Genomic DNA, 56,298 nt, shown 5'->3' on the forward strand with positions numbered 1-56,298 from the left:
GGCGGCGGGCGCATCCGCTGCATCCGCGGGGGCGGCGTCGTCCACCCAGCGGCGCCAGTAATGCGCCGGTGGAGTTTCTGCGCGCAGGCGCGAGCGTGAGGGCTCATCCTGCGGGCGGGACGTGGAATCGACGGTGGACATCAGGCTTCCCCAAGCTGAGCCCCATTATGCGATGAAGTTCACGGCCGAGGCAGAGCCATGATCCCCGATGCACGCGCGCCTGTCACGGGCCGGAAGCCGGCGGTGGTGCGTGCACCGGAGGCGCGGTCTGCAGCAGCCGCTTCAATCCGCGCGTCACCTTGCGCCAGACCCACCACACGGCGACGGCGATCAGCAGCGACGCGCCGATCACCAGACACAACGCAATCCAGGGGTGCGCAAAGGCCAACGCCAGCCCGCCCACCACCACGGCGTCCTCGGTGATCGAGGCGGCCCAGTTGCTGACCGGCTCCGGGGAGGTGTTCATCAGCGCACGGGTGCCGCTCTTCAGCACGTGGCTGGTCAGTGCCACGCCGGCGCCGGCCGCCAGCACGCCGCCGCTGAGCTGGCCGTCCGGCGAGAGGGTGGCCGCAGCGAGGAAGGCGCCGGCCGGTACGCGCGCCAGCGTCTGCAGCAGGTCCCAGCCCGAGTCCACGCCGGGGATCTTGTCAGCGAAGAACTCGGTCAGTGCCAGCGCCCCGGACGTGCCCAGCACCCACCAGGACTCGGTCGCCTGCAGCGCGGGCGGCAGGTCGAGCCAGCCCAGCGCGCCGGCCAGGCCGACGCCGAAGACCGTGAGGTAGACGCGGATCCCGGCCATCCATGCCAACAGGATCCCAATTACGAACAGATGCGCTTCGGACATCCCGGCCACTCCCGTTAGACTCTGGGGCTCGCGCCACTGCGGCGAGTATAGGGGTCCCGTCTGGCTGCCGGCTGAGCGCCGTCCGCCGCTTGTCCGTCATGGCTGCGCCTGTTTCTTCCCGCTTCCGGATCGTGCCGCGCGATGCGGCCGTCCGCCGTCGCGGCACCTCGCTCTTCTTCGGGCTGGCCTGGGTGCTCAGCGTGGCCGGCGTGTGGTGGGCGGCCACCCATACGGCCGCGCCGCGGCTGGCGCAGGCCGACGCCGCGCGCGAGCATGCCGAGCGCGGCATCAAGGCGGTGCAGACAGAGTTGAACACCCTGCGCCAGCGCGAATCCACGCTCGCCCGCTCCGACCAGATCAGCCGTGCCGCCAACGCCGAAGTGCAGGAGGCGCTGGCCGAGCGCGACGAGGAAATCGCCGCGCTGCGGGCCGACATCGCCTTCTACGAGCGCCTGGTCGGTTCGACCGGCCAGCGCAAGGGCCTGACCGTGCACGTGGCCGAGTTCGTGCCCGAGGCCGGCGGCACCTGGCGTTACCAGATCATGCTGACGCAGACGATGAACCGCGGGGCGATCAGCGAGGGCCAGATGCGCTTCACCGTCGAAGGCGTGCGTGCGGGCAAGCTGGCCGCCGTGCAGTGGGACGAACTGCACCAGCAGCGCAGCGCGCCGGCGCAGGCGTATTCCTTCCGATATTTCCAGCAGTTGGATGGCAACGTGATGCTGCCGCCCGATTTCACCCCGCAGCGCGTCAAGGTGTCCCTGCACGGCGAAGATGCCGCGGTGGAGCAGGCCCTCGACTGGAAGACCGCCACAGCCGCAGGAGGCAAGTGACATGTTCAAGACCAAGCCCATCCGTCCCGACGTGGGCGCCATCGACACCCTGATCGGCCCGCAGGTCACCATCCGCGGCGACGTGGTGTTCAGTGGCGGCCTGTACGTGGAAGGCCATATCCAGGGCAAGGTGATCGCCGAAGCCGGCGAGCGCGCCGTGCTGACGCTGGCCGAGCAGGGCAGCATCGAAGGCGAGGTGCAGGTGCCGGTGGTGGTGATCAACGGCCGCATGACCGGCGACGTCCACGCGCTCGAACGCATCGAACTGGCCCCCAAGGCCCGCGTGCAGGGCAACCTGCACTACAAGGTCGTCGAGATGAGCGCGGGCGCGCAGCTGACCGGCCGCCTGGTGCATGCGGACGCGGTGTCGGCAGGCCACGGCGAGCATCAGGCGGCAGCGCCTGAGGCCTGGGCCACCGCCGACGCCTGACGGCGCCATTCAGAGCCCGCTGGGAACGGCCGCGCTATCCTGCGGCCATGAACGCCAGGCCCCTCCCGCCGACCGTGCCGCCGCCCCGCTTCAAGCGGGGGCCGGTCATCGCCATCGTGGTGGTGATCGTGGTGCTGGCGACGGCGGGCTGGGCCCTGTGGCACGCCGTGGCCGGAGCCGCCTACGAGGGCCCCACGCCGGCCCAGATGCGCAGCCAGCAGCAACGCATCGAATCGCTGGAACAGCAGGTCGCCACGCTGTCGCGCTCCGACCAGATCAGTCGCGATGCCAACCGCGACCTGCAGGCGGCGCTGGCCGAGCGCGACGAGGAAGTGGCCGGCCTGCGTGCCGATGTCGCCTTCTACGAGCGCTTCGTCGGCGCCACCGCCCAGCGCCGGGGTCTTTCCGTGCACGAGCTGATCCTGCAGCCGCAGGACGAGCAGGCCTGGCACTTCACCGCCACCCTCACCCAGAACCTCAATCGCGGCGCGGTGAACGCCGGTCGCCTGCTGGTGTCGGTGGAAGGCACCGAAGCCGGCAAGCTGCGCCGGTTGGGCTGGTCGGACCTGCGCCAGCAGCCGAATGCGCCGGGCGTGCCGTACTCCTTCAAGTACTTCCAGCAGGTCGAGGGCGATCTGCTGCTGCCGCCGGGCTTCAAGCCGGTCCGCGTCATCGCCCGCGTGGTGCCGCAGCGCGGTGCCGCCGTGGAACAGTCGTTTCCCTGGGCGCAGGCCACGGCCAAGGAAGGCGCCGGCGAGGGCGCCGCGACGCGTTGAGCTTGAACTGCCTTCCGCCAGCCCCCATCCTTGCCGCATGACCACCGTTGTTTCCCTGCCCACCGCGGCGGCCGCGCCCGACTACCAGTCCATCGACCGCCCGCTGAACTTCACGCCCGCCGCGGCGGCGAAGGTGCGCGAGTTGATCCAGGAAGAAGGCAGCGACTCCCTGGCCCTGCGCGTCTACATCCAGGGCGGCGGCTGTTCCGGCTTCCAGTACGGCTTCGAATTCGACGAGAACCGCGCCGATGACGACGTCGCCGTCGACACCGATGGCGTCTCGTTGCTGGTCGATCCGCTGAGCCTGCAGTACCTGATGGGGGCGGAAGTGGATTACAGCGAGAGCCTGCAGGGCGCGCAGTTCGTCATCCGCAACCCGAACGCCAAGACCACCTGCGGCTGCGGCAGCAGTTTCAGCATGTGACGTCCGGCCTGCCGCGTTCCGTGACAGGTCCCGATTCCCTCTCCGCGCCGCTGTCCGGCTTTGCCTTCGCGGGCGATACGCTGGACCGCGCTGATGCGCTGCGTGACGACGCCGAAGCGCTCGCGCGCCTGTGGCCGTCCGCGCGCGTGATGGTGCTCGACGACGAAGGACGTGCGCTCACGCATGCCGACGGTGCGCTGTTGGCCGTTGCAGGCGCTTCGCTGGGAGGCGGCCCCGGCGCCAGCCTGTTCCTGGGGTTGCGGGACGGCGTGGCGTGGTTCGCCGCGCATGCCCGGCATCATGCGGTGGACGCGCCGGCCTGGCGCGACCTGCGCCGCGCCGCCGCCACCTGGCCTGCGTTCGAGTCCGGCGTCTTCGCGATGGCGCGCGCGCTGCTGCACTGGCAGTCGTCCACCCGCTTCTGCAGCGCCTGCGGCGGCGACATCACCTTCCGCCGCGCCGGCTACACCGCGCATTGCACGCAATGCGGCAAGGACCACTATCCGCGTGTCGACCCGGCCGTCATCGTCGCCGTCAGCGACGGCGAGCGGCTGCTGCTGGGCCGGCAGGCCTCTTGGCCCGCACGCCGGTACTCGGTGGTCGCTGGTTTCGTGGAACCGGGCGAGACGCTGGAGCAGACGGTCACGCGCGAAGTGCTCGAGGAGACGCAGGTGCGCGTACGCGCGTGCCGCTACCTCGGCTCGCAGCCGTGGCCGTTCCCCGGTGCCTTGATGCTCGGTTTCTGCGCCGAGGCCGAACCGGACGCCCCCCAGGTCGATGGCGAACTGGAGGATGCACGCTGGTTCACGTTCGACGAGATCGATGCCGCACTCGCCCGCGAAGGCGACGATGACGGCGAAGGCCTGCTGCTGTCACCCACTATCTCGATCGCGCGCGCGCTGATCGAGCACTGGCATGCCGGCATGCGCGCACGCCGCGGACCCGTGCTCGCCGGGACCGGGCGTTAACAAGCCGCCGCGCTAGAATCCGGCTCCGGAGGAACCGCATGTCGATCACGCTCGTTGCCGTCGTGCTTGCGCTGGTGCTTGGCCACGTCGCGCCCACGCTGGTCGCCGCGTGGCGGCATTACCACTGGTACAGCGCATGGCTGCATTGGCTGGGCGAGGCCGCAGGCGATGTCTGGCGCGGGCGCTACGGCATCGCGCTGGCGCTGGTGCCGGTGCTGCTGGTGGTCGCGCTGGTGCAATGGCTGCTGGATGGCCTGGTCTACGGGCTGGTCGGCCTGCTGTTCGATATCGCGATCCTGGTCTACGCGTGGGGTCCCCGCGACCTCGATCTCGACGTCGAAGCCGTGATCGATGCGCACGACGCGCCGACCCGCCGTGCGGCGATCGCGCGTCTCGGACTGACAGGGGAAGGCGCGGCGCTGGACGGTCCCGCCCTGGTCGAGTCCGTGTTCGCCAACGCACTGCAACGCTGGTTCGGCGTGCTGTTCTGGTTCCTGCTGCTCGGCCCGGTCGGGGCGATCCTCTATCGGCTCGCCGCGCAGAGTGCCGCCGCGCTGGACCTGCCCGAACAGAACCGTGCCGGCGCGCGCGCGTTGAAGACCGCGCTGGACTGGCCGGTCGCGCAACTGATGACGCTGGCGATGGCGCTGGTAGGCAACTTCGACACGGTGTTCTCCGCCTGGCGCGAGGCCGGCGGCACGCGCTTCCGCCTGGATACCGGATTCCTTGCCCACGTCGCCCGCGCCAGCGTGCGCGTCGAACTGGCGGAAGAAGCCGAGGAGTACGCGGAAGAAGGCATGGTGCAGGCCATGCGCGACCTGCCCGAACTGCGCGATGCGATGAGCCTGGTCTGGCGCATCCTGCTGCTGTGGATGGCGGTACTGGCGTTGTTCGTGATCGGGGGTTGGGTCAGCTGAGTGCCCGGCCGTCGCGTCGTCAGCCTGGCGCGAGCAGCGTGAAGGGGAACCACGGCAGGTTGCGCGCGAGCCAGTACGCCGGCAACAGCACCAGCCAGAATTTCGGCGCCAGCAACACGCGCATCACCGGCTGCAGCGCGCGGGGCCGCCACCCCTGGCCGTGCGCGATCATCATCGGAATGGCGGGAAGCAGCAGCACGCCCAGCGGATTCATCGCGAATGCGCGCGGCAGGTCGCCATGGACCAGCGCATGCAGCGCACGCGTCAGGCCGCAGCCGACGCAGAAATATCCGGTCAGTGCGCGGAACATGCAGCCCGGAAACGGGCTGTCGGCCGCATTGGGATCGAACTTCAGCAGCAGCCAGACGCCGACGGCGGCCACCAGGGCCGCCGCCGTCAATGCCACATAGTGCAGGGGACGCAGTGCGATCACTGCATCTGCTGCATCTGCTGCATCATCTCCATGTACTGCTCCATGCCGCCGGTGGCCAGCACCACGATGTTGAGCAGCAGGCCGATGATGGCGAACGCGGTGGCCACCCAGCACCAGGTCTTGGCGTTGGCGGACGCGCGGCGCGCGCCTTCCAGGTCGCCCTGATTGAGCTTGCCGTTGACCTGCGACGAGAACACGATCGCGACGATGCCGATCAGACCCAGCGGGCAGCACAGGCAGGTGGCCAGCACCGTGGAGATGATGGCCCATGCAAGATGGTTGGGGACGCTGCCCGGTGCGGCAGACGACGGGGGCATGGGAGGTACGGCGCTCATGCAGGCTTTCCTTGTGCAGGGATGGAAGAGGGGCGAGTCGGCCTACATGCCGCTCAGGCTGCCCAATAGTGCCAGACCGCCGAACAAAAAGAACCACAGCGCGATCAGGATCGGGGCGATCAGCGCGGACACGATCGCCCAGTTCAATGCCTTGCGCGACGCCTCCTGCGCGCCGGCCAGATCGCCCGCCGCGCGCTTGCCGTCGACCTGCGCGGCGAACACGATGGAGACGATACCCAGCGGCAGGCAGCAGAACAGCGTGGCGAGGATCGCCCACACCAGATGGTTGGGGACGTACGGACCTTGCGTGGAGGGCGGGAGCGTGCTCATGCGGTTCTCGCGGAAACGGGCGACAGGGCGGGGCCACCGACGCCTGCGGCAGTGCGAGAAGTGATGGCCCCTGCGGTCAGCCTAGCCGGTAACGCGACGCTGCGGAAGCATCAGGCCGCATCGCCACGCAGCGCACGCACCTTCGCTTCCAGCACGTCCGCATCCACGGACGCGCCGTCCATCGGCTCGCCCGCCACCACCTCCACGTGCGCACGGAACCGGCGCGGTACGCGCATGCGCCCCATCCGGTTGTCGCGATGGCTCCACATGCTGGTCCACATGCCCTTCAGCGCCATCGGCACCACCGGCACCGGGCGTCGTTCCAGGATCTTCTCCACGCCGGACTTGAACGCCGCGATCTCGCCATCCTTGGTCAACGCGCCCTCCGGGAAGATGCCGACGATCTCGCCCGCCGCCAGCGCCGCATCGATCTCCTCGAACGCGCGCTGCATCAGTTCCGGATTCTCCCGCGCGCCGGCGATCGGAATGGCCTTGGCGGTACGGAAGATCCAGCTCATCACCGGGATCTGGAAGATTTTGTAGTACATGACGAAGCGCACCGGCCTTGGAATGGTCGCGGCCAGGATCAGCGCGTCCATGTAGCTGACATGGTTGCAGACGATCAGCGCCGGGCCTTCGTCCGGCACATGCTTCTCGATACCGTGCAGGCGCAGCCGGTACAGCGCGCGCACCAGCAGCCAGCTGAGGAAGCGCATCAGGAATTCGGGCACGATCGTGAAGATCCAGATCGCGACCAGCGCATTGGCGATGGCCAGCGCCAGGAAGATCTGCGGCCCGCTCCAGCCCAGCGCGTGCAGCGCCAGTCCCACCAGCGCCGCCAGCACGATGAAGCCGGAGTTCTGGATGTTGAGCGCAGCGAACACGCGCGCCATCCGCGAATTCTCCGTGCGGCTCTGGATCAGTGCGAACAGCGGCACCACGAAGATGCCGGCGAACATGCCGATGCCGACCAGGTCGATCATGATCCGCACGCTGCCGGCCTGGCGCACGAACTCGGCCACGCCCAGGCCGGTGGCCGGCGCCGCGCCCGGCCTGGCGAAATAGAGATCCAGCAGGAACGCGGTCATGCCCAGCGCGCCCACCGGTACCAGGCCGATCTCGACGGTGCGGCCCGACAGCCGTTCGCACAGCAGCGACCCGACGCCGGTACCGATCGAGAACAGCGCCAGCGCGAACACGTACAGCGTCGACGAGCCGTCCGCCGCGCCTAGATGCAGCTTGGCGTACGCCGGCAGCTGCGAGGTCAGCAGCGTGCCGAAGAACCAGAACCACGACACGCCGAGGATCGCGTTGCGCACCGCCAGCTGCTGCTTGGCCATGCGCAGCACGGCCAGCGATTCGGGAATGGGATTCCAGCGGATTTTCAGGTCGGGCGCGCCGGCGTCCATGCGCGGGATCATCCGCGACACCACGTTGCCCAGCACCGCGAGCAGCACGATGGCGATGGCGGCCGCCTGTGGACCGTGCGCGCCGGCGATCTGGAAGATCATGCCGCCGGCGATCATGCCGCACAGGATCGAGATCGACGTGCCCATCTCGACCAGGCCGTTGCCGCCGGTCAGTTCCTCGGGCTTGAGGATCGAGGGCAGCACCGAGTACTTCACCGGCCCGAACAGCGTGGACTGCACGCCGGTGCAGAACAGCGCGACCAGCAGCAGCGGCATGTTCTGCAGCAGGAAGCCCACCGCCGCCAGCGACATGATCGCGATCTCCATCGTCGTGGTGATGACGATCAGCCGGTGCTTCTCCAGTTTCTCGGCGAACTGGCCGGCGATGGCGGAGAACAGGAAGTACGGGAGGATGAAGATTGCCGGCGCCAGCGTGGCGTACAGCGACAGCTGGCCGTCGCTGGCGCCGAGGAAGAACAGCAGGGCGATGATCGCCTGGCGGTAGACGTTGTCGTTGAAGGCGCCCAGCGCCTGGACGGTGAAATACGGCAGGAATCGCCGTTGTGTCAGCAGCGAGAACTGGCTGTGGCTGGACATGCGCCCTCCGTGGGTTGCGCGCAGCCTAGCAAATCGCGATGGCGGTGCGTGCCGGCGTGCCCGACAGTGTTCCGTCGATGGCATTGATGGCGCGTGGGGACGGGCGGATAGTGACGCTCCCCACGTTGTCCGGTGTTGCCTCCTCCATGAGTCGCCTGTTTTCGCCCCTTGCCCTGGGGCCGTTGTCGCTTCCCAACCGCATCGTCATTGCGCCGATGTGCCAGTACTCCGCCGAAGAAGGCCGCGCCACCGACTGGCACGCCTTCCATTGGCCGAACCTCGCCCAATCGGGCGCGGGCCTGGCCATCATCGAAGCGACGGCCGTGCAGCCGGAGGGCCGCATCAGCTGGGCCGACCTGGGCCTGTGGGACGACACCACCGAGGCCGCCTTCGCGCGGGCGCTGGCGGCAACGCGCCGCCATTCGACGATGCCGATCGGCGTGCAGCTGGCCCACGCCGGACGCAAGGCGTCCACGCAGCGTCCGTGGGAGCATCACGGTGCACAGATCGCGCCCGATGCGCCGCACGGGTGGCAGACGGTATCGGCATCGCCGCTCGCCTACAGCGAAGGCCAGCATCCGCCGCAGGCGCTCGACCAGGCCGATATCGACGCCGTCGTCGCGGCCTTCGCCGACAGCGCGCGCCGCGCGGTGCGACTGGGCCTGGACCTGATCGAGATCCACGCCGCGCACGGGTATCTGCTGCACCAGTTCCTGTCGCCGTTGAGCAACCAGCGCGACGATGCCTACGGCGGTCCGCTGGAGAACCGCATGCGGCTGGTGCTGCAGGTGTTCGATGCGGTCAAGGCGACCGTGCCGGCATCGATGGCGGTCGGCGTGCGCATCTCCGCCACCGACTGGGTCGAGGGCGGCTGGGACCTGGCGCAGAGCCTCGCGCTGGCGAAGGCGCTCGACGCACGCGGCAGCCATTTCATCCACGTCTCCAGCGGCGGCCTGCACCCGGCGCAGAAGATTGCACTGGGACCGGCCTACCAGGTGCCGTTCGCCGAGGCCATCAGGCGCGAGGTGGCGATGCCGGTGATCGCGGTGGGCCTGATCACCGAACCGCAGCAGGCCGAGGACATCCTGCTACAGGAACAGGCCGACGCCATCGCGCTGGCGCGCGGCATCCTCTACGACCCGCGCTGGCCCTGGCATGCCGCCGTGGCGCTGGGCGAACGCATCGCCATCGCGCCGCAGTATCTGCGCAGCGCGCCACGCGAACACGCGGCGAACTTCACGCAGGCGGAGTAGCGGCTCAGGCGTCCGTCCGCTCGCGCGCGATCGCGCGCCAGCCGATGTCGGTGCGATGGAATTCGTTCGTCCAGCGCACCTTGTCCACGCCGGCATAGGCATTGCGCTGCGCGTCGGATACCGAGTCGCCCAGCGCCGCGACGCACAGCACGCGGCCGCCGGCACTGATGACGCGACCATCGGCGTCGAGCGTCGTGCCGGCATGGAAAACCTTGGCGGTTGCGGGGACATCATCCAGCCCGGCGATCACGTCGCCGGTCACCGGCGTCTCCGGATACGGCGCCGCGGCCATCACCACGCCGAGCGAGGGGCGCGGGTCCCACTGCGCCTCGGTGGCATCGAGGCGGCCGTCGATGGCGGCTTCGACCAGGTCCACCAGGTCGGACTGCAGGCGCAGCATCACCGGCTGCGTTTCCGGATCGCCGAAGCGGACGTTGAACTCGATGACTTTCGGTGCGCCGCGGTCGTCGATCATCAGCCCGGCGTAGAGAAAACCGGTGAACGGCACGCCGTCGGCGATCATGCCCTGCACGGTGGGATTCACCACCTCGCGCATCACGCGTTCATGCACCGCGGGCGTGACCACCGGCGCGGGCGAGTAAGCGCCCATGCCGCCGGTGTTGGGGCCGGTGTCGCCGTCGCCGACGCGCTTGTGGTCCTGGCTGGTGGCCATCGGCAGCGCGGTGGTGCCGTCGACCATGGAGATGAAGCTGGCTTCTTCGCCTTCCAGGAACTCCTCGATCACCACGCGCGCGCCGGCATCGCCGAATGCGTTTCCGGACAGCATGTCGCGCACGGCGGCCTCGGCGTCGTCCAGCGTCATCGCCACGATCACGCCCTTGCCGGCGGCCAGGCCATCGGCCTTGATGACGATCGGTGCGCCCTTCTCGCGCACGTAGGCCAGCGCGGCATCGACCTCGGTATGCACCGCGTAGAACGCGGTCGGAATACCGTGCCGGGCCAGGAAGTCCTTCGCGAAGGCCTTGCTGCCTTCCAGCTGCGCGGCGGCAGCGGTGGGGCCGAAGATGCGCAGTCCCGCCAGGCGGAACCGGTCCACGACACCCGCCACCAGCGGTACCTCGGGGCCGACCACGGTCAGGCCCACGCCTTCGGACTGCGCGAGCGCCAGCAGTCCCTCGATGTCGGTGACCTTCACCGGGACATTGCGGCACTTGGCTTCCGTCGCGGTACCGGCGTTGCCGGGCGCCACGATCACTTCGTCCACGCGCGGCGACTGCGCCAGCTTCCACGACAGCGCGTGCTCGCGACCGCCGGCACCGATGACCAGGACTTTCAAGGGGCTTTCCTCATGGCTGTGCCGGCGCGTCGGCCGGCGGGGTCGAGCAGGCGCGCGCCGGAAGCTCGACGTCGAAGAACGGCGCGTCCTTCGGATCGACGAAGCGCCTGACCAGGATGGCATCGGTGTCGAGCAGCGGCGCGATCTCCGGCAGCGCGCACAGCTCGTACAGCGCGCGCTGCTCGCTCTGCTTCAGCAGGTCGAAGCCGACGGCCTCGCGGGTCCTGGCGGCATCGCCGGACGGGCTGCGGATGCGCATCACCAGGCGGTTGCCGTCGACCTCCACCGCTTCGGTCACCAGGTCCTCGTAATACGGGGCGGGCAGGGTGGCGGCGATTTTCGCCTGCGCTTGCTGCAGGCGAGCCTGCGTGTTCGTGCAACCGGCGAACATCAACACGGCGCCCGTCGCGACGAGCAGGGGGGAGGCGGTGCGAAGGGCGTTCATCATGCGGTCGTGCTCCGGTGAGGGGCAGGCAACGAAGAGGGCCAGCGCCCTCAGTGACGGAAGTGCCGCACTCCGGTGAACACCATCGCGATGCCGTGCTCGTCCGCGGCCGCGATCACTTCGCCGTCGCGCATCGAGCCACCCGGCTGGATCACCGCCTTGATGCCGGCCGCGGCCGCGGCATCGATGCCGTCGCGGAACGGGAAGAAGGCGTCGCTGGCCATCACCGAGCCCTCGACCACCAGGTTCGCATCGGCCGCCTTGATGCCGGCGATGCGCGCCGAGTACACGCGGCTCATCTGGCCGGCGCCCACGCCGATGGTACGGTGGTCCTTCGCATAGACGATGGCGTTGGACTTCACGAACTTCGCCACCTTCCAGGCGAACAGCAGGTCGGTGAACTGCGCGTCGGTCGGCGCCCGCTGGGTCACGACCTTGAGTTCGTCGCGCGTGACCACGCGGTCATCGGCGGTCTGCAGCAACAGGCCCGAACCGATGCGCTTGGTGTCGATGAAGCCCGGCGAGACCGGCGCCATCGGGATACGCAGAACGCGCACATTGGCCTTCTTGGTCGCGTAGTCGAGCGCGGCCGGCTCGTAGTCCGGCGCGATCAGCACTTCGACGAACTGGCGATCCAGGATGACCTTCGCCGTCGCCGCATCCAGCGTGCGGTTGAAGGCGATGATGCCGCCGAACGCGCTGGTGGGGTCGGTGGCGTAGGCGAGCTCGTAGGCATCGCCGCAGGCCACGCCGACGGCCACGCCGCACGGGTTGGCATGCTTGACGATCACGCAGGCCGGCGCATCGAACTGGCGCACGCATTCCCATGCCGCATCGCTGTCGGCGATGTTGTTGTAGCTCAGTTCCTTGCCCTGCAACTGCTCGAACGTCGCCAGCGAACCGGGTGCGGGATACAGGTCGCGGTAGAACGCGGCCTGCTGGTGCGGATTCTCGCCGTAGCGCAGGTCCATGACCTTGATGAAGCTGCCGTTCGCCTGCGCAGAGAAGGCACTGCGCACGGGCACGTCCGACGAGGTGTCGGTGACGGCGGAGAGATAGTTGCTGATGGCGGCGTCGTACTGCGCCACGCGGTTGAACGCGGCGACGGACAGCGCGAAGCGCGTTTTCGCCGACAGCGCGCCATCGTTCGCCTCGAGTTCGGCGACCAGCGCGGCGTACTGCGAGGGCTCGGTGGCGACCGCGACGCGGGCGAAGTTCTTCGCCGCCGAACGCAGCATCGCCGGGCCGCCGATGTCGATGTTCTCCACCGCATCGGCCAGCGTGCAGTCGGCCTTGGCGGTGACCGACTCGAACGGATACAGGTTCAGCACCAGCAGGTCGATGGCGCCGATGCCGTGCTCGGCCATCACCGCATCGTCGGTGCCAGCGCGGCCCAGCAGGCCGCCGTGTACCTTCGGGTGCAGGGTCTTGACGCGGCCGTCCATCATTTCCGGAAAGCCGGTGACGTCGGCGACATCGCGCACGGACAGGCCCGCGTCACGCAATGTCTTCGCGGTGCCGCCGGTGGACAGCAGTTCGACATTACGGGCGGCCAGTGCGCGGGCCAGGTCGAGCAGGCCGGTCTTGTCGGAAACGGACAACAGCGCCCGACGCACGGGCTGGAGATCGAGGGTCATGGAGGACGGCGGGACGGAGCGGGGCGCGAATTATAACGCGCTGCACCACGGCGTCCGGGACGGCTCAGGCCAGTCCGTAGTCCTTGAGCTTCTTGCGCAGGGTGGCGCGATGGATGCCCAGCATGGCGGCGGCGCGGCTCTGGTTGCCTTCGCAGTGGTTGAGCACTTCCACGAACAGCGGGATTTCCATTTCGCGCAGCACGATCTCGTAGACATCATCGGCTTCGCAGCCGTCCAGGTCGCGCAGGTAGCGGCGCACGGAATGCGCGACGTGTTCGCGCAACGGCGGACGCGATGCGGCGCGTGGCGTGTCCTGGCGTGTGGAGGCGGCGTTCAATCGGATCCCCTGGGCGCTACGGATGCAGATGCCCGCCTTGTGCTTGTGGGTATTCGGCGGGGGGACGAGTCTAGCGCCTGATCGCGGCGCGTGCATCCGCTTTTTGATGAACCGGCGGACTTAACGGAAGTCGAAGGAAAACGCGACGACGCTGGCGCTGGGTTCGCGTATCCGCACGGCCATCTGCGCGCTCTGGCCCGGTCCGATGGCCGTGGTCGTCTCACCGTCCGGCAGATAATCCTCGGGCTGCAGGGCACGCGCGCCGAGCGTGCGGCCATCGGCATCCTTCAACGTCAGCAGGATGACCGGCCAACCCTGCGCCCAGCGCGCTTCGTTGCGGAACGTGGCCTGCGCCTGCAGGGTGCCCGGCGCGCCAGGGACGGGACGGACATCACGACTGAGCATGGTGAAGGCGGCGGGTTCGCGCCAGGTCGGGACCTCGCAGCGGAACACGCCGCACAACGCCACGACCACCGGTCGCCATCCGGCCTGCATCGCCAGCCGTGCGCGATCGGCGATCACGACCTGCAGGCAGAGCAGCAGCGACAGCGCGACGACGACCGCCCACAGCGCGCGTGCACGATGCGCATGCACCGGGGTGGTGCGTGCGCGGTGCAGGAAGCGCGGACCCGTCGTCTTGCGTGCGGCAACGGGAGTCGCGATGGCGGCATCGGGCGTGCGGGCCGGTGCGGTGTCGGGCGACGGAAGGGGGTCGGGTGCTGCTGCGTCGTGGTGCGGGGATGCATCGTCGCGCGGAACGGCTTCGTGTTCGGCATCTTCCGGTGGTGAAGGCGCCTCCACTGGCGCTGCCGTCAGCGGCGTCTCCATCTCGACGGATGGCACCTCTGCCGCTGCGTTGTCGATGGCATCGGCGGTGATGACGTCCGCGTCCGGCGCCTGCGGTGCGGCCTTCGCCGGCGTCGCGTGCAGCAGCGTGGCCAGGCTGGGCGCCGGCGATATCGCATCATCCGCCGTCGCCAGCGGCTTGCCGCAGCGCGGACATGCCGCCGGCACGGCGCCCGAGTGCGGGTCGCGGGCGACAAGGAACTGGCAGTGCGGGCAGGCGGTGAACATGGCCGCTATTCAACCACGCTCGTCTGCTGGCGTGTTGTGACCGGCAACGTCAGCGGCGCACGCCGTCGATGCGCATCCAGTCGCCGTCCTGCGTGGCGGACAGCGCGTCGAACCATGCGGCGTAACGGACCAGCAGGCCGTCTTCCTGCCCCTTGAGGATGCCGGACAGTGCGATGCGGCCGCCCGGCGCCACGCGCGCGGCGAGGATCTCGGCCAGCGCGTCCAGCGCCGAGGCCAGGATGTTCGCCACCACCACCGGATACGTGGCCACCGGTTCGTCGTCGGGCAGGTAGACGCTGAAGTCCGCGCCCACCTCGTTGCGTTGCGCGTTGTCGCTGCTGGCCAGCAGCGCCTGCGGGTCGTTGTCGACACCGACGGCCTGCGCGGCGCCCAGCTTCAGGGCGGCCAGCGCGAGGATGCCGGAGCCGCAGCCGAAATCGAGCACGCGCTGTCCCTGCAGCACGCCTTCGCCGGCCAGGGCGTCGAGCCAGCGCAGGCACAGTGCGGTGGTGGGATGCGTGCCGGAGCCGAACGCCAGCCCGGGATCGAGGCGTACGACCGACGCGTCGTCGCCCGCGTCTTCGGGCACCGCGTGATTCCACGGCACGATGAAGGTGCGTGCGCCGAAGCGCATCGGCTTGAACTGGTCCAGCCACGCGCGTTCCCAGTCCTCGTCCTCGACCTTGCGGAAGCCGACCTGCGTCCAGTCCAGGCCGGGATCGAAGGCCTCCAGCGCGGCCAGCAGCGTCAGCGCATCGGTGTCCGCATCGAACAACGCGGTCAGCACCAGCGCCTTCCACAGCGGGGTTTCGCCGACGCCCGGCTCAAGGATGGCGCGTTCGTTGCCGGTATCGGCATCGGCGTCCAGCAGGGTGACCGACAGCGCGCCCACGTCATCCAGTGCGTTCTCGTAGCGCGGCTGCTCGGCTTCGGTGCAGCGCAGGGAGAGTTCCAGATAAGGCATGGCCGGACGCAGCGAAAATGAACGGGCCGGGATTGTCTCACGCGTGTCGCGGCTACGGACCGCAGCGGCGCGACGAAAGGCGCCAGCGGTTGCGTGAACGCGCGCGCATTGCATTGAAAGCCCCGGTAAGCGCCGGGATAATGGCCGCGTGCCCCGGAAGCTGCTGATGCCGATGATGCTGGTGGGCCTGCTGGGGGCGCTGGCGTGGATGCCGCTGCGCCAGGCGGGTTGGCTGCCGCATGCAGCGCCGACGGCCGTCGATGCCGGCGCCGCGCCCGCCGTTCGATCTTTCTCCCCGTCTTCCGCAACGCCCGTGCTGCGCCCGGCGTCGGTGCGTGCCGTGCCGGCGTTGTCGCCGTTGCGGCGCGGCTTCGAGGACAGCACCGACCTGTTCGCCTATTCGCGCCACCTGGTGGCGCTGGCGGCGGCAGGCGATGCCGATGCCATGTGGCTGCTGAGCCTGGTGCAGGACCATTGCGCGGGCTACGCGGCCGATCCGGCCGGTTATGCGCAGGACACCCGCGTCATCGCCGGCCTGGAATTGTCCGGCAGCACCGCCATGGTCGCCGCCCGCCAGCGCGTGCAGCAGCGCTGTGGCCGCTTCGTGCCGCAGGATGGGTTCTCGTTGCCGACCCTCATCACCCAGCGCACGCAGGCCGCGCGCGCCGGCAGCCTGGCGGCGGAAGCCGCGCTGCTGGCGATGGATCAGCCACTGCAGCGAGACGACGACTACCGTCGCGACCTGGTGCAGCGCGTCCTCGATTCGGAAGATCCCTTCGCCTATCTCGCCATCGCGCCGGTGATGGGCACCATCGGCAGCGGACAGCGGGACACGCTGGGCGAGGTGTCGGGCAGCGAACTGAGCGAGATCGCCTGGCGCATCGCGTCGTGCCAGTTGGGCATGGACTGCAGCCCGGACGGTTCGATGATGACCAATTACTGCGTCAACGGCGGCATCTGCTCGCAGGACGCATCGCAGGACTTCACCACCTTCGCACGGGACGCCGGCGTCCCGCGACAGGGTGCGGACAACGTGGACGACATGGTGGGCACCTTGCTGGCCCCCACGGGAGTAGACGGATGAAATACAAGCGCACGCGGCCGGGAATCAATCTCCTGGTGTGGGGCCTGGTGGTGGTGGCGTATGCCGCTGCGGCCGCCACGATCGTCATCGAAACGCGCGACCCCGGCTTCCGGGACCTGTCGCGGGTGGGGCACATGACCATCCACGCCCCCGACGATGCACGCCGCCTGGGTGCGGCGCAGGTCGCGGCGCTCTACCGCGCGCGCAGCGGCACGCCGTTCTCGACATTGTCCCCGGGCAGCACCATCCGGGTGGTCTGGGCCGACGGCTCATCCGAAGTGGTGCGGATCACCGATCCCTCCTCGCCGCTCGGCGCCACGCCGGTGCCGGGTACGCAGCAGGCGCCGGCGCGGTAACGCGTACGTCTTTGCGCATTGCAGACAGGAAGGGCCGGGATGGCGACATCCCGGCCCTTCGGTTTTCCGGCGATGCGGATCCGCGTCAGACCAGCGAGATCGCCTTGTTCTTGCGTTCGGCCAGGCGCTTTTCCAGGTAGTGGATGTTCTGGCCGCCGGCCTGGAAGCCCTGGTCGCGCATGATGCGCTGCTGCAGGGGGATATTCGTCTTGATGCCGTCGATGACCATCTCGCTCAGCGCCACGCGCATGCGGGCGATGGCGGTATCGCGGTCCGGGCCGTGCACGATGAGCTTGGCGATCATCGAGTCGTAGTTCGGCGGCACGCGGTAGCCTTCGTAGATGTGCGTGTCCACGCGCACGCCGGGGCCGCCGGGCGGATGGAAGTGCTGGATCAGGCCCGGATGCGGCATGAAGGTGTCCGGGTCTTCCGCATTGATGCGGCACTCGATGGCATGGCCGCGCAGCACGATGTCGCTCTGCTGGATGCTCAGCTTGTGACCGGCGGCGATGCGCAGCTGTTCGCAGACCAGGTCGATGCCGGTGATGCGCTCGGTGACCGGATGCTCCACCTGGATGCGGGTGTTCATCTCGATGAAGTAGAAGCGGCCATCCTCGAACAGGAACTCGAACGTGCCCGCGCCGCGGTAGCCGATGCGGATGCAGGCTTCCACGCAGACCTTGCCGATCTCGTTGCGCAGTTCCTCGCTGATGCCCGGCGCCGGCGCTTCCTCCACGACCTTCTGGTGGCGACGCTGCATCGAGCAATCGCGCTCGCCCAGGTGGATGGCATTGCCCTGGCCGTCGGCGAGCACCTGGATCTCCACGTGGCGCGGATTCTCCAGGAACTTCTCCATGTAGACCTCGCCGTTGCCGAACGCCGCCTTGGCCTCCGACTTGGTGGTCTCGATGGCCGCCTTCAGCGCGCCCTCGACATGCACCACGCGCATGCCGCGACCGCCACCGCCGCCCGCCGCCTTGATGATGACCGGATAGCCGATCTCGCGCGCGATCTTGGTGTTCGCCACGATGTCGTCGCCCAGCGGGCCGCCGCTGCCGGGCACGCACGGTACGCCGGCGGCCTGCATGGCGCGGATGGCTTCCACCTTGTCGCCCATCATGCGGATGGTGTCCGCCTTCGGGCCGATGAAGATGAAGCCGGACTGCTCCACGCGCTCGGCGAAGTCGGCGTTCTCCGACAGGAAGCCGTAGCCCGGATGGATGGCCTGCGCGTCGGTGACCTCGGCCGCGGCGATGATCGCCGGGATGTTGAGATAGCTGTCCTTCGACGCGGCCGGACCGATGCAGACCGATTCGTCGGCCATGGCCACGTGCTTGAGGTTGCGGTCGACGGTGGAATGCACCGCGACCGTGCGGATGCCGAGGGTGTGGCAGGCGCGCAGGATGCGCAGCGCGATCTCACCCCGGTTGGCGATGACGACTTTATCGAGCATGGTTTAGGGCCGGGAATTGGGAATGGGGAATCGGGAATGGAGAATGCAGCGCATCGTCATTCTCCGCGGTTATCCAAAGACTTCATCAAGGCTGTCAGTCGGGCGAAGATCTTGTCGATCAAGCGTTCGGCATCGGCCGTGGTTTGCGTGAAGCCGAGTCGTCGCGCGATCTGCAGTTGCGTGCTCGCCTCCGATAGGGACCCTCGCGCGATCGACGGGAAGCGCAGGTATTCCGCCGTGGAACGACGTGCCGCGCCTTCCGCAATGTTGGAGGGGACGCTGACGACGGCGCGGCGCAATTGCGACGTCAGGCCGAATCGTTCGGAACGCGGGAATCCGTCGGAGAGCCGGTAGATCATCTCAACCAGATCCATGGAGTCGCGCCACACATCGAGCCGCTCGTGCGGCCGCTTTGGCGATTCCCCATTCTCCATTCCCGATTCCCGAGCCTCAGCCGATCACGAACAACGGCTGATCAAACTCGATCGGCTGGCCGCTCTCGGCCAGGATCGACAGCACGGTGCCGGAGACGTCGGCTTCGATGGGATTGAACATCTTCATGGCTTCGATGATCGCCAGTGTCTCGCCGGCCTTCACCGCCTGGCCGATGGCGACGAACGAAGGCTTGTCCGGCGACGGCGAGGCGTAGAACGTGCCGACCATCGGGGCGCGCACCACGTGGCCGTCCGGCAGGGCGTTGCCGGGCTTGGCGGTGCCGCCGGTGGAGGCCTCGGTGGGCGAGCTCATCGGCATGGGCGCGGCGGGGCGCGGTTCGGCGTAGGCGACCGGCGCAGGGGCTGCCGGCGCCGCGTAGCCGGCCTTGGGCGTGCGCGCCAGGCGCACGGACTCTTCGCCTTCCTTGATCTCGATTTCGGCCAGGTTCGACTCTTCCAGCAGGTCGATCAGTTTCTTGATTTTGCGGAGATCCATGGGAGCCTCGTGGTTGAACGCGGTTCCCCGCAGGGAACCAGAGAAAGGTCAGGCGGGCAGCCGCTGCAGGGCGGCGTCCAGCGCGTAGCGGTAGCTGTCGGCGCCGAACCCGCAGACCACGCCCACCGCCTTGTCGCTGAAGTAGCTGCTGTGGCGGAAGGGTTCGCGGCTGTGCGGGTTGGACAGGTGGATTTCGATGAAGGGCAGGGCCACCGCCGTCAGCGCGTCGCGGATCGCGACCGAAGTGTGGGTGAAGGCGGCCGGGTTGATCAGCATGAAGGCGGTGCCGTCGGTGCGGGCGGCCTGGATGCGGTCGACCAAGGCGTGTTCGGCGTTGGACTGGAAGCTTTCCAGCTGGTGTCCCGCCGCCTGCGCCTGCGCCGTCAGCGCCAGGTCGATGTCCGCCAGCGTCGCGTGGCCGTAGACCTCCGGCTCGCGGGTGCCGAGCAGATTGAGGTTGGGGCCATGCAGGACCAGCAGCTTCGCCATTCGCGTCTCCAGCGGAAGGGCGGCAGTCTGATTGAACCCGGCAATGCTGTCCAGTTCGCCGAAGTTTGCCTCGTTTTAAGCGATTGTTTGATTTTTCATCGCGGCCTGGCAGATCAGGCGGTTGCGCGTCGTGGTGGGATGCCGGGCGAACGGGCCGGTGAGGGCTGATGTCGGGCGATGGGTGCGACTTCGGCGACGTTGCCAGCCGAAACCTAGTTCGCCCAGCCGCTGATCTCGCCATGCTGGAACGGCCCGATCTTCTGCCGCTCGATCCGACCGTCGGCGCCCACCAGCACGGTGTAGGGCAGCACGCCCTTGGCGTTGCCCAGCCAGACGCTGGCATCGGCCGGCCCCGGCGTGTCCAGTACGATCGGATAGCTGACCGGTACCCGGCCGAGGAAATCCGTCACCCCGTCACGGGTGTCCAGCGCCAGTCCGACCACCTGGACGCCTTCGGTGCCCTGCGAGGTGGCAAAGCGCTGCAGTTCCGGCATCTCCTCGATGCAGGGGCCGCACCAGCTGGCCCAGACATTGATCAGCAGGCGCTTGCCACGGTAGTTGGCGGCCAGATCGACGATCTTGCCGTCCAAGCCTGGCAGTGCGATCGCCGGCATGGGATCGCCGATGCCGGCCGGTGTGACGCCTTCCGGCGGCGCCGGGGCGGTCGCGTTGACCGCGGCGTGCAGCGCGCGCTCGCCGGGTCCGGTCCGCCACAGCGGATTGCCGTTGAACCACAGGCTGGCCAGCAGGCCCAGGCCGCCGGCCACGACGGCGACCGCCAGGATGCGCGGCGTGGTGACCTTCATCGCGCCGCCCGCTCGAAGGCCTGGCGCATGGTCTCGTGGGTCAGCACGGTCGGCAGCACTTCGCCTTCGCCGCCGCCACGCGGATAGAGCACGTACAGCGGCACGCCGACCGCCTTGTGCTGTTCGAGGAAGGCGGTGATGGCCGGGTCCACGTTGGTCCAGTCGCCGGTCAGCATCACCGCATCGTGCGTGGCCAGCAGGTCACGGAAGGCGTCGGTGTCCAGCACGGCCTTCTCGTTGGCCTTGCAGGTGACGCACCAGTCCGCCGTCATGTCGACGAAGACCATGCGTCCCTCGCCACGCAACGCCGCCAGCCGTTCCGCCGACCAGGTCAGGTGGCCTTCCGCCGTGGGTGCGACGCTGGAGGGCACCGGCAACCGGTGCACCATCGCCAGCGGCACCAGCGCAGCGGTGGCGAGCACCAGCGCCAGCACCCGCTGCAGCGGCGAAGCGGCGAAGCGCACGCGCTGGAACCACCACAGCCCCAGCGCCAGCAGTACCAGTCCCACCAGCGCCAGGCCCACCGCGTCGATGCCGCGCTGCTTGCCCAGCACCCACAGCAGCCACACGGCCGTCAGGTACATCGGGAAGGCCAGCACCTGCTTCAGCGTGTCCATCCACGCGCCGGGCCGCGGCAGCCGGTTCGCCAGCGCCGGCACGAAGCCGATCAGCAGGAACGGCAGGGCCAGGCCCAGGCCGAGCATCGCGAACACCAGCAGCGCCAGCGGCGTCGGCGCGGTGAACGCGTAAGCGAGCGCCACGCCCATGAACGGCGCGGTGCACGGGCTGGCCACCACCACCGCCAGCACGCCGGTGAAGAAGTCGCCGACCGGGCCGCGGCGCGAGGCGAGCCCATGCCCGGCACCGGCCAGCCGATGGCCGACCGCGAACACGCCCGACAGGCTCAGGCCGACCGCGAACATCACGTAGGCCAGCAGCCCCACCACCCACGGCTGCTGCAACTGGAAACCCCAGCCCAGCGCCTGGCCGGCGGCCCGCAGCGCGATGGCCAGCGCGCCGACCGCAACGAAGCTGACCAGCACCCCGGCCGAGTACCAGAGCGCGCGCCGGCGGGCATCGCCGTCACCGCGTCCGCTCTCGGCCAGCGACAGCGCCTTCAGCGACAGGATCGGCAGCACGCAGGGCATCAGGTTGAGGATCAGGCCGCCGAGCAGCGCCAGGGCCAGCGCGGCGAGCAGCGAGGTGGCACCGCGCTGGCTGCGCGCCAGCACGTCTTCGGGCGGGCGCGTGCGTTCGATGTCGGTCGCGGCGGGGACTGTCGCCGCCGCAGCCTCCCGCGTGCCGGTGTTCGCGTCTTCCGGTGCGGTCGTCGCCGGGGCTGTCGTGGCCAGCGGCTGGACAGCCGCTGGCGCGGGCACGTCGGGCGTGCCGGACGGCGTGACCGTGCCGGCGGGGATCGACAGCTTCACCCGCCGCGTCATCGGCGGATAGCAGATGCCGTCCTTCTGGCAGCCCTGGAACGTCACCCGCAGCGTCGCGGCCGCCGCGTCGGCGCGGTCGCGCTTGAGCGGCACCGGCACCTCGGCCTGGTCGAAGTAGACGATGACATCACCGAAGTGCTCGTCGCGGTGGGGGACGCCCTTCGGCCAGCGCGGCGCCTGCAGGGCGACACCCGATGCGCCTTCCAGCGCCATCGAAGTGCGGTCGCGATACACGTAATAGCCGCGTGCCGGGGTGAAGCGCAGCAGCAGTTCGTTGCCGTTGAAGGCGATCGCCTCGAAGGCGAACGCCTGTTCCGCCGGCAGCGGCAAGGCGTCCATGCCGGCCTGCGGTTTCTGGCCCAGCAGGCCACCGGTCACGGCGCTGGCCCCCAGCGGGACGAAGGCCTCGCCTGCGCCCGCCGGCAACGCCACTTTCAGCGTGCGGGTTTGCGGCGGGTAGCAGATGCCGGCGTCGGCGCAGCCCTGGTACTTGATCTTCAGCGTGACGCTGTCGGCGCCCGCCGTCGGTCGGCCGGGCAGGGTGGCGAGCAGTTCGCCGCGGTAGGTCTCGACGTCGCCGAAGAACTCGTCGCGGTACGCCTTGCCCTTCGGCAGTTGCAGCGGCTGCGCGGCGAAGCCGGCGTCGGCTTCCACGCCGGTGCGGTGCCGGTACAGGTAGTAGCCGTCGGTGATCTGCCAGCGGATCTCGATGCGGTCGCGCGCCGGCGCGGTGGCCGTCAGCACGAAGGCCTCGTCCACCGGCAGCAGGTCGTCCTGGGTGATCGCGGCGGACGCCGCCGGCGCGATCAGCGAGGCGAGGGGCAACAGGCAGGCGAGCAGGGTGCGGATCAGCGTCATCGGGTCACTCGGGGGCGCGGGCGTCGGCCCGGGTTTCGGCCACGACCCAGTCCAGATACGCAGGAAGGCCGGCGGCGGTTTCGACCGCCAGGATCTCCGGCAGTTCATACGGGTGCAGTTCCGCCAGCCGCGCCATCAGCGCATCGCGCCGGTCGGCGCTGGTCTTGGCCAGCAGCTGGACTTCGGTGGCCTGTTCCACCTGCCCCTGCCATCGGTAGGTCGACACCACGCCCGTGAGCAGGCTGACGCAGGCCGCCAGCCGTTCTTCCACCAGCGTCCGCGCCAGCCGCTGGGCGGTGTCGGCGTCCGGGCAAGCGGACAGGATGAGGAAGACGGGCATGGGCCGGCGATTATCGCAGACCGCCCGGCCCGGCCCGGCGGCGAAAAAATTTGCCGCCCGCCCCTTGAAAGCGGGATCGACCCGCCCAACATCGGTCGGCATCCGGCGTTGCCGGGTTTTTGCGTCCGCGACGTTGGCAGTCCCTCGAGGCGAGTGCTAACATCGCCGCCCCTTTCCTAGTCCAATCAATCACTTAAGAGGATTGACATGAGCAACATCAAGCCGCTGTACGACCGTCTGGTGGTCAAGCCGATCGAAGCCGAAGAAACCTCCCTCGGCGGCATCATCATCCCCGACGCCGCCAAGGAAAAGCCCACCAAGGGTGAAGTCATCGCCGTCGGCGAAGGCAAGTTCGTCGACGCCACCGGCGGCGTGCGCGCCCCGAAGGTCAAGGTCGGCGACAAGGTCATCTACGGCCAGTACTCGGGTTCGGCCTACAAGCAGGACGGCGTCGAGTACAAGATCATCAAGGAAGACGACGTTCTCGCGATCCTCGGCTGAGTGCGCGGGAATCGGGAGAGGGGAATGGGGAATCGTTGAAGCGTTTCTCCCTTGTCCCTGTCTCCGATCCCAGACGACGCATTCGCTTTTGACGATTCCCGATTCTCAATTCCCCATTCCCGGAGTTCCACACAATGGCTGCCAAAGATATCCGTTTCGGTGAAGACGCCCGTACGCGCATGGTGCGCGGCGTGAACATCCTCGCCAATGCCGTCAAGGCCACCCTCGGCCCGAAGGGCCGCAACGTCGTGCTCGAGAAGAGCTTCGGCGCCCCCACCATCACCAAGGACGGCGTCTCCGTCGCCAAGGAAATCGAACTGGCCGACAAGTTCGAGAACATGGGCGCGCAGATGGTCAAGGAAGTCGCGTCCAAGACCTCCGACAACGCCGGTGACGGCACCACCACCGCCACCGTGCTGGCGCAGGCGTTCATCCGCGAAGGCTCCAAGGCCGTCGCCGCGGGCATGAACCCGATGGACCTGAAGCGCGGCATCGACCAGGCCGTGAAGGCCGCCGTCGAAGAGCTGAAGAAGCTCTCCAAGCCCACCGCCGATGACAAGGCGATCGCCCAGGTCGGCACCATCTCGGCCAACTCCGACAGCAACATCGGCGACATCATCGCCGAGGCCATGAAGAAGGTCGGCAAGGAAGGCGTGATCACGGTTGAAGAGGGCTCGGGCCTGGAGAACGAACTCGACGTCGTCGAGGGCATGCAGTTCGACCGCGGCTACCTGTCGCCGTACTTCATCAACAACCAGCAGTCGCAGCAGGTCGAATTCGACGACCCCTTCATCCTGATCCACGACAAGAAGGTCTCCAACGTCCGCGAACTGCTGCCGGTGCTGGAAGGCGTCGCCAAGGCCGGCAAGCCGCTGCTGATCGTGGCCGAGGAAGTGGAAGGCGAAGCCCTCGCCACGCTGGTGGTCAACACCATCCGTGGCATCGTCAAGGTCGCCGCCGTCAAGGCGCCGGGCTTCGGTGACCGCCGCAAGGCCATCCTGGAAGACATCGCCACGCTGACCAACGGCACGGTGATCTCCGAGGAAGTCGGCCTGCAGCTCGAGAAGGCCACCATCAACGACCTGGGTCGTGCGAAGAAGGTCGTGATCTCGAAGGAGAACACCACCATCATCGACGGCGCCGGCGACGCCGAGCGCATCCAGTCGCGCATCAAGCAGATCAAGGCGCAGATCGAAGAGACCTCTTCGGACTACGACCGCGAGAAGCTGCAGGAACGCGTGGCCAAGCTGGCCGGCGGCGTGGCCGTGATCAAGGTCGGTGCCTCGACCGAAATCGAAATGAAGGAAAAGAAGGCCCGCGTCGAAGACGCCCTGCACGCCACGCGTGCGGCGGTGGAAGAAGGCGTGGTCCCGGGCGGCGGCGTCGCGCTGATCCGCGCGCTGCAGACCATCGGCACCCTGAAGGGCGCCAACGAAGACCAGAACCACGGCATCCAGATCGCCCTGCGCGCGATGGAAGCCCCGCTGCGCGAGATCGTCACCAACGCCGGCGAAGAGCCGTCGGTGATCGTCAACCGCGTCAAGGACGGTTCGGGCAACTTCGGCTACAACGCCGCCAACGGCGAGTTCGGCGACATGATCGAATTCGGCATCCTGGACCCGACCAAGGTCACGCGTTCGGCCCTGCAGAACGCCGCCTCGATCGCCGGCCTGATGATCACCACCGAAGCGATGGTGGCCGAAGCGCCGAAGAAGGACGAGCCGGCAATGCCGGCCGGCGGTGGCATGGGCGGCATGGGTGGCATGGACTTCTAAGTCCCGCTTCCCGCTCTACCCGCACCACAAGAACCCCGCCGCGAGGCGGGGTTCTTTTTTGCCTTGTGGTCGGCGCACGGGCTCGCTAGCCTGCGCGCCATGCACACCTCCCTCATCATCGTCGACGACTTCCTCGGCCAGCAGGATGCGCTTTCGCTGCGCCAGGCCGCGCTGAAGCTGACCTATCCCGATCTGCGCGGACCGTTCCCGGGCCGCAATTCGCTGGAACGCATCGAGATCGAGGGCTTGTCCGAGATCGCCTCGCACCTCACCGGCGAGCGCCTGAAGCCGATCGATCCGCTGCAGTCGCACGGCAAGTTCCGCATCACCCTGGCGTCGGATGTCGGCAGTGCGAAGGTGCACATCGATCAGGCGTACTGGTCGGGCATCCTCTATCTCAGCAAGCCGGAGGACTGCCGCGGCGGTACCGAGTTCTTCCGTCATCGGCCGTCGAACCGTGACCGTGCGCCGCTCAACGATGCGGAACTGGCGGAGATGGGGTTCTCCTCGCATGCGCAGATGCATCAGGAGATCATCGAGAAGCACAGCAACGACGACAGCGTGTGGGAACCCACGATGCAGGTGCCGATGCGCTTCAACCGGCTGCTGCTGCTGCGTCCCTGGCTATGGCATACCGCCGGCCCGGCGTTCGGCAGCACGATGGAAGACGGGCGGCTGGTCTACCTGATGTTCTTCACCGCGGCTTGATCGCGCGGGGTTCCGTTGCCGATGAAACATTCGACAACGGCCGCCGCGCATGGCCCAATGCCTCGCATGAATCCGCTCCGCGCCCGCTATTGGTTTCGCTACTACGGCTTTCCGATGCCGAGGGCGGAAGCGAGGACGTGTTCATTCTAGGTAAGACACCAGAAGAATCCCCTTGAAGCCGCCAGCGAACCTGGCGGCTTTTTTGTTGACCCGGAGAACAACCCCCCATGGCCCCCCATACCGACGACCTGCGCATCCGCCGACTCGATGAGCTGGTGACGCCCGCCGCCGTGATCGCCGAACTGCCCTGCGACGACGCCGTCTCGCAGACCGTGTCCGATGCGCGCGGCGCGTTGCACGACATCCTGCATGGCCGCGACGACCGGCTGATCGTGGTGGTCGGCCCGTGCTCGATCCACGATCCCGCCTCGGCGATCGACTATGCCCGGCGCCTGAAACCGCTGCGCGATGCGCTGGCCGGCGAGCTGGAGATCGTCATGCGCGTGTACTTCGAGAAGCCGCGCACGACGGTGGGCTGGAAAGGCCTGATCAACGATCCTGCGCTGGACGGCAGTTTCGACATCAACCGCGGGTTGCGCCTCGCGCGCCGCCTGCTGCGCGACATCAATGCGCTCGGCCTGCCGGCGGGCTGCGAATACCTCGACACCATCTCGCCGCAGTACATCAGCGACCTGGTGGCGTGGGGTGCGATCGGCGCGCGCACCACCGAAAGCCAGGTGCACCGCGAGATGGCGAGCGGCCTGTCGTGTCCGGTCGGCTTCAAGAACGGCACCGACGGCAACGTCAGGATCGCGGTGGATGCGGTGGGTGCGGCGTCGCATCCGCATCATTTCCTGGCGGTGACCAAGGACGGGCGCTCGGCCATCGCCGCCACCGCCGGCAATCCCGATTGCCACGTCATCCTGCGCGGCGGCAAGACGCCCAACTACGACGCCGCCAGCATCGAGGCTGCCAGCCAAGTGCTGGCGAAGGCCGGACTGCCGGCGCGCCTGATGATCGATGCCAGCCATGCCAACAGCGGCAAGAACCCGGACAACCAGCCGGCCGTCGTCGACGACATCGCCACGCAGCTGCGCGCGGGCGAGCACCGCATCGTCGGCGTGATGGTGGAAAGCCACCTGGAAGGCGGGCGCCAGGACCTGGTGGCGGGGCAGCTGCTGCGCTACGGGCAGAGCATCACCGATGGCTGCCTGGCGTGGGAGCCGAGCGTCCACGTGTTGCACGCGCTGGCCATCGCCGTCCGCGAGCGGCGGAACGCGCGCGCCGAACGTGCGGCCTGACACAGAATCGCCCTCCACCGCTTGCGCGCCGGGCAAGGCGGCGCAGTAATATCGAAGTCGCAAGTCGTTGATTAATGTGAACTTTTCACATTAACGGCCTGCGCCACTTCGGGAGCCGCGCATGCGCGCGCTGTGGCAGCAACTGCGTACCTGTTGGACGTTGCCGGACGGAACCGGCGAGGCGCGCGCCTTGCTGCTCACCCGGCAGCTGCGCACGCATTTCTGGATCGCCCGCGGTTACGCCGTCACCAACATGCTCACCGCCCTGGCGCTGCTGGCCGCGGTATGGCCGGGACCTGCCGGGCACGTCGGCAGCCTGCGCTGGCTGGTGATCTTCAGCGTGGCCCAGATCGGCTGGGGCGTGTACGCGCACTGCATGCTGGGGAAGCGGCATGAACGCCCGCGCGTGCTGGCGCGGCGTGCCGTGCTGGCATCGCTGTTCTGGTGCAGCATCACCGCGGTGGGATGGGGCGTGGGACTGGTGGCGGTGTCGCGCCAGATCGACGATCCGGGCATGTTGCTGCTGTTCTCGGCGTCCACCACCGGCATCATGTCGACCGGCGCCATGGTGGGGTTCTCGCTTCCGCTGCTGTCGCTGGCCTGGCTGCTGGTCCTGCTGGGAGCGGGCTGCCTGATCGTGCTGGGCATGGGATTGCAGTACCAGCAGGTCACGCTGCTGCTGCTGGGCTTCTATGCCTGCGTGCTGTTCAGTGCCGTGCTGTTCACCTCCTGGCAGTTCGTCCGGCGTTTCCAGGCAACGCTGGATGCCGAGGACGGACGCGAGAAGGTACGGCTGCTGCTGGGCGACCTGGAGAACACGTCGCGCGACTGGCTGTGGGAATCCGACCGGCGCGGCTGCCTGACGCGCGTCAGTGCGCGCCTTGCCATCGTATTGGGCTGCGACCGACGGCGCCTGCTGGGCCGCGATCTGGCCGGGCTGTTCTCCGCGCAGCGCCTGCTGGTGGTGGAAAGCGACCACCATGTGGGCGTGGAGGCGCTGCGGGCGCGGCTCGACGCCGGGCATGCGTTCAGTGGCGTCGTGGTCGAACTGGGCACGCCGGTCGATCCCTCCAGTTGGCGCATCAGTGCCCACCCGCTGCAGACGGCGACCGGCGAATGGGTGGGCTGGCGCGGCGTGGGATGCGACGTCTCCGATGCCCGCCTGCGCGAGGCCGAGGCGATGCGTCGCGAGCGCCATCTGCATCATCTCGCGCACCATGACGCGCTGACCGGCCTGCCCAACCGTCGCAGCTTCCTGGAGGCCTCCGCGGCCGAGCAGCCGGGGCGCGGGCGCATGGCGGTGGCGCTGATCGACCTGGACAACTTCAAGGCGATCAACGACAGCCTGGGCCATTCCACCGGCGACCAGGTGTTGCGGTTCGTCGCCGAACGCCTGAAGCGCGCGATCGATCCGGGCGATCTGCTCGCGCGCCTGGGCGGCGACGAGTTCGCCCTGCTGCTGCGCGGCCTGGACGACGATGCCGTGCAGGACGCGCTGCGGGGACGGCTGATCCGCATCCAGGACGCGCTGCGCCAACCGGAGGTGATGAACGGCTATCGCATCGATGTGCGCGCCAGCATCGGCGCGACCCTGGTGGACACGTGGCCCGCCGACGTGGGCGAATGGTTGCGCCAGGCCGATATCGCCCTGTACGCGGCCAAGGCCGAGGGGCGCGACACGCTGAGCCTGTACGACCCCCGCATGAGCGAACGGATCGAGGCGCGGCTGGCCCAGATCAGCGATCTTTCCGACGCGGTGGGACAGGGCCGGCTGGAGGTCCACTACATGGCCCAGCATGGGGTAGACGACCTGCGTGTGCAGGGCTACGAAGCGCTGGTGCGCTGGCGGCACCCGGTGTACGGACAGATTTCGCCGGGCGATTTCATCCCGGTGGCCGAATCCTCCGGCGTGATCGTCCCGCTCGGTCTGTGGGTGCTGGAACGGGCATGTCGCGACGCGCTCGCCTGGCGCGATCCGGTGATGGTGGCGGTCAACGTGTCGCCCGCGCAGCTGGGGGCCGCGGGACTGGTCGAGTCGGTGCTGGACGTGCTGTACCGGGTGGGCCTGCCGCCCCACCGGCTGGAACTCGAGATCACCGAGTCCGCACTGGCGCGCGATCCCCGCATGGCCCGCGGCGTGATCCAGCAGCTGCGTGCGGCGGGCATGCGCATCGCGATGGACGATTTCGGCGTGGGGTATTCGTCGATGGCGCAGTTGCACGAGCTGCCCTTCGACCGCATCAAGCTCGACCAGTCGTTCGCCGCGGCGCTGCTGCAACCTGCTGCGCGCGACATGACGGTGTCGATCATCAGCTCCATCGTGCAGATCGCGCGCACGTCGGGGATGCAGGTGACCGCCGAGGGCGTGGAGACCGAGGCGCAACTGCAGGCGCTGCGCGAACTGGGCTGCGATGCGGTGCAGGGGTTCCTGCTCGGCCGCCCGGTGCCCGCCGCGCAGGTGGGGCAACCCGGAGCGGGCAGGGCGCCGCGGCGGCGCAGATGACTTCCGGCAGGTGGAAGTGGTGACGGCTGGCAACTGACCGGCTGCGGTGCCGTGCCGACACTGGCGCCACGTCCCGCCCATCACGGAGTCCGCCATGAACCGTTCCATCCGCCGCACGCTGTCGTTCGCCACCCTGCTGGCCGCCGCCATCGCGCCCGCGCACGCCGCCGACCTGATCGTCACCCTGCGCGACGTGCGCGTGCAGACCGGCCTGATCAAGCTGGCGGTGGTCGACTCCCAGGCCGGGTGGGACGGCCAGGCCAAGCCGGTGCAGGCCGACGGCGCGCCGCCCAGCGGCGACACCGCGACCTTCGTGTTCAAGGGGCTGGCACCCGGTGCCTATGCCGTGCTGGTGACCCACGACGAGAACGGCAACGGCAAGCTCGACAGCAACATGATCGGCATGCCCGTCGAGGCCTACGGCTTCAGCAACAATCCGCGCGTGATGCGCAAGCCGACCTGGGACGAAGCGCGCATCGACGTCGGCGCTGACGACGCCGCCATCGACATCACCCTGCGTTGAGGCGCGTCGCCATGGACCGCCGCCGCTTCCTGCGCACCCTGCTTTCCGGCGCCACCGCGCTGGCCGTCGCCCCCACGCTGCTGCGCAGTGAGCACGCCTTTGCCGGCGATCCTGCGCGGTTCGCCGCCGGCCTGCGCGCACAACCCTGGCTGGCGGGCTGGTCGTCGGTCCAGGCCGAAACGCTGGGCCCGTCCACCGTGCAGATCGAGGGCCGGTTGCCGGCAGGTTTTGCCGGCACGCTGTACCGCAACGGTCCCGCGTGGACCGAGCGCGCCGGCTTCCGTTACGAGCACTGGTTCGATGGCGACGGCATGGTGCATGGCTGGCGTTTCAATGGCGACGGCACCCTGGGCCACCACGCCCGCATGGTCGCCACGCCGAAGTTCACCCGCGAGCAGAAGGCGGGGCGTTTCCTGTATCCGGTCGCCGGCACGTCCATCCCGGACATGCAGCCGATCCGCAACAACGACGATGCCAATACGGCCAACACCTCCGTCACCATGATCAACGGGCGCCTGTTTGCGCTGTCCGAAGCGGGTTCGGCGTTCGAGCTGGATCCCGATGCGCTGACCACGCTCGGTCCGGTGACCTGGCGCCCGGACCTGGCCGCGATCCCGTTCTCCGCCCATCCGCTGGTGGACCGCGATGGCTCGTCATGGAACTTCGGCTCCATCTCGATGATGGGCGGCAACGGCCTGGTGGTGTGGCACATCGGCCGCGACGGCACGCTGGCCTCGGCCGACGTGCTGGAGACGCCGGTGCCCGGCTATCTGCACAGTTTCGCCATGACCGAGCGTCATCTGGTCTTCGCCTTGATTCCGTTCCGCTACCGCGAGGGCCATGGTGCGTTCTTCGAGCGCCTGCGGTTCCAGCAGGATCAGCCGCTGCGCATCGCCGTGGTCGACAAGGCGACGCCCGCGCAGGCGCGCTGGTTCGAGGCCGACTTCGCCGCCATCTACCATTTCGGCGACGCGCACGAGCGCGATGGACGCATCACCGTGCGCGCCGTGCAGCACGTGGATGTGGAGGAGGCGCGTTCGCCGATGAAGGCGGCGATGAATGGCGACGTGCACGGCGACGCGCACAGTGGCACGGGGACGTTGCGTGAGCTGGTGCTGGACCTGCGCAGCGGCAAGGCGCAGTGGCAGGAGACCGGCATCGCAGGGGTCGAATTCCCGATGTTCGATGCGCGCACCGCGTCGTCGTCGCCCGCGCGCCTGTATGCGCCGATCCATGCCGAGGGCTCGACCGCGCCGTACTTCAGCCGGATCGGTGCGTTCGACCTCGTGCGCGGTCGCCGCCAGGTGCACGACTACGGCCGCGACGTGCTGGTGGAGGAACACCTGTTCGTCCCGCGTCCCGGCAGCACGCGCCCCGACGAGGGCTGGCTGGTCGGCACGCTGCTCGATGCGGCGCGCGGCCGCAGCGGCATCGCGGTACTCGATGCGCAGCGGGTGGACGACGGCCCGCTGGCGCAGGCCTGGCTGCCTTACACCGTGCCGCTGGGTTTCCACGGCCACTTCGCCGCACGCTGAGCCACCCCGCCCGCGCCGGATGCGGCATCCTGTGCGGATGGAACGGACATCCTTTCGCCGTAACGCCCTGCGCTGGCTGTGCCGGGGGCTGATCGCCCTCGTCGCGACGTATGCGCTTTACCTGGTCGCCGGCAACGTGTTCCTCAACACGGCCCTGGGCGAGAAGGCCTTGAATCGCAAGCCGGATCGTTTCCAGATGCACTGGGCGTCCGGCCGTACCTGGTGGCCAGGACGCGTCAGCCTGCGCGGGGTCGCGCTGCGGGGGCAGGCGCGGCGCATCGCCTGGGAAGCGCAGGCCGCGCAGGTGGAGGGACGCATCGCACTGTGGCCGCTGTTGTCGCGGCGCCTTCACGTGCCCGACGTGCGCGCCGACGACGTCCAGGGTGGCATCCGTCGCGTCGCCAAAGAACTCGTGCCGCCGCCGCCACGCGAGGGCGGCTGGGAACTGCAGTTCGACAGCATCGGCAGCGACTCGATCCGTCGCGGTCACTTCGATGGCCTTGAGCTGCGGGGTGTGGGACGCGGCGATGTCGGCTTCTACAAGCAGCTGCGCGGCGGGCCGATGGAACTGATGCCCTCGCGCGTGGCCTTCGCCGAAGCGCGGCTGCTGCGGGACGGCGCGGAAGTGCTGCGCGAGGCCACGCTGGAGGCGCGCTTCGCGATCGACCGGCATCGGCGCGAGGACGCGGCCGGTATCGACAAGCTGCTGAAGACGCAGGTCGACCTGATGCTGGCCGGACGCACCGCCGGCCTGGACGTGGCGGTCGGTCCGCAGGGCGCGGTGACGGTGAAGCCGGTGGCCGGCGAAGGGCGTGCCGACATCGCGCTGGGCTTCGATCGGGGCGCGCTGAAACCGGGCGGGCGCGCGCAATGGACCATGGCGGTGGCGGGCAACGACATCGCCGGGGCGGTGCGTCACGACATCCTCGGCATCGACGTGGCGGTGGACGAGGACATCGCGATCAAGGCGACGGTGCCGCCGCAGGCCGACGGCCGGCTGGCGGTGGAAGCCGACCTGCGTCTGCGCGGCCGGCAGGTGCCGCTGCGCGATTTCGCCCGGGTGCTGCCGCGCGCGTCCGGTCATCTCGTCGGCAGCTGGCACTTCGATTCGCTGCGCTGGCTGTCCGGCCTGTTCCCGCAGGCGCCCTGGCTGACGCTCGACGGCGCCGGCGCGGTCAGCGCCGATGTGCAGGTGGTGGAGGGCCGGCTGGCGGCGGGCAGCCGCATCACCGTGCCCGAGGTCGACGCGGTGGCCGAGGTGATGGACAACCGCATCCGCGGCCGCGCGCGCGCCGACATCCGGCTGGACGCCGGCAAGGACGGCGCGCTGGTGCCGCGGCTGCAGGCCACGCTGGACCGCTTCGACATGGCGCCGCTGAAGACGCCGGATACGCCGTATGTGCAGGGGCGGCACCTGGCCCTGACGATCAATGCGGATGGCCCGCTGGCGCAGCTGCGCGATGCCCTGCAGGCGAGGGTCGTGTTCAAGGACGCGCGCGTGCCCGACCTGCGCGTCTACAACCCGTTCCTTCCGCGCCGGCAGATGCGCTTCGAAGGCGGCGCCGGTGTGCTCAGTGGAGACCTGTCGCTGGACGCGGCGGGCGAAGTGGGACACGGCACGGTGCGCATCGCCGGTCGTGGCACCCGCATGCACCTGGCCGGCATCCAGCTGCGCGGCGATATCGACCTGGACCTGAAACTCCGTCGTGCCGACCTGAAGCGGCGGCTGTTCGTCGCCGACGGCAGCACCGTGCGCGTGCGCAATGTCGGCTTCGCCGAACCCGGCGGCGAGTCGCGCCGCGGCTGGTGGGCGCAGGTGAGGCTGGACCGGGCGCGCCTGGACATCGACAGGCCGATCAGCGCCGGCGGCGGTGCCGACGTGACCATGAAGGATGTCGGCTTTCTGCTGGCGCTGTTCTCCCGGCAGAAGGAGTATCCGGCGTGGGTGTACCGGCTGGTCGATGCCGGCCAGGCGCGGGTGCAGGGCCGCGTGCAGTGGCGCGACGACGTGCTGATCCTGGACCGGATGCAGGCACGCAACGACCGCTACGACATGCTGGCGCGGCTGCGACTGCAGGGCGACCAGCGACAGGGCGACCTGTATGCCCGGTGGCGCGCGCTGAGTGTCGGCATGGAAGTCCGGGGCCCGCAGCGCACGCTGCATCTGGTGCGTGCCAAGGCCTGGTACGACGGGCGCCCGCATTACCTCAAATAGCCGCGCCGGCCGGGATGGTTGCGCGCGGTATCGCGGGCTCGCCTGTTCAGGTAAACGCAGTGAAGAACGTAACCGGCGTTCTGACGAACGGTCGGGAATTGGTCTGATATCGGTAACATCCAGCAACGACGCGGGTTTTGCTGGTGTTCATATTCGTGACATCACAGCAAGGGTCAGTGAACCGCCCGGTTCTGTTTTGCAGTGCAGCGTGCAACACCTGTAATCCACCCTTCACGATGGCCCCGCATCCCGACGTGGGGGAGGGAGCAAGCCCGCAATGACCTGGTCATTGCGGGCTTTTTTATGCCTGTGTTCCGGGGAACGAACCTCCGCTATGCGTGCTTCGCTTGGTGCGGTCCCGCGTGCCATGTCATGGGCCGGGTGTCCGGGGGGGGGGCAGCCCTATATTGCCGGCCGAGCGTGTCGATCGCTTCCGGTTCGGCGGCTCCCGGTCCCGGGCGCGTCTCCAGGAGGCCTCGTCCATCACGCGTCGGCGCGGCGTTCCAGGTCCAGGCGTGCGGGGAAGGGGCTAGAATTGCCGCCATGGCCGATACCCCCGCACGCGTGATTCCCCTCCAGGTCGTCAGTTCCGCGCCCGCGTCGCTGGAAACCGGCGCCAAGCAGCTCGGCGGCGACAAGATTGCCCGCTCGCCGGTGCAGTTCGCCGATGCCCCGGTCCTGCGCAAGCCGTCGTGGATCCGCGTGCGCATCCCGTCCGACGGTTCGGTGGCCAGGCTCAAGGCCAAGCTGCGCGAGAACCGCCTGGTCACGGTCTGCGAGGAAGCCAGCTGCCCCAATATCCACGAGTGCTTCGGCCACGGCACCGCCACCTTCATGATCCTGGGCGAGGTCTGCACGCGCCGCTGCTCGTTCTGCGACGTCGCCCACGGCCGGCCCAAGCCGCCGGATGCCTCCGAGCCGTTGAGCCTGGCGAATACGGTCGCCGACATGGGCCTGAAGTACGTGGTGGTGACCAGCGTCGACCGCGACGACCTGCGCGACGGCGGTGCCCAGCATTTCGTCGACTGCATCGCCGCCATCCGCGAGCACTCGCCGGCCACCCGCATCGAGATCCTGACGCCCGATTTCCGCGGCAAGGGCCGCATGGACCGCGCGCTGGAGATTCTGGCGGTGAATCCGCCGGACGTGTTCAACCACAACATCGAGACCGTGCCGGACCTGTACCCCAACGTCCGCCCCGGCGCCGACTACCAGTGGTCGCTGACCCTGCTGCAGCGGTTCAAGCAGCAGCATCCGCACCTGCCCACCAAGTCCGGGATCATGCTGGGCCTGGGCGAGACCATGGAACAGGTGCAGGGCACGCTGCGCGACCTGCGTGCGCACGATGTCGACATGGTCACCATCGGCCAGTACCTGCAGCCCACCGCGCACCACCATCCGGTGTTGCGCTACTGGACGCCTGACGAGTTCAAGGCGCTGGAGGAATACGGCATGGCGCTCGGCTTCAGCCACGTCGCCTCCGGCCCGCTGGTGCGTTCGTCGTACCACGCCGACCAGCAGGCCGCGCAGGCGGCCTCCAGCAGCCGCCAGGCCGGCTGAGCCGTCCACCGTAGCGCGCGACCCGGGCGACCGTCCGGGCGCAATGGCGTGCATGGCGCGGGATCGCGGCAGGGCCGCGGTTCACCTTTTCCTACGCCCCGGCCCTTAGGCTGCCGAAAGGCAGATGACAAGGCACGCAACTTTGTGCACTGTCATCGTGTCGCATCCGCTGTCCGTTCCAGCCTGACGGCCCCTTGGGCCATGAGTACGCAATGACCTTGAAGAAAGCCCCCCTCCTGCTGCTGGCCCTGGCCCTCTCGACCCCGCTGGCGCTGCTCGCGCGCGGCGAGGGCGAGGCGATCACCGTGGCGCCCACCGCCGACCAGGCCAACACGTCCAAGCTGGTCTACGGCCTGCTGTCGGACAGCCGCTACGCCTACCGGCCGCGCCCGCTGGACGACACGCTCTCGCAGGACGTCTTCAAGCGCTATTTCGAGGCGCTCGATGGCGGCAAGCAGTTCTTCACCGAAGCCGACGTGGCGCGTTTCGCGCCGTACCGCACCAAGATGGACGACGCCATCCGCAGCGGCGACCTGGCCCCGGCCTACGAGATCTTCACCGTCTACAAGCAGCGTGTCGGCCAGCGCGTGGCCTATGCCCGCGCGCTGCTGAAGCAGGATTTCGATTTCAACGGCAACGAGCGCTGGGAATACGACCGCGAAGACGCGCCGTGGGCCGCCGACGGCAAGGCGCTGGATGCGATCTGGAAAAAGTCGGTGATGAACGACTGGCTGCGCCTGAAGCTGGCCGGCAAGAAGCCCGACGACATCCGCAAGACGCTGGACAAGCGGTACGCCAACCTGCAGCGGAGCATCAACGAGCTGAAGACCGAAGACGTCTTCCAGACCTTCCTGAATTCCTATACCGGCGCGATCGATCCGCATACCGACTATTTCACCCCGCGCACCGCCGAGAACTTCAACCAGTCGATGTCGCTGTCGCTGGAAGGCATCGGCGCCGTGCTGCAGCGGCAGGACGACCTGGTGGCGATCCGCGAGATCGTGCCGGGCGGCCCGGCCGACCTGAGCGGCAAGCTGAAGATCGGCGACCGCATCGTTGCGGTCGGCCAGGGCAAGTCGGGACCGCTGACCGACGTGATCGGCTGGCGCATCGACGATGTCGTCGCGCAGATCCGCGGCAAGAAGGACACCCAGGTCCGCATCGAATACATCCCGGTCGAAGCCGGCATCGACGGCAAACATGCGCAGGTCACCATCACCCGGCAGAAGGTCAAGCTGGAAGAGCAGGCCGCCAAGTCCGAGATCATTTCGCTGCCGGCCACCGGCGGCGAGCCCGCGCGCCGCATCGGCGTGATCAAGCTGCCGGCGTTCTATCAGGACTTTGAAGGCCGCCGACGCAATCCGAACGACTTCAATTCCGCCACGCGCGACATCGCCAAGCTGCTGGCCCAGTTCAAGACCCAGGGCGTGGACGGCGTGGTGATGGACCTGCGCAACAACGGCGGTGGTTCGCTGGACGAAGCGGTCGAGCTGACCGGCCTGTTCGTCGACAAGGGGCCGGTGGTGCAGGTGCGCGAATCCGGTGGCCGGGTGACGGTCAACAGCGATCGCAAGCCCGGCGTGTCGTGGGACGGCCCGCTGGCGGTGCTGATCAATCGCGCCTCGGCATCCGCATCCGAAATCTTCGCCGGCGCCATCCAGGACTACGGTCGTGGTCTGGTGATCGGCGAGACCAGCTTCGGCAAGGGTACCGTGCAGAACATGGTCGACCTGGACCGCTGGCCGGCCAACGAGGCGCCGCGCTTCGGGTCGGTGAAGCTGACCATCGCGCAGTTCTTCCGCGTGGCCGGCGGCAGCACCCAGCACAAGGGCGTGGTGCCGGACATCGCGTTCCCGGTGAGCGTCGATGCCAGCGAGTACGGCGAGAGCACGTACGACAACGCCCTGCCGTGGACGCGCATCGCCGCGGTCCCGCATACGCAGTACGGCAACTTCGCTCCGTTGCTGCCGCGGCTGGAAGCGCTGCACGCGGCGCGCTCGGCCAAGGACAAGGAATTCCAGTGGTGGTCCGAGGACGTGGCGCAGTTCCGCGCCGAGGCGGCGAAGAAGTACGTGTCGCTCAACGAAGCCGAACGTCGCGCCGAGCGCGATCGCCAGGACGCGCAGCGCAAGCAACGGCAGGCCGAACGCAAGGCGCTGGGGCTCGCCCTGGATCCGCTGGCCGAGGACCTGGCCGACGACGGTCTGGGTGCGTCCGAGCGCGATATCGTCAAGGATGCGCAGCGCGAGAAGCTGGCGGACAAGCGCCCCGATCCGCTGCTGCGCGAGTCCGCGGCCATCCTGTCCGACGCCATCGGCATCCTCGGCCAGGACCGCAAGCTGTCGGCGCAGGTGCTGCCCGATTCGCCGGGTCCGGGCCGCTGGGCGGAATGAGGCAGTGTGAGTGGTGAGGAGTGAGCGTACGCAATGCGCTCTTCCTCGTTACTCACTCCTCCGCGCTCACGCCTCGGATGAAGCGCAAGATCCGGATAGTCGGGCTGGCGCACTCGCCCTAGTCTGGGCGCATGGACACCATGTCGCGCCGATCGCTTTCCACCTCTGACGTTCCTGTCGCCGATCCGCTCGATCAGGCGCGTCGCCTGCTCGACGAGGGCGAGCCCTCGTTGTCGGAACTCGCTTCGCACACCGGCCTGAGCGCCTCCCACCTGCAGCGCCGCTTCCGTTCGCGCTTCGGGCTGAGTCCGGCCGAATACCTGGCACGCAAGAAGCTCGGCACGCTGAAGAGCGCGCTGCGCGAAGGTCGCGACGTCACCACCGCTTTGTACGACGCCGGCTACGGTTCGCCGTCGCGGCTGTACGAACAGGGAGCGGCGAAGCTGGGCATGACCCCGGCCACCTACCGCGCCGGCGGCCGCGGCGTGGCGATCCGCTGGACGCTGGTCGACACCGTGCTCGGTCGCGCGCTGGTGGCGGCCACCGAGCGCGGCATCTGCGCGGTCGAACTGGGCGATGACGATGCCGCGCTGGAGCGGCGGCTGCGCGACGAGTTTCCGCTGGCGCAGACCGAGCGGGTCGATGCCGGTCGCGACGACTACCTGGCACCCCGCTTGCGTGCCGTTGCCGAGCGGCTGGCGGGACGCGAGGCCGACGTGCCGGTGGACCTGCTGGGCACCGGCTTCCAGCAACGGGTCTGGGAGGCGCTGATGAAGATTCCCGCGGGAGACACCGTCAGCTATGCAGGACTGGCGCAGTCGCTGGGCGCACCGCGTGCGGCACGGGCGGTGGCCAGCGCCTGCGCGCACAACCGCATCGCGGTGGTCGTGCCCTGCCATCGCGTGATCCGTGGCGACGGCTCGCCCGGTGGCTACCGCTGGGGCCTGCCGCGCAAGCAGCAGTTGCTGGCGCGCGAACGCGGCTGATCGACGCGTCCGTTGTGGGCGCGACGTGAGTCGCGACGGGTGTGCGGGGTGGCTGCATCGTGTCGGTGGAGCCCGCAGGTGGGGGCGACGCCGTGATGCGCGCGCGCATGATGTCCAGAGCGCTCCATCGCGACTTGCGTCGCTCCCACACCTGTGACCCCGGACCCGGCGCCGTCTTGAAGGCAGCTCAAGCCTGCCCGGAAAGGTTTCAAGCGGCTGCGGACAGGGCTGTCATCCCGTTGGTCCGCCGCTGGCCTAGAATTGCACCACACCGCACTCCCCACGGTTCCCATGAACGCTTCCGTTTCCGCCGCGCCCGCGCGTGGCGGGCTTGCCGTCGCTGCCGCCCTGGCCATCGTCTACGTGGTCTGGGGTTCGACCTATCTCGGCATCCGCATCGCACTCGAAGGCGGCTTCCCGCCCTTGCTGATGGTGTCGGGCAGCCGCTTCGTCGCGGCCGGCGTGGTGATGTTCCTGTTCCTGCGCTGGCGCGGGGTCGCACCGCCGACGCGGGCGCAGTGGAAGAACGTGCTGGTGATGGGCGCGCTGCTGCTGCTGATGGGCAACGGCATGGTGGTGCTGGCCGAACAGACGGTGTCGTCCGGCCTGGCCGCCGTCGCGGTGGCCTCGATGCCGCTGTGGATGGGCCTGTTCGGCGCGCTGCGCGGCCAGCATGCGACGAAGGCCGAGTGGCTGGGCATCGTCATCGGCTTCGCCGGCGTGGTGTGGCTCAACGCCGGCAGTTCGCTGACCGGTTCGCCGGTCGGCCTGGTGTTGCTGCTGATCGCGCCGATCGCGTGGGCCTACGGGTCGGTGTGGTCGCGCGGCCGCGATCTGCCCTCGCCGTTCATGACGGCGGCGGCGCAGATGCTGGCGGCAGGCGTGATGCTGGTGGTCGCCGGCCTGTTGCACGGCGAACGCTTCAACACGGCGGACTGGACGCTCACCGGCGGACTGGCGGTGGCCTACCTGGCGGTGTTCGGCTCGATCATCGCCTTCACCGCCTATGTGTGGCTGCTGCACCATGCGCGCCCGGTACTGGTCGGCAGCTATGCCTACGTCAATCCGGTGATCGCGGTGGCGTTGGGCGCTTTCATCGCCGGTGAAACCTTCACGCGCCACGATCTCGGCGCGATGGCGGTGATCCTGGCGGGCGTGGTGTTCATCACGCTGGCACGGGCGCGCCAGGCGAAATGAGCGCGCCCATCGACCGCAAGGGGCTGGCGATCACCGCCGGCACGTTCCTGATCTGGGGCGTGGTGCCGCTGTACTGGCATCTGCTGAAGGCGGTACCGTCGTTCCACATCATCGCGCACCGCATCGTGTGGAGTGCGGTGCTGGTGCTCGGCTGGCTGCTGCTGAAGCACGGACGCAGCTGGTGGCGGCAGGTCCGTGCGCAGCCGCGCGCGGTGCCACTGCTGGGCGTCAGCAGCCTGCTGATCGCGTTCAACTGGGGCCTGTACATCTGGGCGGTCAATGCGGGCCATGTGGTCGAGACCAGCCTGGGTTACTTCATCAATCCGTTGATCAACGTGGTGCTGGGCGTGCTGGTGCTGCGTGAACGGCTGTCGCCCGCGCAATGGGTCGCGGTGGGCTTCGCGCTGCTCGGCGTGGCCTGGCTGACGCTGCAGGCGGGCTCGCCGCCGTGGATCGCGTTGGGCCTGGCGTTCTCGTTCGGCCTGTATGGGCTGGTGCGCAAGCTGGTCGCGGTGGATCCGGTGGCGGGCCTGGGTGTCGAGAGCCTGTATCTGTTCCTGCCGGCGCTGGCCTATGTGGTCTGGGGCGAGTTCGGCCACGGTGGCGGCTTCATCAGCGGCTACGGCTGGAAGAACGACCTGCTGCTGGTGTTCGGTGGCGCGGTCACCGCGGTGCCGTTGATCGGCTTCGCCTACGGCGTGCGTCGCATCCCGCTGTCGGTGGTGGGCCTGCTGCAGTACATCGCACCGAGCATCCAACTGCTGATCGGCGTGCTGGTGTTCCGCGAAGCCTTCGGCATCGAGCGGGCGATCGGCTTCGCCGCCATCTGGACCGGGCTGCTGATCTTCGCCACGGACGGCCTGTGGCGTGCGCGCCGTCGCGACATGGCGGCGGCGTAGCGCGGAGCTTGCTCCGCTGCACCTTTGACACGAGACGTGAGCCGGGCGAGCCCGGCTCTACGAGGGGTCAACAGCGCGTGCGTCCTAGCCTTGCGCAGCGGGCGCCGGGCACGGGCCGCCGGCGTCGGCCCAGGTCTTGAACGCGGCGACGAACTGGTCGTGCGGTACCGGCACCGGGGCGCGTTCGCCGCCGGGATTCCAGCCCCACAACACCAGCTTGTCTTCCGCCACGTGCTTGAGCAGGGCGTCGAAGTCGCGGTCGCCGTTGCGCTTCTTGTCCTGGATCATCGCGCACAGCTGGTCGGCCGGCAGGCCGATCCAGGCCATCTTCTGGTCCGGCGGCGGCAGCTGCCAGTGCGGGGCGCCCGGCGGTGCGTGCGGGCCGTAGCTGGCGGGCGCGTTCTGTTCGGCATGGCAGGTGGAACAGGGCAGGCCGGGCGCGCCCTTGCCCTCCGGTCCACGTGCCACGTTCATCGCGTGCGGCGTCTGCGTATCGAACTGCAGCGGGGCATCGCCCGGGATGTGGCAGTTGCTGCAGCGCGGGTGCTGGAACACCTTCTCCACCGTGGCGAAGGCGGTCAGCGCCTGTGCTTTCTGCTCCTCGCTGATGCGGGGACCGCAGGCGGTCAGCAGGAGTACGGTCAGGGACATCAGGGCGATGCGCATGGCGGTCTCCTCAGGCAGTCGGCGTGGGGGTGGCGGAGGCGACCGGCAACTGCAATGGCAGCTCGCGCAGGCGCTGCCCGGTCAGGGCGAACACCGCATTGGCCACGGCCGGTGCGATCGGCGGCGTGCCGGGCTCGCCCACGCCACCCATCCTCTCGGTGCTGGGCACGATGTGGACCTCGATCTTCGGCATCTCGTGCATGCGCAGCACGCGGTAGTCGTGGTAGTTGGATTCCTGCACCTGGCCTTCCTTCAGCGTCAGCGCGCCATGCAGGGCGGCGCCCAGGCCGAACACGATGCCGGACTCCATCTGCGCCTCCACGGCGGACGGATTGACCGCCACGCCGCAGTCGATCGCGCAGACCACGCGGTGCACGCGGATCCGGCCGTCCTCGACCGAGACCTCGGCCACCTGCGCGACGTAGCTGCCGAACGACTCGTGCACGGCGATGCCGCGTCCGCGTCCTTCCGGGGACGGCGACGACCAGCCGGCCTTCTCCGCCGCCAGGTTCAGCGCGGCGAGGTGGCGCGGATGGTCCTTCAGCAGGGTGCGACGGTATTCCACCGGATCCTTGCCGGCCGCATGCGCCAGTTCGTCGACGAAACCTTCCATGACGAAGCCGTTGGCGCTGTGGCCTACCGAGCGCCACCACAGCACCGGGATGCCGGTCTTCGGCGAATGCAGGTCGACGCGGTGCGCCGGCGTGCCCAGCACGTACGGTGAATTGGCGACGCCTTCGGTCGAGGTGGCATCGATGCCGTCCTTGACCATCATCGCTTCCATGAAGGTGCCGGCCATGATCGACTGGCCCACCATCACCTGGTGCCACGCCTTCGGCAGCCCGTCCTCGCCCAGGCCGACCTTGATCTTCTCGACGAAGGCCGAGCGGTAGTAGCCGCCGCGCGTGTCGTCCTCGCGCGTCCACACGGTCTTGACCGGGGCCTTCGCGGCCTTGGCGACGTGCACGGCCTCGGACACCACGTCGGAGTCGGGCGTGGCGCGGCGACCGAAGCCGCCGCCGAGGAACGGCGTGTGGATGCGGATCTTCTCCGGCGGAATGCCGAGGATCTTCGCGGTGCTGTTCTGGTCCAGCGTCGGGAACTGCGTGCCGCACCAGATGTCGCACTCGCCGTCGGCGATCTTCACCGTGCAGTTCAGCGGTTCCATCGCCGCGTGGGCGAGATACGGCACGGCGTACTCGGCATCGACGGTCTTGGCGGCCTTGCTGAGCTCGGCGACGACATCGCCGGCGCGCACCGCGGTGGGGCCGTCCTCGGTGGCGAGTTGCGAGAACTGCTGCCGCAGCGTCGCGCTGTCCAGCGTGGCGCCTTCGCCGGCTTCCCACACCACCTGCAGCGCATCGCGTCCGAGCTTGGCCGCCCAGAAGTGTTCGGCCACCACGGCAACGCCGCTGGGCACCTGCACCACGTCGCGCACGCCGGGCACCGCGCGCGCGGCGGTGGCGTCGAACGATTTCACCGTGCCGCCGAACACCGGCGAACGCAGCACCACCGCGGTCAGCAGGCCCTCGAACTGCACGTCCATGCCGAACACGGCCTTGCCGGTGATCTTCTCCGGCGTGTCCAGCCGCTTGGTCGCCTTGCCGATGAGCTTCCAGTCCTTGGGATCGCGCAGCGTCAGCGTCTTCGGATCGGGCGGCGGCAGCTTGCCGGCGGCATCGGCGAGTTCGCCGTAGCGCAGGCGCTGGGTGCCGGAGACCACGGCGCCGTTCTCGGTGCGCAGGTCGGCAAGCGGCACGTTGAGGCGCGCCGCGGCGGCCTGCAGCAGCAGGTTGCGCGCAACGGCACCGGCCTGGCGGTAGCGGTCGAACTCGGACCAGGTGGTGGTCGAGCCGCCGGTGCCCTGCATGCCGAACACCGGGCTGGTGTAAGCCTTGTCGGCCGGGCCGTGTTCGACCCGGATCTTCGACCAGTCGGCATCCAGCTCTTCGGCGATCAGCATCGGCAGCGTGGTCCAGATGCCCTGGCCCATCTCGGCATGCGCCAGCAGCACCGTGATCGAGTCGTCGGCGGCGATGCGCAGGAACGCATTCGGCGCGAACGCCGCCGCGGTCGCCGGCTGCGCCTCCTGGGCCCAGGCGAAGCGGCGGGCGCCGGGCACGGCGATGGCCACGACCAGTCCGCCGCCGACCAGGGCGGTCGAACGCAGGAAGCCACGGCGCGAGGATTTCAGTTCAAGGTTCACGGACACAACCTCCGTCGAACATCGGATCGGAGCCACGGCACGAGCGTGCCGCAGCGAAGTGGAATCAGGCTTTGCCGATTTCCGCAGCGCGGTGCACGGCAGCGCGGATACGCTGGTAGGTGCCGCAGCGGCAGAGGTTGCCGGAGAGGGCGTGGTCGATGTCGCTGTCGGTCGGCGCGGGCACCACGGCCAGCAACGCGGCGGCCGACATGATCTGCCCGGACTGGCAATAACCGCACTGCACCACGTCCAGCTCGGCCCATGCCTTCTGCACGGGATGCGAACCGTCGGCCGACAGGCCTTCGATGGTGGTGATCTTCTTGCCGGCGACGGCGGAGGCGGGCGTCACGCAGGCGCGCAACGGCGAACCATCGACGTGCACGGTGCAGGCACCGCACTGCGCGATGCCGCAGCCGAACTTGGTGCCGGTGAGGCCCATCAGGTCGCGCAGGACCCAGAGCAGCGGCATGTCGTCGGGCGCGTCGACGTCGCGCTCCGATCCATTGACGTTCAACTTCATGGGGTCTCCTGGCGGCGGCGTGGGACCGGACGACGATACTCCGTGCCCACGTGGCCTGCCAGTGAAACCGTGCGTCGCGGCTTGCACGATCCTGCGCAATGCTTGCCCGATGCCCCGACGCGCAAGCGAGGCGTTGCCTTCGGCCCCGTGCTTGCGCCATCGTGGTGCGCATGTCGGTCCATCGTCATCCACTGGAAGTTTCCGCGCGCGCCAGCGAGGCCGGCGACGGCGCCGCGCTCGTCGTCGTCGTCGCCACCGAGGGCTCGACGTACGTGCGGCAGGGCGCGATGGCCGTGTTCGCCGCCGACGATACGCAGACCGGCTGGCTCAGCGGCGGTTGCCTGGAGCCGGAGATCGCACGCCGCGCACGGCATGCGGTGGCGGCCGGGCATCTGGATGCGATGGACATCGACACGCGCGATGACGAAGACCTGCTGGCCGGTTCGGCGGTCGGCTGTCGCGGCCGCCTGCACCTGGCACTGCTGCCGCTCGACCGCCTGCCGGGCTGGGCGCAGGTGGTGCAGGCGTGGTGGCGGGGCGCCGGCCCGCTGTCGCTGCGGCTGTCGGCCGACGGCGGCGTGTCCGCGCAGGTCGGCGACATGCGGAAGGCGTGGACGCTGCCGATCGCCGGCTCCGCTACGGTCGACGTGGTGGGCGAGGTGAAGCTGCCGCCCCCGCCGCGCGTGGCGATCTTCGGTGCAGGTCCCGAAACGCGGATGCTGGTGGCGTGGCTGCGCCAGCTCGGGTGGCATGTCACCGTGGTGGAGCGGCGCGCGCGCTGGATTCCAGACGACGAGGTCGCCGACGCGTGGTGCATGCAGTCGCCGGAGGATGCACTCGCCACGTTGCGGCCTGCGCCCGATGCGGCGCTGGTGATGCACCATCATTTCGAACACGACCGCGAAGCGCTGGTGGCGCTGGCGCAGACCGATGTCGCGTTCATCGGCCTGCTCGGTCCGGTGCGGCGGCGCGAGGACTTGCTGCGGGTGATTCCGTCCGCGCTGCACGGCGCATTGCTGCCGCGGCTGCGTTCGCCCATCGGACTGAAGCTCGGCGGGCAGGGACCGGAAGCCATCGCGCTGAGCATCGCCGCGCAGCTGCAGGCCTGGCATCACGGCGAGCCGGCGTGAGCGGGTCGCATGCCGCGGTCGTGCTGGCGGCCGGTGGCAGCACGCGGCTGGGACGACCGAAACAACTGCTGACGCGCGAGGGCGAAACGCTGGTGCATCGTGCGGCGCGACTGGCGCTGGCCTCCGGCGCGTCGCGCGTGCTGGTGGTCGTGGGGGCGCAGGCGGACGATGTCGCCCGCGCCGTGAGCGATCTGCCCGTGGAATGCGTGGTCAACACGCAATGGCGCGCGGGTCTGGCCGGGAGCGTGCGCGCCGCCGCGGGGGCGCTCGCCACGCATGCAGATGCGACCCTGCTGCTGACCTGCGATCAACCCGCGCTGGAGGTCGCCCATCTTCTGGCGTTGCTGGAGGCCTCCCGTCGGGCATCGTCGGGATGTGCGGCGACGCGTCTGGGTGATCGCGTCGGTATTCCCGCCGTCGTCGCAGCGGCGATGCTGCGTGCTGCACTGGCGGTGCAGGGCGATCGTGGACTGCGCGATGTGCTCAACGCGACGGATGCGGACGTCATCGCCTGTGAAGCGCCCGAACTGGCGCACGATATCGATACGCCGGATGACATCGCCGCGGCCATCGCGAAGGGATGGCTTGATGCTTGAACGCGACAAGGCGCCGGCATCCGCCGGCGCCCCGTTGATCCGCCTCAGATCGCGCGCAGTGCCTGCGTGATCGGCAACCGCGCCGCCCGCAGCGCCGGGAACAGGCCACCGACCAGGCCGATGCCGAGCGCCCACTTCAGGCCGCTCCACAACAGCTCCGGCGTGACCTTGAACTGGAACACCACCTGGCTGAAGTTGCTGCCCAGCGTGGCCACGCTGTAGCCGTTGAAGATAGCCCAGGCGATCAACCCGCCCAGGACGCCGCCGAGCAGCGCCAGCAGCATCGTCTCCAGCATCACCGCCATCACCACCGGCAGGCCGCGGAAGCCGATCGCCCGCATGGTGGCGATCTCGCGCGCACGCCCCGCGACGGCGGCGTACATGGTGTTGAGCGCGCCGAACACCGCGCCGATCGCCATGATCGCGCCGATGATGATGCTGAGCCACTTGATGATCGTGGTCAGCTGCCGTGTCTGCTTGGAGTAGTAGTCCTGCGTGGTCTGCACATCCAGCTTCAGGCGCGGATCGTCCTCGAGCGCGGCTTTCAGTTTGGCGAAGCCGTCCTTGCCGTCCAGCCCGACGGTGACGGACTGATAGGCGCGCCGGTCGTACGCCGACGACAGAGTCTCGATGTCCGTCCACAGCTCCGAGTCGAACGCATCGCCGGCGGCAAACACGCCTACGACCGTCCAGTCCTGGTTGCCCAGCTTGATGGTCTTGCCTACGTCGAGGCCGCGATACTGGCCTTTCGCACCCTGGCCCACCACGATCTCGCGTACGCCGACGTTGAACTTGCGGCCCTCGACGATCTTGATGTTCGGCCGGATGGTCCATGCCGCGTCACTGACGCCGCGGAACTGCGCATTCGCATCCTCGCCGCTGCTGGCGGTCGGCAGGTTGACCACCTGGGAAAGCTCGCCCGACACCACCGCACGACCCTGTGAGTCCCTGGCGATGCCGGGAAGGCTGCCGATCAGGGGCGACTGGTCGCGCGTGATGACGGAATTGGTTTCCGCCTGCGAACCGCCACGAAGCAGGATGGCGGTGGTCTCGTTGCCGGTCTGCTTGAGCGTGGCCTCGAAGCCCGCGCCCATCGCCAGCATCGCGACCAGCACGCCGACCACGCCGGCGATGCCGACGATGATCACCGACGACGCACCCCAGCGCTGGGGAAGACTGGCGATGCCGATACGGGTGGCCGCCAGCGCGACGCGGCCGGTGCGGGTGAAGGCCAGCCACAAGGCCAGCAGCACGACGCCGGCCAGCACGCCCTGCCAGGGCAACATGATCCACGCGACCAGTCCCACGATGATGCAGACCACGGCGATCAGGTTGCCGATCCAGAAATTCTTCTTCATGACGTCATCTCCTCAGCGGCCAGCCAGCGCATCGACGATCTTCAGGCGCATCGCGCGCAGCGAGGGCAAGGCCCCCACCACCAGACCGATGCCCACCATCAGGGCCAGGCCCATCGCCCAGGTTTCGGCCGGAATGGCGCCGACCGGCAGCGCGCCGCCGGTCAGGGCGGCCAGCACCGGCACCATGATCGCCGCCAGCCCCATGCCGATCAGGCCACCCAGCACCACCAGCAGCACCGACTCGGCCATCACCAGCGCCATCACGCTGCCGTTGGTGAAGCCCAGCGTCTTCAGGATGGCCAGCTCCGGCACGCGGTCGCGCACGGCCTGCGCCATGGTGTTGCCGGTCAACAGCAGCAGGGTGAAGAACACCGCGCCCATGATGGCGGTGACGATGAAGCCGATGTCGGCGAACTGCTTGAGGAACGACTGGTTGAACGCCTGCTCGGTCTGCGACTTGGTCTCGCGGTCGGAGTTCTCCGAGATCGCATCGATGGCCTTGGCCACCCGCGTGGCATGGTCCACGTTGTCCAGTTTCACCATGTACCAGCCGACCTGGCCGTTGACGTACTGGTTGGCCTCGTCGAAGTACTTCCAGTGGAACAGCAGCTGGTTCTCTTCGCCCTTCTTCTTGTCGTCGGCGACGACGAAGGTGCCGCGCAGGGTGAGTGGCCACGCGTTGCTGCCATCCTTCTGCGGGAAGATGGTCGCCTGCAGCGGGATGGTGTCGCCGATCTTCCAGCCGAACTTCTTGGCCAGCGAATCGCCGACGATGGCGCCGGTGCGATCATTCTGCCAGGCCTTCATCTGGGCGTCGGAGATGACGTACTCCGGATACAGCGACAGGTAGTTTTCGCTGACGGAGAAGTTGGGGAAGAAATTCCGCGGGTCCTTGTAGATGCCGCCGAACCAGGCGGCGTAGGCGACGCGCTTGACGCCGGAGGTCGATGCGATCTTCTGCTCCAGGTTCAACGGCAGCATCTGCGTGAGCGACAGGCGCGAGGACACCACCAGACGGTCAGCGCCGGCGACGCCGCCTCCCGAGGTGAACGCCACGCGCACCGAGTCCAGCAGACCAAACAGCAGGAAGGCCGCCACCACCGACAGCAGCGTCAACGCGGTGCGCGTCTTGCTGCGGAACAGTGCCGACCATATCAGCGAGAAATATTTCATGGCTGGCTCCGGTCAGTGCGCGCCGACCGGGGCGTCGGCCAGCTCGCCCTTGTCCAGGTGGATGGTGTGGGTGGCGTACTCGGCGGCCTTGGGATCGTGCGTGACCATGATGATGGTCTTGCCGTGTTCCTTGTTGAGCATCTGCAGCAGGTTGAGGATGTCCTCGGCCGACTGGCGGTCGAGGTCGCCGGTCGGTTCGTCGCAGATCAGGAAGGTCGGGTCCGAGACGATGGCGCGGGCGATGGCCACGCGCTGCTGCTGACCGCCGGACAGTTCATTGGGGCGGTGCGACTTGCGGTCCGCCAGGCCGACCAGCTGCAGCGCGATTTCCGCGTTGCGCTTGCGCTGCGCACCGCCGAGCTTGGTCAGCAGCAGCGGCAGTTCGACATTGCGCTGCGCGGTCAGCGTGGGCATCAGGTTGTAGAACTGGAAGACGAAGCCGACGTGCGAGCTGCGCCAGTGCGCGAGCTGGCCATCGTTCATGCGGTCGATGCGCTGGCCCTCGATCTCGATTTCGCCGCCGGTGGGCGTGTCCAGCCCGCCGATCAGGTTGAGCAGCGTGGTCTTGCCCGAGCCGGACGGCCCCATCAGCGCGACGAAGTCGCCGTGCGGGATGTCCAGGTCGATGCCGTGCAGCACCTGCACCTGCTCGGGGCCGCGCTGGTAGGTCTTGGTGAGGTTGCGGATGGAAACCAGGGAGGACATGGGCGTTTTCCTTCGGTGCGGTTCGTGAGATGGCGCAGGCGGGACGGTGATCATCGGGACGATCAGTACGGGGTCTGGCCTGATCGATGGATCGTGCGGTTATTTCGTGCGACGAAACGGGTAACCGGCTCTCGACACGTTGGCGTTGGTTCGCTGGACGTGGTCTTTGCGCGTTGCTGTCTTGCCCGTATGGCGTGTCATCTTGGTGCGCTCGCCGCGGGGCGTCCCTTTTCTTTGCTTGTGCAAAGAAAAGGAACCAAAAGAAACACACCCCGGCGGTCCGCCCGCCACACGTGGCGGGTTCGCAGTCCCGGCAGGAATTTCCGGAAGACACGTCCTGTGTCATCCGGAAACGGCGCACTTCCTGTGCGCCGCCCCTGCGGGGTTTGACCTGCCGTGCCAGCCGGACCTCAAGGGGCCCCGTCAAGCAAGAGCGAAAGCGACCAGCCACTCCCCGATGATTCGTCGCAGCGTGGGTTTCCTCACGCGCGCCGTTTCAGCGGGCCTTACTCGGCGTCGTCGGCCAGCACGACCTTGGCGCCGTCCTTCAGTTCGGTGGGCGGATCCAGCACGACGGTTTCGCCGGCCTGCAGTCCGTCGGTGACCTGCACGTCGTCGCCCAGCTTGCCAGCCACCTTCAGGCGGCGCTGCTGCACGGTGTCGTCGTCGCCGACCACGAAGGCCACCTGCGCGCCCTCGCGTTCGACCACGGCGGCACCCGGTGCGCGCACGCCCTTGGGCTGTTCGGCCTGCTGCGGTTTGGCGGCTTCCAGGAAGCTCACCCGCACGCCCATGTCCGGCACGATGCGCGGGTCCTTCTGGCCCAGCGCCACGCGCACCTTCACCGTCGCCTTGCTGCGGTCGGCGGTGGGGATGATGGCGATGACTTCGCCGGGGATCTGCCAGTCGGGATAGGCGTTGAGCGTGGCCTGGATCGGCATCTTCGGCTGCACGCGGCCGATGAAGGACTCGTTGACCTCCACTTCCACTTCCAGCGACTCCATGTCGACGATGGTGCCGATGCCGGTGCGGGTGAAGCCGCCGGTCGCCAGCGGCGAGACGATCTCGCCCGGCTGCGCGGCCTTGGCGATCACCACGCCGGCGAACGGCGCACGCACGATGGTGTTGTCCACGCCGTTGTCGGAGATGTCCAGGCTGCGGCTGGCGACGGTGACGTTGCGCTGCGCGGCCTGCAGTTGCGCGCGCAGGGCATCGCGGCCGGCGATCGCCTGGTCGTACTGCGAACGCGCCACCAGTTGCTGCTCCACCAGCGTGGACAGCCGGCGTGCGTTGGCCTCGGCATCGGTCAGCTGCGCCTGCACGTTGGCCACCTGCGAGCGCGCCGATTCGACCTGCGCCTGCGACAGCGCACGGCTGGCGTCGGCGTCGACCGGGTCCAGCGTGGCCATCACCTGGCCCGCTTCGACCTTCATGCCTTCCTCGATCAGCACCTCGCGCACCTTGCCGGTGATCTTGGCTGACACCGTGGCCATGCGTCGCGCGACCACGTACCCGGAAGCGTCCAGCACCGAGGCCGCGGCACCGCCGTTGCCCAGCGCCACCGTCGGCGCGGTGCGCACTTCCAGCGGCTTCTCGCGGCCGAGCAGTGCCCACGCGGCGGCGGCCAGCGCCAGCAGCACGACCACCACGCCCAGCGTGATCCACAGGCCGCGGCGCGAGGGCGGTGCCGGTGGCGGCGCCTTGCGGTCGATGCGGAGTTCCTTCAGCAGGTCGGCAGACGTGTTCATGCGTATCCAGACGGTGAATGCGGGGAAGTGTGACCAGCAAGGGTAACGGAAGCCTAGTTGCCGGAAGTCACTTCGTGCGGCGAGGGCGGTCCCCGGCCTGCCACGGGGTGCATCCTGGGCCAGCGGCGTGCCGCAGCCCAGTGACACCTGTCACCTGATTCGCCTGAGAAGCCGCACTCATCACGCCACGCGGGGAGCGGCAGCATGGCGGCACCCTCCGGCGAGACGCTCGCATGAACACCGCACGCCCCACCTCCGCACCACTGGCCCGCCTGCGCGGCGTCCGCCACCACTATGGCAAGACGCTGGCACTGGATGGCCTGGACCTGGTGCTGCCGGCCGGCCAGGTGCTCGCGCTGCTCGGCCCGAACGGCGCCGGCAAGTCCACGGCCATCAGCCTGCTGCTTGGCCTGCAGCGCGCCGATGCCGGCACCGCCGAGCTGTTCGGCCTGCCGCCGCAATCGCTGCCGGCGCGTCGCCGTGCCGGGGTGATGCTGCAGAGCGCCGCCATCCCGGACACGCTGAAGGTGCGCGAGCTGATCGACCTGACGCGCAGCTACTACCCGCAACCGCGCAGCGTGGCCGATCTGGTCGCGCTGGCCGGGCTCGATGGCCTGATGGCGCGTCGCTACGGCCAGCTCTCCGGTGGCCAGCAGCGACGCGTGCAGTTCGCGATGGCCGTCTGCGGCCGGCCCGAGCTGCTGTTCCTCGACGAACCCACCACCGGGCTCGACATTGATGCGCGGCAGACGCTGTGGAAGGCGATCCGCGAACTGCGTGCGCAGGGTTGCGCGGTGCTGTTGACCACCCACTATCTGGAAGAAGCCGAAGCGCTGGCCGACCGCGTGGTGGTGGTCAACCACGGGCGCGTGATCGCGGAGGGCTCGGTGGCGCAGATCCGCGCGACCGTCGCGCAACGCCGCATCCGCTGCACCAGCGCGCTGCCCGCGGCCCTGGTGCAGGGCTGGCCGGGCGTGCAACTGGCGCAGCGCGACGGTGAGCGGCTGGAGATCGTGGCCGAGGCCGCCGAGCCGGTCGTGCGCCGCCTGCTGGCCGAAGACGCCGCGTTGTCCGACCTGGAAGTGCAGCGCGCCGGCCTGGCCGATGCCTTCCTCGCCCTCACCCGTGATGCCACGCAGAAGGAAGCCGCCTGATGGACGCCGCCGCCCCCGTTCCGTTCTCCTCCACGCGCGCCTACCTGCTGGAAGCGCGCTATGAATTCCTGCGCCTGCTGCGCACGCCCTCGTTCTCGGTGCCATGCCTGCTGTTCCCGCCGGTGTTCTACCTGCTGTTCGGCGTGCTGCTGGGCGGCAAGGGCGGGCCCGCCGCGGCAACCTACCTGCTGGCTGGCTACAGCGTGTTCGGCGTGATGGGCGTGGCGCTGTTCGGCTTCGGCGTGACCGTGGCGCTGGACCGCGAACAGGGCCTGCTGACGCTGAAGCGCGCGCAGCCGATGCCGCCGGGCGCATACCTGGTGGCGAAGATGGCGATGGCGGTGTTGTTCGGCGCCATCATCCTGCTGCTGCTCGCTGCGCTGGCGATCGGCGTGGCCGGTGTGCGGCTGTCGGCGCTGCAGTGGCTGGCGCTGGTGGCGACCTGCCTGGTGGGCGTGCTGCCCTTCAGCGCGCTCGGCCTGTGGCTGGGTACGCGGGTGAGTGGACGCGGCGCGCCGGCCGTGATCAACCTGATCTACCTGCCGATGGCCTTCCTGTCGGGCCTGTGGGTGCCGCTGGACATGCTGCCGTCGTTCCTGCAGTCGGTGGCGCCTGCATGGCCGGCGTATCATCTGGCGCAGATCGCGCAGGCCATCGTCGGCGTCGACGTCGACGGTCCGTTGTGGGTCCACCTCGCTGTCCTGCTCGCGGTCACGGCGGTGTTCTTCCTGCTGGCCCGCCATCGGCTGGTGCAATGAACCGGCCTGCCGGTACAAGGAGTCGTCGATGAGCCTGTCCTCTTCCCCGCTGCTGCGCACGCTCACCCGCCTGCGCGACGCCCTGGTGCCGGAGGCGCTGGGCCTGGGCTGGATGCCGGTGCTGCTGCTGGGCTATCTGCTGTTCCTGTTCATGCCAGTGCTGGTGCCGTCCGGCGGCGACTGGGGTGGCCGCCTGCAGTGGCGCCTGTGGCCGACGCTGGCGTCGATCGTGGTGTTCCTGCCGATGTACTTCCTCGCCTACCGCGGCAGCGCGATGACGCGGGTGCTGTGCACGTTCGGCATCGCCGCGCTCGGCTACGGCCTGATGGCGTCCAATGCGTTCTCCAACACCTACATCATCTATGCGGCCGCGTTCGTCGCGCTGCTGCCGGGTTCGCTGTGGACGCGGCTGGCCATGCTGGCGGTGTTGCTGGGCGCCTACTACGGACTGTCGTCGTGGCTGGCGTTTCCGGTGTTCGTGCCGGTGCTGACCGCGATCATCTCGGTGGCGGTGTTCACCGGCAACTACTTCCAGTCCGAAACGGTGCGCAAGCGCGCCGAGCTGAAGCTCTCGCATGAGGAAGTCCGCCGGCTGGCCGCGCTGGCCGAACGCGAGCGCATCGGTCGCGACCTGCACGACCTGCTTGGCCACACGCTGTCGCTGGTGGCGTTGAAGTCCGACCTCGCCGGCCGGCTGATCGAGCGCGATCCGCAGGCCGCGCGCAACGAGATCGTCGAAGTCAGTCGCGTCGCCCGCGATGCGCTGGCGCAGGTCCGCCGTGCGGTCACCGGCATCCGCGCCGCCGGGCTGGCAGCCGAACTGGCGTCGGCGAAACTGCTGCTGGAGTCCGACGGCGTCACCCTGCGCTACGACGCGCACGAGGTGGTGGTGCCGGCGGATCTCGAAACCGTGCTGGCGCTGGCCCTGCGCGAAGCGGTCACCAACATCCAGCGCCATGCCCGCGCCACGCTGGCAGAGGTCTCGCTGACATCGACAGGTGACCACGTGCAGCTGCGCATCCGCGACAACGGCGTCGGCAGCGCCGCCGTGCCCGGCAACGGCCTGTCCGGCATGCGCGAGCGGGTGGAGTCGCGCGGCGGCCGCCTGCGCATCGACTCCACGCTGCGGCAGGGTACCTGCGTGGAGATCACGCTGCCGTTGCCGTCGCGGGAGGAGGTCGTGTCCGCAGCGGAAGAATCCGCTGTAGGAGCGACGTGAGTCGCGACCTCACGCTTTCCGGGTCGTGAAACCTGGCCGCGCAGCGGGATGCTTTTCCTCTCCGTCCCGTGCCTGGACATGGATGCTTGGCGGTCGCGACTTACGTCGCTCCTACAACGAGCGGTCCACTTTCATGGGCCGATTTGCTAGCGTGTCACCCGATCCTTCCTTTCCGGCCTTCCGATGATCCGCGTGCTGCTTGCCGAAGACCAGGCCATGGTGCGTGGCGCGTTGACCGCGCTGCTGGGCATGGAGAGCGACATCGAGGTGGTCGGCAGTGCGCCCGATGGCGAGACCGCGTGGCGCGAGCTGCAGCGCCTGAAGCCCGACCTGCTGGTGACCGACATCGAGATGCCCGGCCTCAGCGGGCTGGAGCTGGCGCAGCGCATCCAGCGCCATGAGCTGCCGTGCAAGGTCGTCATCGTCACCACGTTCGCGCGCGGCGGTTTCCTGCGTCGCGCGCTCGATGCCGGCGTGTCCGGCTACCTGCTGAAGGACGCGCCGGCCGAAGACCTGGCCGAGGCATTGCGCAAGGTCCATCGCGGCGGCCGCGCCATCGATCCCCAGCTCGCCCTGGAAGCCTGGTCCGACGCCGACCCGCTCAACGACCGCGAACGCCAGGTGCTGCGGCTGGCCGGCGAAGGCCAGTCGGCCGGCGACATCGCCAGGCAGCTGAACCTCTCGCAGGGCACCGTGCGCAACTACCTGTCCGAAGCGATCGGCAAGCTCGGCGTGGCCAATCGCATCGAGGCGTACCGGATGGCGCGCCAGCGGGGGTGGTTGTAGCGCCCGCCGCCGCGCTCTTCTGTAGGAGCGACGTAAGTCGCGACCGCAGGCCCGAAACCGCACCACATCCCCATCCGATAGACACGAAGCCTTGCGTGTCCACTACCCCGTGATCCGGACTACGCGAGCGCTGATGGTGTCTGGTCGCGACTTACGTCGCTCCTACAGAAGGCAAGCTCACGCGCCGTAACGCGCCTTCAACATCGCGTACGCGCTGCGCAGTGCCAGCGCTTCGCCGCCGGCGGGACGTCCCGCACGGTCGCTGTCGTTCCAGGCGTACACGTCCAGGTGCGCCCACTTCATCCCGTCCGGCACGAAGCGCTCCAGGTACAGCGCGGCGGTGACCGCACCGGCCATGCGCGAGCCGGCGTTGGCCAGGTCGGCGATGCCGCTGGTGAGGTAGCGCAGGTACGGCCGCCACAGCGGCATGCGCCACACCGGGTCGCGCATGCGCTCGCCGGCGGCGATCCAGTCGTTGGCCACGGCGTCGTCGTTGGCGAACAGCGCCGGCAGGTCCGGGCCCAGCGCGATGCGCGCGGCGCCGGTGAGGGTGGCGAAATCCAGCAGCAGGTCGGGCGCCTGTTCGCCGGCATAGGTCAGCGCATCGCACAGGATCACCCGGCCTTCGGCATCGGTGTTGTCGATCTCGACGCTGACGCCCTTGCGCGTGGCGATCACTTCGCCGGGGCGGAACGCGTTGGGACCGATCGCGTTCTCCACCGCCGGCACAAGCAGCGTCAGCCGCACCGGCAGCGCGCGCGCCATCACCAGCTGCGCCAGCGCAATGGCATGCGCGGCGCCGCCCATGTCCTTCTTCATGTTGCGCATGCCGTCGGCCGGCTTGATGTCCAGGCCGCCGGTGTCGAAGCACACGCCCTTGCCGACCAGCGCGACATGCGGCTGCGCGGCATCACCCCAGCGCAGCGCGATCAGCCGCGGCGCACGATGCGAGGCGCGACCCACCGCGTGGATGGCGGGGAAGTTCTGCGCGAGCAATGCGTCGCCGGCGATCACCTCCACCTCGGCGCCGTGCGCGGCGGCCAACGCGCGCACGGCCGCTTCCAGTTCATCCGGCCCCATGTGCTCGGTCGGCGTGTTGACCAGGTCGCGTACCTGCAGGCT

General features: G+C 68.9%; 53 protein-coding genes and 1 pseudogene (1 of these 54 only partly in view). 28 read left to right on the forward strand and 26 right to left on the reverse strand.

From position 1 onward, the window contains the following. Positions 1 to 223 precede the first annotated feature (223 nt). Complete coding sequence (locus MMG85_RS14340) at positions 224 to 844, reverse strand: DUF4126 domain-containing protein (RefSeq protein WP_241046635.1); 621 nt, start codon at positions 842 to 844, stop codon at positions 224 to 226. Between the two features lie 98 nt (positions 845 to 942). On the opposite strand from MMG85_RS14340, the gene MMG85_RS14345 reads away from it, so the two are divergent. The 6 genes and pseudogenes from MMG85_RS14345 to MMG85_RS14370 all read left to right on the forward strand — a co-directional run bounded on the left by MMG85_RS14345 (position 943) and on the right by MMG85_RS14370 (position 5,192). Further along, positions 943 to 1,677: a DUF6776 family protein gene (locus MMG85_RS14345; protein ID WP_241046636.1), complete on the forward strand. Its 735-nt coding sequence runs from the start codon at positions 943 to 945 to the stop codon at positions 1,675 to 1,677. 1 nt (position 1,678) lies between these two features. Further along, positions 1,679 to 2,035: pseudogene (locus tag MMG85_RS14350) on the forward strand (polymer-forming cytoskeletal protein); the annotation flags it as partial. Positions 2,036 to 2,154: 119 nt separating this feature from the next. After that, complete coding sequence (locus tag MMG85_RS14355) at positions 2,155 to 2,883, forward strand: DUF6776 family protein (RefSeq protein ID WP_241046637.1); 729 nt, start codon at positions 2,155 to 2,157, stop codon at positions 2,881 to 2,883. Between the two features lie 37 nt (positions 2,884 to 2,920). Further along, positions 2,921 to 3,307: an iron-sulfur cluster insertion protein ErpA gene (gene erpA, locus MMG85_RS14360; protein ID WP_241046638.1), complete on the forward strand. Its 387-nt coding sequence runs from the start codon at positions 2,921 to 2,923 to the stop codon at positions 3,305 to 3,307. 20 nt (positions 3,308 to 3,327) lie between these two features. Continuing rightward, positions 3,328 to 4,275, forward strand: a complete 948-nt coding sequence (nudC, locus tag MMG85_RS14365) for an NAD(+) diphosphatase (RefSeq protein ID WP_241046639.1) — start codon at positions 3,328 to 3,330, stop codon at positions 4,273 to 4,275. Positions 4,276 to 4,313: 38 nt separating this feature from the next. Beyond that, the gene (locus MMG85_RS14370; protein WP_241046640.1) at positions 4,314 to 5,192 is read left to right on the forward strand and encodes a hypothetical protein; all 879 of its coding nucleotides are present in this window, start codon (positions 4,314 to 4,316) and stop codon (positions 5,190 to 5,192) included. Positions 5,193 to 5,211: 19 nt separating this feature from the next. On the opposite strand, the gene MMG85_RS14375 is transcribed toward MMG85_RS14370, so the two are convergent. The 4 genes from MMG85_RS14375 to MMG85_RS14390 form a co-directional block, all read right to left on the reverse strand. After that, positions 5,212 to 5,622 (reverse strand): DUF2752 domain-containing protein, encoded by a 411-nt coding sequence (locus MMG85_RS14375; protein WP_241046684.1) that lies wholly within the window; start codon positions 5,620 to 5,622, stop codon positions 5,212 to 5,214. Continuing rightward, positions 5,622 to 5,960 carry a CD225/dispanin family protein gene (locus MMG85_RS14380; RefSeq protein ID WP_241046641.1) on the reverse strand — a complete coding sequence of 113 codons (339 nt, stop codon included), beginning with the start codon at positions 5,958 to 5,960 and terminating at the stop codon, positions 5,622 to 5,624. Before MMG85_RS14380 ends, MMG85_RS14375 begins: the two co-directional genes overlap by 1 nt. A 42-nt stretch (positions 5,961 to 6,002) precedes the next feature. Beyond that, positions 6,003 to 6,290, reverse strand: a complete 288-nt coding sequence (locus MMG85_RS14385; protein ID WP_241046642.1) for a CD225/dispanin family protein — start codon at positions 6,288 to 6,290, stop codon at positions 6,003 to 6,005. Between the two features lie 110 nt (positions 6,291 to 6,400). Further along, the gene (locus MMG85_RS14390) at positions 6,401 to 8,296 is read right to left on the reverse strand and encodes an MFS transporter (RefSeq protein ID WP_241046643.1); all 1,896 of its coding nucleotides are present in this window, start codon (positions 8,294 to 8,296) and stop codon (positions 6,401 to 6,403) included. A 125-nt stretch (positions 8,297 to 8,421) separates the two neighbouring features. Here MMG85_RS14390 and MMG85_RS14395 point away from each other — a divergent pair, with 125 nt between their 5' ends. Beyond that, entirely contained in the window at positions 8,422 to 9,549 is a 1,128-nt protein-coding gene (locus MMG85_RS14395) for an NADH:flavin oxidoreductase/NADH oxidase (protein ID WP_241046644.1), read from the forward strand. Between the two features lie 4 nt (positions 9,550 to 9,553). On the opposite strand, the gene purD is transcribed toward MMG85_RS14395, so the two are convergent. The 6 genes from purD to prmA all read right to left on the reverse strand — a co-directional run bounded on the left by purD (position 9,554) and on the right by prmA (position 15,303). Then, positions 9,554 to 10,846: a phosphoribosylamine--glycine ligase gene (gene purD / locus MMG85_RS14400; protein ID WP_241046645.1), complete on the reverse strand. Its 1,293-nt coding sequence runs from the start codon at positions 10,844 to 10,846 to the stop codon at positions 9,554 to 9,556. Positions 10,847 to 10,856: 10 nt separating this feature from the next. Continuing rightward, the gene (locus MMG85_RS14405) at positions 10,857 to 11,294 is read right to left on the reverse strand and encodes a hypothetical protein (RefSeq protein WP_241046646.1); all 438 of its coding nucleotides are present in this window, start codon (positions 11,292 to 11,294) and stop codon (positions 10,857 to 10,859) included. A gap of 47 nt (positions 11,295 to 11,341) precedes the next feature. Then, the gene (purH, locus tag MMG85_RS14410; RefSeq protein WP_241046647.1) at positions 11,342 to 12,928 is read right to left on the reverse strand and encodes a bifunctional phosphoribosylaminoimidazolecarboxamide formyltransferase/IMP cyclohydrolase; all 1,587 of its coding nucleotides are present in this window, start codon (positions 12,926 to 12,928) and stop codon (positions 11,342 to 11,344) included. A 64-nt stretch (positions 12,929 to 12,992) separates the two neighbouring features. Then, positions 12,993 to 13,265, reverse strand: a complete 273-nt coding sequence (gene fis / locus MMG85_RS14415) for a DNA-binding transcriptional regulator Fis (RefSeq protein WP_055939724.1) — start codon at positions 13,263 to 13,265, stop codon at positions 12,993 to 12,995. Positions 13,266 to 13,385: 120 nt separating this feature from the next. After that, positions 13,386 to 14,339, reverse strand: coding sequence for a DUF3426 domain-containing protein (locus MMG85_RS14420; RefSeq protein ID WP_241046648.1), 954 nt, complete (start codon positions 14,337 to 14,339; stop codon positions 13,386 to 13,388). 49 nt (positions 14,340 to 14,388) lie between these two features. Beyond that, on the reverse strand, positions 14,389 to 15,303 hold the full coding sequence (prmA, locus tag MMG85_RS14425) for a 50S ribosomal protein L11 methyltransferase (RefSeq protein WP_241046649.1): 915 nt from the start codon (positions 15,301 to 15,303) through the stop codon (positions 14,389 to 14,391). 148 nt (positions 15,304 to 15,451) lie between these two features. On the opposite strand from prmA, the gene MMG85_RS14430 reads away from it, so the two are divergent. Both MMG85_RS14430 and MMG85_RS14435 read left to right on the forward strand, forming a co-directional pair. Then, complete coding sequence (locus MMG85_RS14430) at positions 15,452 to 16,387, forward strand: hypothetical protein (RefSeq protein WP_241046650.1); 936 nt, start codon at positions 15,452 to 15,454, stop codon at positions 16,385 to 16,387. After that, positions 16,384 to 16,743, forward strand: a complete 360-nt coding sequence (locus tag MMG85_RS14435) for a hypothetical protein (RefSeq protein WP_055939727.1) — start codon at positions 16,384 to 16,386, stop codon at positions 16,741 to 16,743. Before MMG85_RS14430 ends, MMG85_RS14435 begins: the two co-directional genes overlap by 4 nt. 85 nt (positions 16,744 to 16,828) lie before the next feature. Here MMG85_RS14435 and accC read toward each other — a convergent pair whose 3' ends face one another. From accC to cutA, 7 genes are all read right to left on the reverse strand, one after another. Further along, positions 16,829 to 18,196 (reverse strand): acetyl-CoA carboxylase biotin carboxylase subunit, encoded by a 1,368-nt coding sequence (gene accC / locus MMG85_RS14440; protein WP_241046651.1) that lies wholly within the window; start codon positions 18,194 to 18,196, stop codon positions 16,829 to 16,831. A 56-nt stretch (positions 18,197 to 18,252) separates the two neighbouring features. Further along, on the reverse strand, positions 18,253 to 18,630 hold the full coding sequence (locus MMG85_RS14445) for a four helix bundle protein (RefSeq protein ID WP_241046652.1): 378 nt from the start codon (positions 18,628 to 18,630) through the stop codon (positions 18,253 to 18,255). A 16-nt stretch (positions 18,631 to 18,646) separates the two neighbouring features. Next, positions 18,647 to 19,126, reverse strand: a complete 480-nt coding sequence (gene accB / locus MMG85_RS14450) for an acetyl-CoA carboxylase biotin carboxyl carrier protein (protein ID WP_241046653.1) — start codon at positions 19,124 to 19,126, stop codon at positions 18,647 to 18,649. Positions 19,127 to 19,174: 48 nt separating this feature from the next. After that, positions 19,175 to 19,615, reverse strand: coding sequence for a type II 3-dehydroquinate dehydratase (gene aroQ, locus MMG85_RS14455; protein ID WP_241046654.1), 441 nt, complete (start codon positions 19,613 to 19,615; stop codon positions 19,175 to 19,177). Positions 19,616 to 19,827: 212 nt separating this feature from the next. Continuing rightward, on the reverse strand, positions 19,828 to 20,421 hold the full coding sequence (locus MMG85_RS14460; RefSeq protein ID WP_241046655.1) for a TlpA disulfide reductase family protein: 594 nt from the start codon (positions 20,419 to 20,421) through the stop codon (positions 19,828 to 19,830). Next, positions 20,418 to 22,721 (reverse strand): protein-disulfide reductase DsbD, encoded by a 2,304-nt coding sequence (locus tag MMG85_RS14465; RefSeq protein ID WP_241046656.1) that lies wholly within the window; start codon positions 22,719 to 22,721, stop codon positions 20,418 to 20,420. Before MMG85_RS14465 ends, MMG85_RS14460 begins: the two co-directional genes overlap by 4 nt. A gap of 4 nt (positions 22,722 to 22,725) precedes the next feature. Then, entirely contained in the window at positions 22,726 to 23,061 is a 336-nt protein-coding gene (cutA, locus tag MMG85_RS14470; RefSeq protein WP_241046657.1) for a divalent-cation tolerance protein CutA, read from the reverse strand. A gap of 207 nt (positions 23,062 to 23,268) precedes the next feature. On the opposite strand from cutA, the gene MMG85_RS14475 reads away from it, so the two are divergent. The 13 genes from MMG85_RS14475 (at position 23,269) to rarD (ending at position 41,157) form a co-directional block, all read left to right on the forward strand. Further along, positions 23,269 to 23,562 (forward strand): co-chaperone GroES, encoded by a 294-nt coding sequence (locus tag MMG85_RS14475; protein ID WP_055939741.1) that lies wholly within the window; start codon positions 23,269 to 23,271, stop codon positions 23,560 to 23,562. Between the two features lie 134 nt (positions 23,563 to 23,696). After that, entirely contained in the window at positions 23,697 to 25,337 is a 1,641-nt protein-coding gene (groL, locus tag MMG85_RS14480; RefSeq protein WP_055939743.1) for a chaperonin GroEL, read from the forward strand. A gap of 99 nt (positions 25,338 to 25,436) precedes the next feature. Then, on the forward strand, positions 25,437 to 26,045 hold the full coding sequence (locus MMG85_RS14485) for a DUF6445 family protein (protein WP_241046658.1): 609 nt from the start codon (positions 25,437 to 25,439) through the stop codon (positions 26,043 to 26,045). A gap of 227 nt (positions 26,046 to 26,272) precedes the next feature. After that, positions 26,273 to 27,346 (forward strand): 3-deoxy-7-phosphoheptulonate synthase, encoded by a 1,074-nt coding sequence (locus tag MMG85_RS14490; RefSeq protein ID WP_241046659.1) that lies wholly within the window; start codon positions 26,273 to 26,275, stop codon positions 27,344 to 27,346. 121 nt (positions 27,347 to 27,467) lie between these two features. Beyond that, on the forward strand, positions 27,468 to 29,849 hold the full coding sequence (locus MMG85_RS14495; protein WP_241046660.1) for an EAL domain-containing protein: 2,382 nt from the start codon (positions 27,468 to 27,470) through the stop codon (positions 29,847 to 29,849). 94 nt (positions 29,850 to 29,943) lie between these two features. Continuing rightward, positions 29,944 to 30,372 carry a DUF2141 domain-containing protein gene (locus MMG85_RS14500; RefSeq protein WP_241046661.1) on the forward strand — a complete coding sequence of 143 codons (429 nt, stop codon included), beginning with the start codon at positions 29,944 to 29,946 and terminating at the stop codon, positions 30,370 to 30,372. An 11-nt stretch (positions 30,373 to 30,383) separates the two neighbouring features. Then, positions 30,384 to 31,907, forward strand: coding sequence for a carotenoid oxygenase family protein (locus tag MMG85_RS14505; protein ID WP_241046662.1), 1,524 nt, complete (start codon positions 30,384 to 30,386; stop codon positions 31,905 to 31,907). Between the two features lie 37 nt (positions 31,908 to 31,944). Continuing rightward, positions 31,945 to 34,122, forward strand: coding sequence for a hypothetical protein (locus MMG85_RS14510; protein WP_241046663.1), 2,178 nt, complete (start codon positions 31,945 to 31,947; stop codon positions 34,120 to 34,122). Positions 34,123 to 34,665: 543 nt separating this feature from the next. After that, a complete protein-coding gene (lipA, locus tag MMG85_RS14515; protein ID WP_241046664.1) occupies positions 34,666 to 35,682 on the forward strand; it encodes a lipoyl synthase in 1,017 nt (338 codons plus the stop codon). Positions 35,683 to 35,894: 212 nt separating this feature from the next. Continuing rightward, a complete protein-coding gene (locus MMG85_RS14520; RefSeq protein WP_241046665.1) occupies positions 35,895 to 38,075 on the forward strand; it encodes a carboxy terminal-processing peptidase in 2,181 nt (726 codons plus the stop codon). Between the two features lie 140 nt (positions 38,076 to 38,215). Then, positions 38,216 to 39,061, forward strand: coding sequence for a methylated-DNA--[protein]-cysteine S-methyltransferase (locus MMG85_RS14525; RefSeq protein ID WP_241046666.1), 846 nt, complete (start codon positions 38,216 to 38,218; stop codon positions 39,059 to 39,061). A gap of 291 nt (positions 39,062 to 39,352) precedes the next feature. Next, a complete protein-coding gene (gene yedA, locus MMG85_RS14530; RefSeq protein ID WP_241046667.1) occupies positions 39,353 to 40,258 on the forward strand; it encodes a drug/metabolite exporter YedA in 906 nt (301 codons plus the stop codon). Then, positions 40,255 to 41,157 (forward strand): EamA family transporter RarD, encoded by a 903-nt coding sequence (gene rarD / locus MMG85_RS14535; RefSeq protein ID WP_241046668.1) that lies wholly within the window; start codon positions 40,255 to 40,257, stop codon positions 41,155 to 41,157. Before yedA ends, rarD begins: the two co-directional genes overlap by 4 nt. Before the next feature lie 84 nt (positions 41,158 to 41,241). Here the strand turns inward: rarD and MMG85_RS14540 are convergent, their stop codons facing one another. The 3 genes from MMG85_RS14540 to MMG85_RS14550 form a co-directional block, all read right to left on the reverse strand. Beyond that, a complete protein-coding gene (locus tag MMG85_RS14540) occupies positions 41,242 to 41,823 on the reverse strand; it encodes a hypothetical protein (protein ID WP_241046669.1) in 582 nt (193 codons plus the stop codon). Positions 41,824 to 41,833: 10 nt separating this feature from the next. Then, complete coding sequence (locus MMG85_RS14545; protein WP_241046670.1) at positions 41,834 to 44,029, reverse strand: xanthine dehydrogenase family protein molybdopterin-binding subunit; 2,196 nt, start codon at positions 44,027 to 44,029, stop codon at positions 41,834 to 41,836. Positions 44,030 to 44,093: 64 nt separating this feature from the next. Beyond that, complete coding sequence (locus MMG85_RS14550; RefSeq protein WP_241046671.1) at positions 44,094 to 44,549, reverse strand: (2Fe-2S)-binding protein; 456 nt, start codon at positions 44,547 to 44,549, stop codon at positions 44,094 to 44,096. 170 nt (positions 44,550 to 44,719) lie between these two features. Here MMG85_RS14550 and MMG85_RS14555 point away from each other — a divergent pair, with 170 nt between their 5' ends. Both MMG85_RS14555 and MMG85_RS14560 read left to right on the forward strand, forming a co-directional pair. After that, positions 44,720 to 45,679, forward strand: coding sequence for an XdhC/CoxI family protein (locus MMG85_RS14555; protein ID WP_241046672.1), 960 nt, complete (start codon positions 44,720 to 44,722; stop codon positions 45,677 to 45,679). A gap of 20 nt (positions 45,680 to 45,699) precedes the next feature. Continuing rightward, positions 45,700 to 46,275, forward strand: coding sequence for a nucleotidyltransferase family protein (locus tag MMG85_RS14560; RefSeq protein WP_241046673.1), 576 nt, complete (start codon positions 45,700 to 45,702; stop codon positions 46,273 to 46,275). A 44-nt stretch (positions 46,276 to 46,319) separates the two neighbouring features. On the opposite strand, the gene MMG85_RS14565 is transcribed toward MMG85_RS14560, so the two are convergent. The 4 genes from MMG85_RS14565 to MMG85_RS14580 form a co-directional block, all read right to left on the reverse strand. Further along, complete coding sequence (locus MMG85_RS14565) at positions 46,320 to 47,633, reverse strand: ABC transporter permease (protein WP_241046674.1); 1,314 nt, start codon at positions 47,631 to 47,633, stop codon at positions 46,320 to 46,322. Positions 47,634 to 47,645: 12 nt separating this feature from the next. After that, positions 47,646 to 48,806: an FtsX-like permease family protein gene (locus MMG85_RS14570; protein ID WP_241046675.1), complete on the reverse strand. Its 1,161-nt coding sequence runs from the start codon at positions 48,804 to 48,806 to the stop codon at positions 47,646 to 47,648. Positions 48,807 to 48,818: 12 nt separating this feature from the next. Continuing rightward, entirely contained in the window at positions 48,819 to 49,511 is a 693-nt protein-coding gene (locus tag MMG85_RS14575) for an ABC transporter ATP-binding protein (protein ID WP_241046676.1), read from the reverse strand. 506 nt (positions 49,512 to 50,017) lie between these two features. Then, the gene (locus MMG85_RS14580; RefSeq protein WP_241046677.1) at positions 50,018 to 51,259 is read right to left on the reverse strand and encodes an efflux RND transporter periplasmic adaptor subunit; all 1,242 of its coding nucleotides are present in this window, start codon (positions 51,257 to 51,259) and stop codon (positions 50,018 to 50,020) included. A gap of 233 nt (positions 51,260 to 51,492) precedes the next feature. On the opposite strand from MMG85_RS14580, the gene MMG85_RS14585 reads away from it, so the two are divergent. From MMG85_RS14585 to MMG85_RS14600, 4 genes are all read left to right on the forward strand, one after another. Then, positions 51,493 to 52,413 carry an ABC transporter ATP-binding protein gene (locus tag MMG85_RS14585; RefSeq protein ID WP_241046678.1) on the forward strand — a complete coding sequence of 307 codons (921 nt, stop codon included), beginning with the start codon at positions 51,493 to 51,495 and terminating at the stop codon, positions 52,411 to 52,413. Continuing rightward, positions 52,413 to 53,171 (forward strand): ABC transporter permease, encoded by a 759-nt coding sequence (locus MMG85_RS14590; RefSeq protein ID WP_241046679.1) that lies wholly within the window; start codon positions 52,413 to 52,415, stop codon positions 53,169 to 53,171. The genes MMG85_RS14585 and MMG85_RS14590 overlap by 1 nt, the downstream gene beginning before the upstream one ends. Before the next feature lie 28 nt (positions 53,172 to 53,199). Next, positions 53,200 to 54,390 (forward strand): sensor histidine kinase, encoded by a 1,191-nt coding sequence (locus tag MMG85_RS14595; RefSeq protein ID WP_241046680.1) that lies wholly within the window; start codon positions 53,200 to 53,202, stop codon positions 54,388 to 54,390. A gap of 183 nt (positions 54,391 to 54,573) precedes the next feature. After that, the gene (locus MMG85_RS14600) at positions 54,574 to 55,176 is read left to right on the forward strand and encodes a response regulator transcription factor (protein WP_241046681.1); all 603 of its coding nucleotides are present in this window, start codon (positions 54,574 to 54,576) and stop codon (positions 55,174 to 55,176) included. Between the two features lie 177 nt (positions 55,177 to 55,353). Here MMG85_RS14600 and MMG85_RS14605 read toward each other — a convergent pair whose 3' ends face one another. Further along, positions 55,354 to 56,298: the 3' portion of a leucyl aminopeptidase family protein gene (locus MMG85_RS14605; RefSeq protein ID WP_241046682.1), read on the reverse strand. 426 nt of this gene lie beyond the right edge of the window; the window shows 945 of its 1,371 coding nt (coding positions 427–1,371); the start codon falls outside the window, past its right edge — the gene reads right to left on this strand; its stop codon occupies positions 55,354 to 55,356.

The sequence above is a fragment of the Pseudoxanthomonas sp. LH2527 genome (assembly GCF_022539275.1).
Taxonomy (GTDB): Bacteria; Pseudomonadota; Gammaproteobacteria; order Xanthomonadales; family Xanthomonadaceae; genus Pseudoxanthomonas_A.

Bases quoted from the DNA above. Each gene is read 5' to 3' on its own strand.
- MMG85_RS14340 (WP_241046635.1), bottom strand. From the start codon at position 844: ATGTCCGAAGCGCATCTGTTCGTAATTGGGATCCTGTTGGCATGGATG.
- MMG85_RS14345 (WP_241046636.1), top strand. From the start codon at position 943: ATGGCTGCGCCTGTTTCTTCCCGCTTCCGGATCGTGCCGCGCGATGCG.
- MMG85_RS14355 (WP_241046637.1), top strand. From the start codon at position 2,155: ATGAACGCCAGGCCCCTCCCGCCGACCGTGCCGCCGCCCCGCTTCAAG.
- erpA (WP_241046638.1), top strand. From the start codon at position 2,921: ATGACCACCGTTGTTTCCCTGCCCACCGCGGCGGCCGCGCCCGACTAC.
- MMG85_RS14370 (WP_241046640.1), top strand. From the start codon at position 4,314: ATGTCGATCACGCTCGTTGCCGTCGTGCTTGCGCTGGTGCTTGGCCAC.
- MMG85_RS14380 (WP_241046641.1), bottom strand. From the start codon at position 5,960: ATGAGCGCCGTACCTCCCATGCCCCCGTCGTCTGCCGCACCGGGCAGC.
- MMG85_RS14385 (WP_241046642.1), bottom strand. From the start codon at position 6,290: ATGAGCACGCTCCCGCCCTCCACGCAAGGTCCGTACGTCCCCAACCAT.
- MMG85_RS14390 (WP_241046643.1), bottom strand. From the start codon at position 8,296: ATGTCCAGCCACAGCCAGTTCTCGCTGCTGACACAACGGCGATTCCTG.
- MMG85_RS14405 (WP_241046646.1), bottom strand. From the start codon at position 11,294: ATGATGAACGCCCTTCGCACCGCCTCCCCCCTGCTCGTCGCGACGGGC.
- purH (WP_241046647.1), bottom strand. From the start codon at position 12,928: ATGACCCTCGATCTCCAGCCCGTGCGTCGGGCGCTGTTGTCCGTTTCC.
- MMG85_RS14420 (WP_241046648.1), bottom strand. From the start codon at position 14,339: ATGTTCACCGCCTGCCCGCACTGCCAGTTCCTTGTCGCCCGCGACCCG.
- prmA (WP_241046649.1), bottom strand. From the start codon at position 15,303: ATGCCTTATCTGGAACTCTCCCTGCGCTGCACCGAAGCCGAGCAGCCG.
- MMG85_RS14435 (WP_055939727.1), top strand. From the start codon at position 16,384: ATGAAATACAAGCGCACGCGGCCGGGAATCAATCTCCTGGTGTGGGGC.
- accC (WP_241046651.1), bottom strand. From the start codon at position 18,196: ATGCTCGATAAAGTCGTCATCGCCAACCGGGGTGAGATCGCGCTGCGC.
- MMG85_RS14445 (WP_241046652.1), bottom strand. From the start codon at position 18,630: ATGGAGAATGGGGAATCGCCAAAGCGGCCGCACGAGCGGCTCGATGTG.
- accB (WP_241046653.1), bottom strand. From the start codon at position 19,126: ATGGATCTCCGCAAAATCAAGAAACTGATCGACCTGCTGGAAGAGTCG.
- aroQ (WP_241046654.1), bottom strand. From the start codon at position 19,615: ATGGCGAAGCTGCTGGTCCTGCATGGCCCCAACCTCAATCTGCTCGGC.
- MMG85_RS14460 (WP_241046655.1), bottom strand. From the start codon at position 20,421: ATGAAGGTCACCACGCCGCGCATCCTGGCGGTCGCCGTCGTGGCCGGC.
- MMG85_RS14465 (WP_241046656.1), bottom strand. From the start codon at position 22,721: ATGACGCTGATCCGCACCCTGCTCGCCTGCCTGTTGCCCCTCGCCTCG.
- cutA (WP_241046657.1), bottom strand. From the start codon at position 23,061: ATGCCCGTCTTCCTCATCCTGTCCGCTTGCCCGGACGCCGACACCGCC.
- MMG85_RS14475 (WP_055939741.1), top strand. From the start codon at position 23,269: ATGAGCAACATCAAGCCGCTGTACGACCGTCTGGTGGTCAAGCCGATC.
- groL (WP_055939743.1), top strand. From the start codon at position 23,697: ATGGCTGCCAAAGATATCCGTTTCGGTGAAGACGCCCGTACGCGCATG.
- MMG85_RS14485 (WP_241046658.1), top strand. From the start codon at position 25,437: ATGCACACCTCCCTCATCATCGTCGACGACTTCCTCGGCCAGCAGGAT.
- MMG85_RS14490 (WP_241046659.1), top strand. From the start codon at position 26,273: ATGGCCCCCCATACCGACGACCTGCGCATCCGCCGACTCGATGAGCTG.
- MMG85_RS14495 (WP_241046660.1), top strand. From the start codon at position 27,468: ATGCGCGCGCTGTGGCAGCAACTGCGTACCTGTTGGACGTTGCCGGAC.
- MMG85_RS14500 (WP_241046661.1), top strand. From the start codon at position 29,944: ATGAACCGTTCCATCCGCCGCACGCTGTCGTTCGCCACCCTGCTGGCC.
- MMG85_RS14505 (WP_241046662.1), top strand. From the start codon at position 30,384: ATGGACCGCCGCCGCTTCCTGCGCACCCTGCTTTCCGGCGCCACCGCG.
- MMG85_RS14510 (WP_241046663.1), top strand. From the start codon at position 31,945: ATGGAACGGACATCCTTTCGCCGTAACGCCCTGCGCTGGCTGTGCCGG.
- lipA (WP_241046664.1), top strand. From the start codon at position 34,666: ATGGCCGATACCCCCGCACGCGTGATTCCCCTCCAGGTCGTCAGTTCC.
- MMG85_RS14520 (WP_241046665.1), top strand. From the start codon at position 35,895: ATGACCTTGAAGAAAGCCCCCCTCCTGCTGCTGGCCCTGGCCCTCTCG.
- MMG85_RS14525 (WP_241046666.1), top strand. From the start codon at position 38,216: ATGTCGCGCCGATCGCTTTCCACCTCTGACGTTCCTGTCGCCGATCCG.
- yedA (WP_241046667.1), top strand. From the start codon at position 39,353: ATGAACGCTTCCGTTTCCGCCGCGCCCGCGCGTGGCGGGCTTGCCGTC.
- rarD (WP_241046668.1), top strand. From the start codon at position 40,255: ATGAGCGCGCCCATCGACCGCAAGGGGCTGGCGATCACCGCCGGCACG.
- MMG85_RS14540 (WP_241046669.1), bottom strand. From the start codon at position 41,823: ATGCGCATCGCCCTGATGTCCCTGACCGTACTCCTGCTGACCGCCTGC.
- MMG85_RS14550 (WP_241046671.1), bottom strand. From the start codon at position 44,549: ATGAAGTTGAACGTCAATGGATCGGAGCGCGACGTCGACGCGCCCGAC.
- MMG85_RS14555 (WP_241046672.1), top strand. From the start codon at position 44,720: ATGTCGGTCCATCGTCATCCACTGGAAGTTTCCGCGCGCGCCAGCGAG.
- MMG85_RS14565 (WP_241046674.1), bottom strand. From the start codon at position 47,633: ATGAAGAAGAATTTCTGGATCGGCAACCTGATCGCCGTGGTCTGCATC.
- MMG85_RS14570 (WP_241046675.1), bottom strand. From the start codon at position 48,806: ATGAAATATTTCTCGCTGATATGGTCGGCACTGTTCCGCAGCAAGACG.
- MMG85_RS14575 (WP_241046676.1), bottom strand. From the start codon at position 49,511: ATGTCCTCCCTGGTTTCCATCCGCAACCTCACCAAGACCTACCAGCGC.
- MMG85_RS14580 (WP_241046677.1), bottom strand. From the start codon at position 51,259: ATGAACACGTCTGCCGACCTGCTGAAGGAACTCCGCATCGACCGCAAG.
- MMG85_RS14585 (WP_241046678.1), top strand. From the start codon at position 51,493: ATGAACACCGCACGCCCCACCTCCGCACCACTGGCCCGCCTGCGCGGC.
- MMG85_RS14590 (WP_241046679.1), top strand. From the start codon at position 52,413: ATGGACGCCGCCGCCCCCGTTCCGTTCTCCTCCACGCGCGCCTACCTG.
- MMG85_RS14595 (WP_241046680.1), top strand. From the start codon at position 53,200: ATGAGCCTGTCCTCTTCCCCGCTGCTGCGCACGCTCACCCGCCTGCGC.
- MMG85_RS14600 (WP_241046681.1), top strand. From the start codon at position 54,574: ATGATCCGCGTGCTGCTTGCCGAAGACCAGGCCATGGTGCGTGGCGCG.